At 71.0% G+C, this 57,671-nt stretch carries 43 protein-coding genes and 1 pseudogene (2 of these 44 cut by a window edge); 12 read left to right on the top strand and 32 right to left on the bottom strand.

Annotated features, from left to right (window positions below; translation table 11 throughout):
* Positions 1-288: the 5' portion of a response regulator transcription factor gene (locus tag F603_RS0117705; RefSeq protein ID WP_016910131.1), read on the bottom strand. It extends 366 nt beyond the left edge of the window; the window shows 288 of its 654 coding nt (coding positions 1-288); its start codon is at positions 286-288; its stop codon lies off the left edge, out of view.
* A 426-nt stretch (positions 289-714) separates the two neighbouring features.
* Between F603_RS0117705 and F603_RS35390 the strand changes: the two genes are divergently transcribed.
* The gene (locus tag F603_RS35390; RefSeq protein WP_016910130.1) at positions 715-888 is read left to right on the top strand and encodes a hypothetical protein; all 174 of its coding nucleotides are present in this window, start codon (positions 715-717) and stop codon (positions 886-888) included.
* Positions 889-950: 62 nt separating this feature from the next.
* On the opposite strand, the gene F603_RS0117695 is transcribed toward F603_RS35390, so the two are convergent.
* Both F603_RS0117695 and F603_RS0117690 read right to left on the bottom strand, forming a co-directional pair.
* Positions 951-1,790, bottom strand: a complete 840-nt coding sequence (locus F603_RS0117695; protein ID WP_051096257.1) for an inositol monophosphatase family protein — start codon at positions 1,788-1,790, stop codon at positions 951-953.
* Positions 1,791-1,795: 5 nt separating this feature from the next.
* Positions 1,796-2,953 carry a ferrochelatase gene (locus F603_RS0117690; RefSeq protein ID WP_019547315.1) on the bottom strand — a complete coding sequence of 386 codons (1,158 nt, stop codon included), beginning with the start codon at positions 2,951-2,953 and terminating at the stop codon, positions 1,796-1,798.
* A gap of 317 nt (positions 2,954-3,270) precedes the next feature.
* Here F603_RS0117690 and F603_RS0117685 point away from each other — a divergent pair, with 317 nt between their 5' ends.
* Positions 3,271-4,599 (top strand): D-arabinono-1,4-lactone oxidase, encoded by a 1,329-nt coding sequence (locus F603_RS0117685; RefSeq protein ID WP_019547314.1) that lies wholly within the window; start codon positions 3,271-3,273, stop codon positions 4,597-4,599.
* 65 nt (positions 4,600-4,664) lie between these two features.
* Here F603_RS0117685 and F603_RS0117680 read toward each other — a convergent pair whose 3' ends face one another.
* Positions 4,665-5,774: an ICP22 family protein gene (locus F603_RS0117680; RefSeq protein ID WP_019547313.1), complete on the bottom strand. Its 1,110-nt coding sequence runs from the start codon at positions 5,772-5,774 to the stop codon at positions 4,665-4,667.
* 447 nt (positions 5,775-6,221) lie between these two features.
* Between F603_RS0117680 and sepH the strand changes: the two genes are divergently transcribed.
* On the top strand, positions 6,222-7,298 hold the full coding sequence (sepH, locus tag F603_RS0117675) for a septation protein SepH (RefSeq protein WP_019547312.1): 1,077 nt from the start codon (positions 6,222-6,224) through the stop codon (positions 7,296-7,298).
* 98 nt (positions 7,299-7,396) lie between these two features.
* Here the strand turns inward: sepH and F603_RS0117670 are convergent, their stop codons facing one another.
* Complete coding sequence (locus F603_RS0117670) at positions 7,397-8,245, bottom strand: sulfurtransferase (protein WP_026328506.1); 849 nt, start codon at positions 8,243-8,245, stop codon at positions 7,397-7,399.
* 134 nt (positions 8,246-8,379) lie between these two features.
* Between F603_RS0117670 and F603_RS0117665 the strand changes: the two genes are divergently transcribed.
* Positions 8,380-9,168 (top strand): VOC family protein, encoded by a 789-nt coding sequence (locus tag F603_RS0117665; protein WP_019547310.1) that lies wholly within the window; start codon positions 8,380-8,382, stop codon positions 9,166-9,168.
* A gap of 7 nt (positions 9,169-9,175) precedes the next feature.
* Here F603_RS0117665 and F603_RS0117660 read toward each other — a convergent pair whose 3' ends face one another.
* The 3 genes from F603_RS0117660 to F603_RS0117650 all read right to left on the bottom strand — a co-directional run bounded on the left by F603_RS0117660 (position 9,176) and on the right by F603_RS0117650 (position 13,883).
* Complete coding sequence (locus tag F603_RS0117660) at positions 9,176-10,363, bottom strand: alkaline phosphatase family protein (RefSeq protein WP_019547309.1); 1,188 nt, start codon at positions 10,361-10,363, stop codon at positions 9,176-9,178.
* On the bottom strand, positions 10,360-10,947 hold the full coding sequence (locus tag F603_RS0117655; RefSeq protein ID WP_019547308.1) for a DUF5998 family protein: 588 nt from the start codon (positions 10,945-10,947) through the stop codon (positions 10,360-10,362). Before F603_RS0117655 ends, F603_RS0117660 begins: the two co-directional genes overlap by 4 nt.
* An 80-nt stretch (positions 10,948-11,027) precedes the next feature.
* A complete protein-coding gene (locus F603_RS0117650; protein WP_019547307.1) occupies positions 11,028-13,883 on the bottom strand; it encodes a bifunctional acetate--CoA ligase family protein/GNAT family N-acetyltransferase in 2,856 nt (951 codons plus the stop codon).
* A gap of 177 nt (positions 13,884-14,060) precedes the next feature.
* Between F603_RS0117650 and F603_RS0117645 the strand changes: the two genes are divergently transcribed.
* On the top strand, positions 14,061-14,357 hold the full coding sequence (locus tag F603_RS0117645; RefSeq protein WP_019547306.1) for an HPr family phosphocarrier protein: 297 nt from the start codon (positions 14,061-14,063) through the stop codon (positions 14,355-14,357).
* Positions 14,358-14,500: 143 nt separating this feature from the next.
* Here the strand turns inward: F603_RS0117645 and F603_RS0117640 are convergent, their stop codons facing one another.
* The 3 genes from F603_RS0117640 to F603_RS0117630 form a co-directional block, all read right to left on the bottom strand.
* The gene (locus tag F603_RS0117640; RefSeq protein WP_019547305.1) at positions 14,501-15,148 is read right to left on the bottom strand and encodes a GntR family transcriptional regulator; all 648 of its coding nucleotides are present in this window, start codon (positions 15,146-15,148) and stop codon (positions 14,501-14,503) included.
* Positions 15,149-15,346: 198 nt separating this feature from the next.
* The gene (locus F603_RS0117635) at positions 15,347-16,726 is read right to left on the bottom strand and encodes a M16 family metallopeptidase (RefSeq protein ID WP_051096267.1); all 1,380 of its coding nucleotides are present in this window, start codon (positions 16,724-16,726) and stop codon (positions 15,347-15,349) included.
* A 29-nt stretch (positions 16,727-16,755) separates the two neighbouring features.
* Positions 16,756-18,120, bottom strand: coding sequence for a M16 family metallopeptidase (locus F603_RS0117630; RefSeq protein ID WP_019547303.1), 1,365 nt, complete (start codon positions 18,118-18,120; stop codon positions 16,756-16,758).
* 506 nt (positions 18,121-18,626) lie between these two features.
* On the opposite strand from F603_RS0117630, the gene F603_RS0117625 reads away from it, so the two are divergent.
* Positions 18,627-21,104, top strand: coding sequence for a DNA gyrase/topoisomerase IV subunit A (locus tag F603_RS0117625; RefSeq protein WP_026328504.1), 2,478 nt, complete (start codon positions 18,627-18,629; stop codon positions 21,102-21,104).
* A 46-nt stretch (positions 21,105-21,150) separates the two neighbouring features.
* Here the strand turns inward: F603_RS0117625 and F603_RS0117620 are convergent, their stop codons facing one another.
* Complete coding sequence (locus F603_RS0117620) at positions 21,151-22,266, bottom strand: CobW family GTP-binding protein (protein ID WP_019547301.1); 1,116 nt, start codon at positions 22,264-22,266, stop codon at positions 21,151-21,153.
* 112 nt (positions 22,267-22,378) lie between these two features.
* Between F603_RS0117620 and F603_RS32310 the strand changes: the two genes are divergently transcribed.
* Positions 22,379-23,305 (top strand): ferredoxin family protein, encoded by a 927-nt coding sequence (locus F603_RS32310; RefSeq protein ID WP_019547300.1) that lies wholly within the window; start codon positions 22,379-22,381, stop codon positions 23,303-23,305.
* Positions 23,306-23,311: 6 nt separating this feature from the next.
* On the opposite strand, the gene F603_RS0117610 is transcribed toward F603_RS32310, so the two are convergent.
* The 3 genes from F603_RS0117610 to F603_RS0117600 all read right to left on the bottom strand — a co-directional run bounded on the left by F603_RS0117610 (position 23,312) and on the right by F603_RS0117600 (position 27,803).
* Positions 23,312-24,910, bottom strand: coding sequence for a solute symporter family protein (locus tag F603_RS0117610; RefSeq protein ID WP_019547299.1), 1,599 nt, complete (start codon positions 24,908-24,910; stop codon positions 23,312-23,314).
* On the bottom strand, positions 24,907-25,461 hold the full coding sequence (locus F603_RS0117605) for a DUF485 domain-containing protein (protein ID WP_019547298.1): 555 nt from the start codon (positions 25,459-25,461) through the stop codon (positions 24,907-24,909). The genes F603_RS0117610 and F603_RS0117605 overlap by 4 nt, the downstream gene beginning before the upstream one ends.
* 188 nt (positions 25,462-25,649) lie before the next feature.
* Entirely contained in the window at positions 25,650-27,803 is a 2,154-nt protein-coding gene (locus F603_RS0117600) for a DNA gyrase/topoisomerase IV subunit B (protein WP_051096265.1), read from the bottom strand.
* 467 nt (positions 27,804-28,270) lie between these two features.
* Between F603_RS0117600 and F603_RS0117595 the strand changes: the two genes are divergently transcribed.
* Positions 28,271-28,498, top strand: a complete 228-nt coding sequence (locus F603_RS0117595; RefSeq protein ID WP_019547296.1) for a DUF7455 domain-containing protein — start codon at positions 28,271-28,273, stop codon at positions 28,496-28,498.
* A 137-nt stretch (positions 28,499-28,635) separates the two neighbouring features.
* On the opposite strand, the gene F603_RS0117590 is transcribed toward F603_RS0117595, so the two are convergent.
* The 6 genes from F603_RS0117590 to F603_RS0117565 all read right to left on the bottom strand — a co-directional run bounded on the left by F603_RS0117590 (position 28,636) and on the right by F603_RS0117565 (position 37,224).
* Positions 28,636-29,484 carry a S1 family peptidase gene (locus F603_RS0117590; RefSeq protein ID WP_019547295.1) on the bottom strand — a complete coding sequence of 283 codons (849 nt, stop codon included), beginning with the start codon at positions 29,482-29,484 and terminating at the stop codon, positions 28,636-28,638.
* Positions 29,485-29,618: 134 nt separating this feature from the next.
* Positions 29,619-31,184, bottom strand: a complete 1,566-nt coding sequence (locus F603_RS0117585; protein WP_019547294.1) for an RNA polymerase sigma factor — start codon at positions 31,182-31,184, stop codon at positions 29,619-29,621.
* A 486-nt stretch (positions 31,185-31,670) separates the two neighbouring features.
* The gene (locus tag F603_RS0117580; RefSeq protein ID WP_169379075.1) at positions 31,671-32,693 is read right to left on the bottom strand and encodes a FadR/GntR family transcriptional regulator; all 1,023 of its coding nucleotides are present in this window, start codon (positions 32,691-32,693) and stop codon (positions 31,671-31,673) included.
* A 132-nt stretch (positions 32,694-32,825) separates the two neighbouring features.
* Positions 32,826-34,808: an ATP-binding cassette domain-containing protein gene (locus tag F603_RS0117575; RefSeq protein ID WP_019547292.1), complete on the bottom strand. Its 1,983-nt coding sequence runs from the start codon at positions 34,806-34,808 to the stop codon at positions 32,826-32,828.
* Positions 34,809-34,915: 107 nt separating this feature from the next.
* Positions 34,916-35,707, bottom strand: a complete 792-nt coding sequence (locus F603_RS0117570; RefSeq protein ID WP_019547291.1) for an NUDIX hydrolase — start codon at positions 35,705-35,707, stop codon at positions 34,916-34,918.
* Between the two features lie 287 nt (positions 35,708-35,994).
* A complete protein-coding gene (locus F603_RS0117565) occupies positions 35,995-37,224 on the bottom strand; it encodes a DUF4192 domain-containing protein (protein WP_026328502.1) in 1,230 nt (409 codons plus the stop codon).
* 142 nt (positions 37,225-37,366) lie between these two features.
* Between F603_RS0117565 and F603_RS0117560 the strand changes: the two genes are divergently transcribed.
* Positions 37,367-39,550 (top strand): RecQ family ATP-dependent DNA helicase, encoded by a 2,184-nt coding sequence (locus F603_RS0117560; protein ID WP_019547289.1) that lies wholly within the window; start codon positions 37,367-37,369, stop codon positions 39,548-39,550.
* 254 nt (positions 39,551-39,804) lie between these two features.
* Positions 39,805-40,389 carry a hypothetical protein gene (locus F603_RS0117555; protein ID WP_019547288.1) on the top strand — a complete coding sequence of 195 codons (585 nt, stop codon included), beginning with the start codon at positions 39,805-39,807 and terminating at the stop codon, positions 40,387-40,389.
* Positions 40,390-40,514: 125 nt separating this feature from the next.
* On the opposite strand, the gene F603_RS0117550 is transcribed toward F603_RS0117555, so the two are convergent.
* From F603_RS0117550 to nrdR, 7 genes are all read right to left on the bottom strand, one after another.
* Entirely contained in the window at positions 40,515-40,844 is a 330-nt protein-coding gene (locus F603_RS0117550; RefSeq protein WP_016910100.1) for a hypothetical protein, read from the bottom strand.
* Between the two features lie 408 nt (positions 40,845-41,252).
* A complete protein-coding gene (locus F603_RS0117545) occupies positions 41,253-41,936 on the bottom strand; it encodes a ribonuclease HII (RefSeq protein WP_019547287.1) in 684 nt (227 codons plus the stop codon).
* Between the two features lie 261 nt (positions 41,937-42,197).
* A complete protein-coding gene (locus F603_RS0117540) occupies positions 42,198-42,857 on the bottom strand; it encodes a histidine phosphatase family protein (protein ID WP_019547286.1) in 660 nt (219 codons plus the stop codon).
* A gap of 27 nt (positions 42,858-42,884) precedes the next feature.
* Entirely contained in the window at positions 42,885-43,493 is a 609-nt protein-coding gene (locus tag F603_RS0117535) for a YdbC family protein (RefSeq protein ID WP_026328501.1), read from the bottom strand.
* Positions 43,494-43,652: 159 nt separating this feature from the next.
* Complete coding sequence (locus F603_RS0117530) at positions 43,653-44,537, bottom strand: SDR family oxidoreductase (RefSeq protein WP_245600820.1); 885 nt, start codon at positions 44,535-44,537, stop codon at positions 43,653-43,655.
* Between the two features lie 456 nt (positions 44,538-44,993).
* On the bottom strand, positions 44,994-47,864 hold the full coding sequence (locus F603_RS0117520) for a vitamin B12-dependent ribonucleotide reductase (protein ID WP_019547282.1): 2,871 nt from the start codon (positions 47,862-47,864) through the stop codon (positions 44,994-44,996).
* 128 nt (positions 47,865-47,992) lie between these two features.
* Positions 47,993-48,538: a transcriptional regulator NrdR gene (gene nrdR / locus F603_RS0117515; RefSeq protein ID WP_019547281.1), complete on the bottom strand. Its 546-nt coding sequence runs from the start codon at positions 48,536-48,538 to the stop codon at positions 47,993-47,995.
* Between the two features lie 701 nt (positions 48,539-49,239).
* Here nrdR and lexA point away from each other — a divergent pair.
* A pseudogene (gene lexA, locus F603_RS0117510) lies at positions 49,240-49,914 on the top strand (transcriptional repressor LexA); the annotation flags it as partial.
* A 131-nt stretch (positions 49,915-50,045) separates the two neighbouring features.
* Here lexA and F603_RS0117505 read toward each other — a convergent pair.
* From F603_RS0117505 to F603_RS0117490, 4 genes are all read right to left on the bottom strand, one after another.
* Entirely contained in the window at positions 50,046-52,022 is a 1,977-nt protein-coding gene (locus F603_RS0117505; RefSeq protein WP_019547279.1) for an ATP-dependent DNA helicase, read from the bottom strand.
* A 65-nt stretch (positions 52,023-52,087) separates the two neighbouring features.
* A complete protein-coding gene (locus F603_RS0117500; RefSeq protein WP_019547278.1) occupies positions 52,088-53,941 on the bottom strand; it encodes an IucA/IucC family protein in 1,854 nt (617 codons plus the stop codon).
* A 46-nt stretch (positions 53,942-53,987) separates the two neighbouring features.
* The gene (locus F603_RS0117495) at positions 53,988-54,692 is read right to left on the bottom strand and encodes a GNAT family N-acetyltransferase (RefSeq protein WP_019547277.1); all 705 of its coding nucleotides are present in this window, start codon (positions 54,690-54,692) and stop codon (positions 53,988-53,990) included.
* A gap of 27 nt (positions 54,693-54,719) precedes the next feature.
* Entirely contained in the window at positions 54,720-56,651 is a 1,932-nt protein-coding gene (locus tag F603_RS0117490) for an IucA/IucC family protein (RefSeq protein ID WP_019547276.1), read from the bottom strand.
* A 235-nt stretch (positions 56,652-56,886) separates the two neighbouring features.
* On the opposite strand from F603_RS0117490, the gene F603_RS0117485 reads away from it, so the two are divergent.
* On the top strand, positions 56,887-57,671 hold the 5' portion of the coding sequence (locus F603_RS0117485) for a trypsin-like serine peptidase (protein WP_051096255.1). Its footprint extends 436 nt past the window's final position; the window shows 785 of its 1,221 coding nt (coding positions 1-785); the start codon lies at positions 56,887-56,889; its stop codon lies beyond the right edge, outside the window.

The following is a 57,671-nucleotide window of genomic DNA, read 5'->3' as shown; positions in this document are numbered from 1 at the left end:
GTCGGCGCCGAGTTCCAGGCCCTCCACGCGGTCGCTGACGTCGCCTGAGGCGGTGAGCATCAGGACCCTCGTCGGCAGGCCGAGATCGACGATGCGGCGGCAGACGTCGTCCCCGTGGACCACGGGGAGGTCCCGGTCTAGCACGACCACGTCGTAGTCGTTGACGTCGATGCGCTCCTCGGCCGCGGCCCCGTCGTAGACCACGTCGACGGCCATCGCCTCGCGGCGCAGGCCGGTGGCGACGGCGTCCGCGAGGAGTTGCTCGTCCTCCACGACGAGTACGCGCACGGCGCTTTCCTTCCGTTCGTGCTCTGCTCCCCCGCCCCGGGCACCACGTGCGCCGCCGCACACCGGGCGGGCGGGATGTGCGGGGACCGGCTCTCCGGCGCGCGGTGAGGGCGCAGGCGAGGAGCACGGGTACCGACCCCACCATCGTGCCTGAACGCCGGTAAACCAGCGGTAAGACCACCCGGGGCCCCGGCGCACGGCAGGCGCACGGAAGCACGCGGGCGCACTACTAGCCGATTTTTCGGTGTCGTTGAGGTTTCCACCGGGAAGCGCCTGGGGAGTACCAGAGAACACCCACGATCACCCCCCGTGCGCGGCAAGCCACCCCGAGCTGCTGACGCTCCCCGAAGGTCACGGTGATCGGAGTGAGCACACCAAGCCTCGGCACATCCCCGTGCCGCCGACCCATGACGAGGGGGCGCACTCATGGACGCGTTCACCGCAGGACTCCTGCAACGTATAAGGAGCACCGAGACCGACCTGCGCCACGCCCGCGAAACGGGGGACGAGTTCCTCGTGGACGTCGAACAGGAGGAGCTGGAGGACCTCCAGCGCCTCGCCGCCGAGCACGGAGTCGAGCTCGGCCCCGTCCACAACTAGCACTCCGGCATCCGCACGGGGATCGGCCGGCCTCCTCCCGGAGGCCGGCCGATCTGTGCGTACTAGTCGTGCCAGGCGCCGAGTTCGTCCAGCAGCGGCTGGAGCGCGTCGAAGACGCCGGGCGAGCCCGCGACCAGCAGGTCGTTGCCGGGGGGCGCACCGGGGCGGCCTCCGGTGCGTGCGCCCGCCTCGCGCGCGATCAGGTCGCCCGCTGCGAAGTCCCAGGCGTACAGGCCCCGTTCGTAGAAGCCGTCGAGGCGGCCCGCGGCGACGTCGCAGAGGTCGATCGCCGCCGAGCCGGAGCGGCGGATGTCCCGCAGCAGCGGCAGGACCTGCGCGGCGAGCGCGGCCTGCCTCGCACGGCGCTGCTGTACGTAGTTGAACCCGGTGCCCACGAGCGCCTGGTCGAGCGGAGGCGCCGCCCGGCAGGCGAGCCGGCGGCCCCGAAGGAAGGCGCCCTCGCCGCGCACCGCGTGGAACGTCTCCTCGCGCAGCGGCGCGTAGACCACGCCCACCACGGCCTCCCCGTGGTACTCGGCGGCGATCGACACGGCCCAACCCGGCAGGCCGTAGAGGTAGTTGACGGTGCCGTCGAGCGGGTCCAGGACCCAGCGCACGCCCGAGGTGCCGGTGCTCTCGGAGCCCTCCTCGCCGAGGAAGCCGTCGTCGGGGCGGCGTTCGCCGAGGAAGCTCGTGATGAGCTTCTCCGAGGCGAGGTCCATCTCCGTGACGACGTCGATCGGGCTCGACTTCGTCGCGGCCACCCCGAGGTCCGCCGGTCTGCCGTCGCGCAGCAGGGTGCCGGCGCGCTCGGCCGCCGCCAGGGCGAGTTCGAGCAGCTCGGTCCTGAGCCGCTCGTCCGGTACGGGTGCTTCGGTCACTTCGCTCCTTCGTGCTGGCATACGGCTCAGGAGTACGGACTGTCCGCGCCCGCGGCCGCCGGCTTGGGGGTACGCGCGGGGCAGCAGCCGACGGGGCAGACGTCGTGGCTGGGGCCGAGAGCGCCGAGTGCGCAGCGCTCCGGGCTGCCGCCGCGCTCCGTCGCTGCGCGCTCCTCGACGAGATCGCGCACGGCCGCCGCGAAGCGGGGGTCGGCGCCGACCGTCGCCGATCGGGCGACGGGCAGCCCGAGTTCGGCTGCCTTCGCGGTCGCCTCGGTGTCGAGGTCGTACTTGACCTCCATGTGGTCCGAGACGAACCCCACGGGCACCATGACGGCCGCCGCCGCGCCGGACGCCTTCAGCTCCTCCAGGTGGTCGCAGATGTCCGGTTCGAGCCACGGAACCGAGGGCGACCCGCTCCGCGACTGGTAGACGAGGTTCCAGGGGTGTTCGACGCCCGTCCGCTCCCGCACCGCGTCCACGATCACCCGTGCCACGTCGAGGTGTTCGGCGACGTAAGCGCCGCCGGAACCGTGCGCGGCCGGCGGACCCGAGGTGTCGGCTGCGGCGTCCGGGATCGAGTGCGTGGTGAACGCCAGGTGCGCGGTCTCGCGCACCCCGTCGGGGAGCTGTTCCAGGGCCGCGAGCACGCCGTCGGTGACGGGCTCGACGAACCCCGGGTGGTTGAAGTAGTGCCGCAGTTTGTCGATGTGCGGCAGCGGGTGCCCCTCCTCCTCCAGGACGGCGAGGGCGGCGGCGAGGTCCTCGCGGTACTGGCGGCAGCCCGAGTAGGACGCGTAGGCGCTCGTCGCGAAGGTGAGGACGCGGCGGTAGCCGGCCTTGGAGAGTTCGCGGAGCGTGTCCGTGAGGTACGGCGCCCAGTTGCGGTTGCCCCAGAAGACGGGCAGGTCGAGGCCGTGCTCGACGAAGTCGCTGCGGAGGGCGTCGAGGAGCCTGCGGTTCTGCTCGTTGATGGGGCTGACGCCGCCGAAGAGGTAGTAGTGGGCGCCGACCTCCTCCAGCCGCTCCCTCGGGATACCGCGCCCGCGAGTGACGTTCTCCAGGAACGGGACGACGTCGTCGGGGCCTTCGGGACCGCCGAAGGAGAGAAGGAGAAGGGCGTCGTACGGAGCGGCGGAGCCGTCCCCGGAGGGCGCGGTGTCGAGGGGCAGCGGATCGGACATAGCTCCGATCCTGCCATCCGGCGCACGCGGGCCGCGCCCAGGGCCCGCGGGCGTACGCGGGCTCTTTGCGGCGCGGACGCACGAAGGCCGGAGGTCCCGCACGAAGGGGCCGCCCGGACGGGTGGCCGACGCCACGACCATGAGTATGATCCTCCCCCAACTGACGGGGAGCACACCGCTCTTGGCCGCAGGGCCGGGCCCGTCCCGGCGCGCACCCTCGGTTCGTCGCCGGACCGTCGCGGTCGAGGCGCGGTGCGCGCCCTGAGCCTCGCCGACCGGGCATCCGGCCGGCACCGCGGCGAGAGGGGACGGATCACATGGGCGCGCAGGCGACGAGCGACCGCACGGCGCGGGCGGGGTGGCACAACTGGGCCGGAACGGTCACCGCCTCCCCTGCGCGGACGGCTGCGCCCGCCTCGACGGACGAGGTCGCCGACGCGGTACGGCGGGCCGCGGCGGACGGGCTGCGCGTGAAGGCCGTCGGTACGGGCCACTCGTTCACGGCGGCCGCGAAGACCGAGGGCCTGATGCTCAGGCCCGGCCGGCTCACGGGCATCCGCCGCGTCGACCGCGAGGAGGGTACGGTCACGGTCGCGGCGGGCACACCGCTCAAGCAGCTCAACCGCGAACTCGCCGAACTCGGCCTCTCGCTCACCAACATGGGCGACATCATGGAGCAGACGGTCTCGGGCGCGGTGAGCACCGGCACCCACGGCACGGGCCGCGACTCCGCAGCGATCGCCGCGCAGATCGTCGGCCTGGAGCTGGTCACCGCCGAAGGCGCCGTGCTGCGCTGCTCGCGGACCGAGAACCCCGAGGTCTTCGCCGCGGCCCGCGTCGGGCTCGGCGCGCTCGGCGTCGTCACCGAGCTCACCTTTGCCGTCGAGCCGGAGTTCCTGCTCACCGCGCGCGAGGAGCCGATGCCGTTCGCGCGGGTCACCGAGGAGTTCGACCAACTCGTCGCCACCAACGAGCACTTCGAGTTCTACTGGTTCCCGCACACGGACGGGTGCAACACCAAGCGGAACAACCGGAGCCAGGGGCCGGCCAGGCCGCTGCCGCGGGTGCGCGGCTGGATAGACGACGAGTTCCTCTCCAACGGCGTCTTCCAAGCGGTCTGTTCGCTCGGCAAGGCGGCACCCGCGACGGTGCCCGGAATGGCCCGAATATCCAGCCGCGCGCTCTCGGCCCGCAGTTACACCGACATCCCTTACAAAGTCTTCACGAGCCCGCGCCGGGTCCGCTTCGTGGAGATGGAGTACGCGCTCCCGCGGGAGGCGGCGATGGCGGCCCTGCGCGAGGTGCGCGAAGCGGTCGACCGCAGCGACTTCCGCGTCTGCTTCCCCGTCGAGATCCGCACAGCCCCGGTCGACGACATCACGCTCTCCACCGCGAGCGGCCGCGAGACCGCCTACGTCGCGGTGCACATGTACCGCGGCACGCGGTACGAGCCGTACTTCACGACCGTCGAGGCGATCATGACGGCGCACGGCGGGCGCCCGCACTGGGGCAAGCTGCACACCAGGGATGCCGCCTACCTCGCCGAGAACTACCCGCGCTTCGAGGAGTTCCGCTCCCTGCGCGACCGCCTCGACCCCGACCGCCTCTTCGGCAACGCCTACCTCCGCCGCGTCCTCGGCGACTGAACCACCGCACGCGCGAGGGCCGGGCGGCCTCCACCGCCCGGCCCTCGCCGTCCCTTCCGCGCCTGTCACTCCGCGGGGGGCGCCTCCCGCTCGGGCTCGCCGACGGAGGGCTGCTGCTCCTGGTACGTGTCCCGGTCCGACTGCTCGTCGGTGCCCGAACCCGTCTCCGCGGTGTCGCCTCCCTCCGGCTCCTCGGTCTCACCCTGGTCGGTACCCGTCTCGCCGCTGCCGGTTCCGGTCCCGCCGGTCGGGTCGGGCGCGGGGGTGTGCGGGGCGGTGTCTCCCTCGCGGGTCTCCTCGGGGCTCGGGTCGTGCGGGGTGGCTCCGCCGTCGCCGTCCTCGTCCTCGGTCTCGCCCGGCGCCTGTGCGGGCTCGTCCCCGTCGCCCGAGTCCTTCCCGTCGGAGGAGCCGCCGCCCCTGAAGACGTCACTGACCGACGTCCCCTTGCCGCCCGAGACGCTGTGCCCCGAGATCGCCTCGTAGAGCGTGACGCCGCCGATGGCGAGGACGAAGACGAGCACCGCAGGGAGCAGAGTCCGCTTCCAGCCACGCCACTTGGTCCCGTGGACGCTCGACTCGGTGAACTCCTCCGAGGGCTCTTCGGGCGGCTTCCGCCGGTTCGGCGCCTGCGGCACGGCAGCGAACATCCGCGTCGCCTCGGGGTCTTCGCCGGGGCGCAGGACCGTCGTGGCGTCCGGGTCGGCGTGCCTGCGGAGCGCGACGGTCTCGTCGGGGTCAACCCGGTGCACCGCCGTTGCCTCGTCCGTGACAGGGAGCCTCGGCGCCTCGCCCGGACGCAACACCACCGTCTCGTCCGCCTGATGGACCGTGGGGAGCAGCGTGGTCGCCTGCGTGTCGTGCCGCTGCGCGGAGGGGGTCCCCTCCGGCACGGGACGACGCGCCCTCGGCCGCTGCTGGACCGTGACGACCTTGATCTGCTCGCCGGTGCGGCGGAAGAAGTGCTGGAAGAGCGGGCCACCGCTGGTGGCGACGAGACTCATCACGCCGGCGCCGATGAACGTTCCGTAGACGCCGAGTTGGCCGGCCGCGAAGGCCGCGATCACTGCGGCGACGGCGCTGCCCATCACCTGCGCCGGGCTGACGTCGATCCGCTTCGCTTTCTCCTGCTGCTGCTCCTCGTCGCTCGGAGGGTCCGCTGGGTCTCTTCTGTCCATTTACCGCCCCTGTTGGCACACTCTCAACCACTGTGCACGACTAAGGGACTTTCAGGCGAAGGCAATGGTTCCGTTTAAGCGGTTTCTGTGAGGCTCCCCACCCGCTTACCCTGTTCCTCGTCCGAGGTCGTCCGGGATCGGCGAGACTCGGGGTGCCAACTCCCTTGCCGGGGAGCAACTTCGGCGGCGAGGCGGTCCACCCGGGTGGCCCAATGGAGTAGTGTGGCGAGCCCTGGTCTCGGACTGACCGGCGCAGGCTGCACAGGGTGACCATCGGTCACCATGGGTTGCAAGGAGGTAACCGTGCCATAACGGCGGCTTCGGGCACTCGCTCGGTACGTCGGGCAAGTCGGCAAGGTTGTGGCAGGCTGCGCCCGGGCAGGCCACACTCGTCTAGCGGGAGCAGCGACGCACGTGACGTCGGCAGGCACCACCCGGGAGGTTCCCATGCCCGAACTGCGTGTCGTGGCCGTCAGCAACGACGGCACACGGCTGGTGCTGAAAGCTGCCGACAGCACGGAATACACCCTTCCGATCGATGAGCGGCTGCGCGCCGCGGTCCGCAACGACCGTGCGCGGCTCGGCCAGATCGAGATCGAGGTGGAGAGCCACCTCCGCCCGCGGGACATCCAGGCTCGTATACGAGCCGGTGCCTCCGCCGAGGAGGTCGCGTCCATGGCGGGTATCCCGGTCGACCGGGTACGCCGCTTCGAAGGGCCGGTGCTGGCGGAGCGGGCATTCATGGCCGAACGGGCACGGAAGACGCCCGTGCGCCGACCCGGGGAAAACTCGGGACCGCAGCTCGGAGAAGCGGTGAGCGAACGCCTGCTTCTCCGCGGCGCCGACCGGGACACCGTCCACTGGGACTCCTGGCGCAGGGACGACGGCACTTGGGAGGTGCTGCTCGCCTACCGCGTGGCCGCCCAGGCGCACTCCGCGACATGGACCTACGACCCGCCGCGCCGCCTGGTCCAGGCCGTCGACGAGGGGGCACGCTCCCTCATCGGCGAGGCCGACGACACCCCGGAGCCAAGCTTCCCGTTCGTGCCGCGGATCGCACGGCTGCCGCGGGAGCGCGAGAGCGGCCAACTTCGGGACACCGAGCCGGAGTCGGAGGCCCTGCCCGCCGACGACTTCGTCGAGACCGCGGGCGACGGTGAGCGCGACTCGCTGACCAGCCTCCTGGAGGCGGTGCCGAGCTTCCGCGGCGACATGGTCGTCCCCGAGCAGCAGTCCGCTCCCCCGGCTGCGTCGGCGAGTGCGCCACCCGTCGAGACCGAGCAGGAGGAGCCGGAGAGCGCGGAGGCCGAGGAACCGGAGGAGGTCGAGCCGCCGGCACCGGCGGCGAGCGCCGGCTCCGCCTACGCCGACGTCCTGATGCCGCGCTCGGTCGCCGCCCACAGGGACCGCCTCAAGGGAAGCACCGACCGCCAGGCCGAGGCCGACGGCGTACGCCCCGGTCGCCGGGCTGCGGTACCGAGTTGGGACGAGATCGTCTTCGGGACGCGTCGCAAGAAGGAGTGAACGCGGCTCCCGGAGCCGACCCTTCGATGGCTGAATCAGTGCGCCGGGCCCGACCGCGCAGACCTGCTCGACAGGTCCGCGGTCGGGCCCGGCGCGGTTCAGCCGCGCTCGGGTCCGGTTGCCACCGGCCGCGTGGGGTCGGCGGACCACTCGCTCCACGAGCCGGGGTAGAGCCGCGCACCGATCCCCGCGATCCGGAGCGCGAGCACCTCGTGGGCGGCGGAGACGCCGGAGCCGCAGTAGACGCCGACCTCGGCCCCCGGCCGCACCCCGAGCGCCTCGAAGCGTTCCGCGAGCGCCTCGGGCGTGCGAAAGGTTCCGGCGTCCGTGAGGTTCTCCGTGGTCGGCGCCGAGACGGCCCCCGGGATGTGCCCGGCGGCGGGGTCCATCGGCTCGACGTCCCCTCGGTACCGCTCGGCCGCCCTCGCGTCGAGGAGCACTCCGCGCCTGGCGAGGGACGCGGCGCTCGACGGGTCGAGCACGGAGAAGGTGCCGGGGAGGGGGAGGAAGTCGCCCTCGGCAGGCTGCGGTTCCTCCGTCGTGAGGGGCAGGCCGGCCGCGCGCCACGCGGCGAGCCCGCCGTCGAGGACACTGGCCTGCTCGTGCCCCGCCCATCCCAGCAGCCACCAGGCGCGCGCCGCGGCCCAGCCGCCGCCGGGCCCGCCGGCATCGTAGGCGACGACCGGCCGGTCCTGCCGTACGCCTGCGCGGCGCATCGCCTCGCCGAACTGCTCGGCAGAGGGCAGCGGATGACGGCCGGTGCCCTGTTGCTGCGGGCCGGCGAGTTCGGTCTCCAGGTCGACGTAGACGGCGCCGGGCAGGTGGCCTGCGGCGTACTCGGGGCGTCCCGGCGGACCGCCCAGTTGCCAGCGGATGTCGAGGAGCGTCGGCGACTCCCCGGCCTCCAGGTCGCCGGCGAGTTCGGCTGCGGAGATGATGTCTCTCATGCCGCTCATCTTCGCGCACCGGGGCGCGGTCGCAGGGCCGCTCTTCCGTACGGCCGGGTCCCGGCCGATACCGGCAACATCCGCAGGAACCACCGGAGTCGAGTTTGCACAGCACACGTGATGAGGAGCAAAGCATGAGCGAGGCTGCCGACCATCCCACCCCCGCGCCGGGCGCCCCCTGCTGGGTGAGCCTCCCGGTCCGCGGGCTCGCGGCGGCACAGGAGTTCTACGGAGGGCTCTTCGGTTGGGAGTTCGAGTCCGGCCCCGGTGGGCTCGGCCCGTACGTACGTGCCTACGTGAAGGGGGAGCCGGTCGCCGGCATGAGCGAGCGACAGGCCGGCACCGAGCAGCTACGTGTGACGTGGCTGCCGTTCTGGGCGAGCAATGACGCCGACGCCACGTCCGCCGAGGTCCGCGATCACGGCGGCACGGTCGCGGTGGGCCCGGTCGAATGGGAGTCGGAGGGGCGCGTGGTGATCGCCTCGGACACCGCGGGCGCCGCCTTCGGCGTCTGGGAGGGGACGCGGAGATTCGGGTGGCGGGTCGCGGAGGTCGGCGTCACGGGAATCCCCGTCTGGTACGAACTGATCGTCCGGGAGGCGTGGTCGGCAGAGGCGTTCTACCGCCAGGTCTTCGGCCACGAGGCGCTCGCCGAGGAGTCCGCGCCCGACTACCTGACGCTCCGCCTCGAAGGGCAGCCGATCGCGGGAGTCCTCGGCGTGGGCGACCGGCTGCCGCGGGACCGCGGGCCGCACTGGAAGACGTACTTCGCCGTGGAGGACCCGGACGCGGCCGTCAGCACGGCCGTGCGCCTCGGCGGCCGCACGGTCCGGCCTCCGCACGAGTCGCCGTACGGGCGGACGGCGACGCTCGCCGACCCCGAGGGCGCCCACTTCAGCGTGATCAGCCGCCGGCTGCTGTGAGCCTGCCTCAGCCGCGCACCTCAAGGAGCGGAACTAGCTGTTCCGCGGGGGTGGCGGAACCGTGCATGCCCACGAGCGCGGACTCCTTCGGCTCGCGCTCGCTCGCGACGACCGCGCCGACACCGCTCATCACCACCAGGACGTCCCCCAACCGCGGCAGCACCCGCTCCTCGACGTCCGGCCCGAACCAGCCCAGCGCCACGGCCTCCTCGCGGGTGGCGACCCACGCGTCGTCGGCGAGCACCTCGCGCCAGACGGCGTGCACGTCTCCGGCGGCGCCCGGCACCGCGTAGACGTGCCGCATCCGGCCCTCGCCCCCGAGGTGGGCGACGCCCGCGCTCAACTCCCAGTCCTCGTCGAAGTCGTGGCGCGCCTCGGGGGTGCGGGGGACGTCGACCATGCCGTGGTCGGCCGTGACGTACAGGACCGAGCGGGGCGGGAGTTGTTCGGCGAGGCGCTCGGCGAGGCGGTCGACGTACTGGAGCTGGCCGCGCCAGGCGTCCGAGTCGACGCCGTAGCGGTGTCCGTTGCCGTCGAGGTCGGCGTAGTAGGTGTAGACGAGGGAGCGGTCGCCCGCGGCGAGCTGCTCGGCTGCGACGTCCATGCGGTCCTCGCCGGAGAGGCGGCCGAAGAACTGCCCGCCGGAGAGCGCGATCCGGGTGAGCGGCGTCTCCTCGAAGTGCGGCGCCGTCACCTGGCAGGTGGCGACGCCTGCGGCCGCCGCGCGCTGGAAGACCGTCGGGTGGGGCTGCCAGCGGTACGGGTCGGTCCACGGCTGCCAGCGGAGCTGGTTCATCAGCCGGTTCTCCTCCGGGTCGAGGACCGTGTACCCGGGAAGGCCGTGGACGCCGGGCGGGAGGCCGGTGCCGACGGAGGCGAGCGAGGTGGCGGTCGTCGAGGGGAAGCCCGCGGTGAGGGGGGTGCCGGTGGAGCCGAGCGAGGTGTCGAGGAGCGAGGTGAGGAAGGGGGCCTCCGCCGGGTGCCGGCGCAGGAGGTCCCAGCCCATGCCGTCGACGAGGAAGACGCAGACGCGGTCGGCCGGCTCGACGGGCAGGCTTGGCGCAAGACCGGGAACGCCCAGCCCCGCCGCCGCGGTGGGCAGCAGGTCGGCGAGGGAGGCGGTGCCGTACCTCGGGACGGGGACGGTGGCCGGGTCGAGCGGTACCGGGTCGTGGGCGGCGGCGGGGTCGATCACCGGCCGGTGCCTGCGGTGGCTTCGGAGAGCGCCTGCGCGAAGTCGAGCGTCTGCCGGACGGTGTCGGGGCCGTCGCCTGCCTCGCTCACCCGGAGCGAGAGGTCGTCGGCCGTGGAGGAGCCCGTGTAGCCGTGGTCGGCCTCGCAGTTGGGGTCGCCGCAGGTCGCCGGCTCCAGGTCGAGGCGGGAGACGGCGCCCCAGCCGATGGTGAGGACGACCTCGCGCGGCAGGGTGCGAGGGGTGTACGACTCGGGGTTGGCGACGACTCTGGAGAGGACGACCGAGGAGATCCGCTCCAGCTTCACCGACTCGGTCGAGGTGGTGGCGTAGGGCGAGGGCGAGGTGCCGTCGGCGGCCTGCTCGTCGGTGTGGCTGACGAGGAAACGCGTGCCGGTGAGGACGAGCACGGTGACGTGGCGTCGGACCTCGTTGGAATCGAAGGTCGTCTCCTGGTGGACGAGGAACGAGGCAACCGCCTCGCCGCCCACCGCAGCCTCGACTGCCTCGGCTACGAGGGCCGGGTAGTAGCCGCTGCGCTCGATCGCCGCGCGCAGCCCCTGCGTCGTCGTACCGGTCTTCGCCATGTGGGCCATCCTACGGCCCACAGCGGGTGCCGAAAGCTCCCGGTTGGCGACCGTCCGCCGGCTCGTGCGGAGCGCCCGGTTCAATACACCGGTAGGCGCCGCGGACCGAGGTCGGCGCTGGGCTCGGGGGGCGCGAAGCGCACGGCGGCGCCGAGGACGGTGAGGCCCCTGGGGGCGACGACCACCGGGTCGAGATCGACGCCGACGATCTCCGCATGGTCGTCGAGGAGCCGCGAGACGCGCAGCAGCAGCTCCTCCAACGCCGCGGTGTCGACGGGCTGGGCACCGCGCCAGCCGAAGAGGATCGGCGCGGACTTGATCGTTCGCACCAGGTCCGCCGCCTCGGTGTCGGTGACGGGCACGAGGCGGTAGCCGACATCGCCGAGGAGCTCGGAGGGCGGTCCCGCGAGGCCGAAGGAGAGGACGGCGCCGATCGAGGGGTCGAGGACGGCGCGGACGACGGTGTCGACACCCCTGGGCGCCATCTGCTGGATCACAGGCCGGAGTTCGGCCGGGCCGCCGAGCGCCTCGGTGAGCTCGGTGTAGGCGCGGCGCAGGTCGTCCTCGTCGGCGAGGTCGAGGCGGACGCCGCCGAGGTCGGAGCGGTGGCGCAGGTGCGGTGCCGTCGTCTTCAGCGCGACGGGGTAGCCGAGCGTGCGGGCGGCCGCTGCCGCGGCGTCGGGGTCGGGAGCCGGGAGCGCGGTGCGTACGGGGATGCCGTACGCGTCCAACAGCCGTGCTGTCTCGGCCGGTTCGAGCGGGTGGCTGCGGCTGGGGAGTCCGGGACCTGGGCGGCCGGGGCCCGGGCGGGAAGGTGCCTCGGCTCCGGGGGTGCCCTGGCCGGGCGGCTCGGGGGGCGCGGCGGCCGGGTCGTGCGCCTGGAACCGCTCCACGGCGCCATGGAGGATGCGGGCGGCTTCCGCCTCGTCCACGTCGTACTCGGGGACGAGTCCGGCACCGGCAGCGGTGCGGCGCCAGCGTGCGTGGCCCACTGCCTCCGCCAGCGCGTGCGCCGCGCGCTCGGGCGTCGGGTAGGAGGGGAGGGAGTGCTCGGCGAGCGACTCGTCGAGCCCTTCCAGCGCGAGGTGGACGACGGCGACCGGCTTCCCCGCGCCCTGAGCCGCCTCGGCGAGTGCGTCGGCCAGCTCGGCGGAGGCGCCGCGCGGGTCGCCGGGGACGCCCGTCGCGACCGAGGGGATCGCGGTGACGACGACGGCGTCGGACTCCGGGTCGCGGAGGGCCTCGCGCAGGGCCGTACCGAAGTCGGCGGGGCCCGCGTCGGCGGCGAGTTCGACGACCGCGCCCGGACGCAGGCCGTCGAGGAGGCAGGCGTCGTAGGTGAGGAGGCCCAGCGCCTGCGTGTTGCCGAGGATGGCGACCCGCGGCCCTGCCGGCGGCGGCTGGCAGGCGAGGAGGACGCCGACGTCGAGGAGTTCGGTGTAGCTCTCGGCCATGATCACGCCGGCCTGGCGCAGCAGGGCCGTCGCCGTCGCGTCCGGCGTCCGCGACACGGGAGCCGCGTGCCCGGGTGGGGGCGCGCTGCCGCTGTGCCGCGCTCCCTTGACGACGACGACCGGCTTGCGGGCTGCGGTGCGCTTGGCGAGCCGCGTGAACTTCCGCGGGTTGCCGATCGATTCGAGGTACATGAGGGCGACGGCGGTCGCGTCGTCCTCGTCCCAGTACTGGAGGACGTCGTTGCCGGAGACGTCGGCGCGGTTGCCTGCCGACACGAAGGAGGAGAGGCCCATGCCGCGGCGGTGCAGGGCTTCGAGCAGGGCGATGCCGATCGCTCCGGACTGGGTGAAGAGGCCGATGCGCCCGCCTCGCGGCATCTCCCTCGAAAGCGTGGCGTTGAGCCGCACCTCCGGGTCCGTGTTGATCAGCCCGAAGGCGTCGGGCCCCACGAGGCGCATGCCGTACGACCGTGCGAGCCGCACGAGTTCGCGCTGCTCCTCGCGGTCGAAGTCGCCGGAGAGGACGGTGAGCCCCTGGACGCCGGCGCGCCCGCACTCGGCGACGACGGACGCCGCCGAAGCAGCGGGCACCGCGAGCACGGCGAGGTCGACCTGCTCCGGGATCTCCTCGATCGAGCGGTGCGCGGGCACTCCGCCGAGGCGCGGCGGTTCGGCGTCCGCCGCACGGGAGGGCTCCAACTCGCGGTTGACCGCGTGGAGTCGACCCGTGAAACCCGCGGTGTGCAGGCTCTCCAGCACCGTGTGCCCCGCGCCCTCGCCGCTGCGGCTGACGCCGACCACGGCGACGGAGCCCGGCGCGAGGAGCCGGTGCACCGAGCGGCTCTCGGCGCGTTGCTCACGCGCTCGCATCACGGCGAGGGAGTGCTCCGTCGGCTCCAGGTCGAGGGTGAGGTGGACGGAGCCGTCCTCGAAGCTGCGGCGCTGCGAGTAGCCGGCGTCGGTGAAGACCTTGATCATCCTGCTGTTGGCGGGGAGCACCTCGGCGGCGAACCTGCGGACGCCCCGCTCCCTGGCGACGGCGCCGATGTGCTCGAGGAGGGTCGAGGCGACGCCTCTGCCCTGCTGGTCGTCGCGGACGAGGAAGGCGACCTCGGCCTCGTCCGCGGGGGCTGCCGCCGGGCGGCCCGTCGCGTCGATGCGGTCGTAGCGCACCGTCGCGATGAACTCGCCGCCCACCGTGGCGGCGAGGCCGACCCGGTCGACGTAGTCGTGGTGGGTGAAGCGCCAGACGTCGCGGTCGGAGAGGCGGGGATAGGGCGCGAAGAAACGGTAGTACTTCGACTCGTCCGAGACCTGCTCGTAGAAGCTGACGAGGCGGTCGGCGTCCTCCGGCGTGATCGGCCTGATCCTGGCCGTGCCGCCGTCGCGCAGGACCACGTCGGCCTCCCAGTGGCTCGGGTAGACGGACGTCTGCGGTTCCTGCGTTCCTCGGCGCGCGCCGGCCTCCCCATCGCTCTGCATGATCCAAGGGTATGTCCGACGCCGGCTCGCGGAGCGGGCCTTGCGGCACCCGGGGGCATGGCCGAACGGCTCCGGTGGGCAGAGGTGCACGTGCCAGACTTGGCGGGCGGCGGTGCACGTCGCCGCCGGCCGCATCCGGCACGTCCAGGAACCGACCGCCGCACGAAGGGGAACACCATGGCCGAGCGTCACGTCATCATCGGCTGGGCCGAAGGGCTGCACGCCCGACCCGCCTCGATCTTCTGCCGTGCCGCCGCTGCGTCCGGCATTCCCGTCACCGTCCGCAAGAAGGAAGGGGGCGATCCGGTCAACGCCGCTTCGATGCTGGGGGTGCTCGCCCTCGGCGCCGAGGGCGGGGACGAGATCGTTCTCGCCACCGGTGAGGATGCCGACGCAGCAGAGGCGGAATCCGCTCTCGACCGGCTCGCCACGCTCGTCTCCGAGGGGCTCGACGAACTACCCGAAGCGGTTTGAGGATTGCGCTGCATTTCGAGCGCGAAACCATAGGCGTCGGAATTGCACGAACCATGTGAGTGGACTTTCTCCGTCCTTTGTATACGGCTCGTGTTACGGAGGAGCGCGCGCCGTGTTGACGGCAGGTTTCGTGCGGCTCGCTGTCATACGCCCTCGGGGCGCAGTGGCGCACCGCGCCGCAACCGGTGGAGCGCCGCGCTGCGTTCGGCCTCGCGCGCCGCGAGTGCACGGGCGCGCTCGGCGTCGCCTCTCGCTACCGCGTCGACGAGGGCTCCGCGCTCCTGCCAGTCGGTCGCCCGTGCTGCGGGCTCGACCGCATAGAGCCAGGCGACCTTTCTCCGCAGTTGCGTGAGGAGGTCGGCGAGACCTCTGCTGTCGGCGGCCTGTGCCAGCGTTTCGTGGAACCAGTCCCCGAGTTGGCGCAGGTCGGAGAGGTGTCCCTGGGTGACGCGGCGGCGGCCGAGGCGTACGAGCCCGCGCAGCACGCGCAGGTGCGCCTCGGTCCTGCGCTGCGCCGCACGCGCGGCGCCGAGCGGCTCCAACAGCAGGCGCACATCCAGCAGGTCGGCCGCCTCGCGGGAGGTCAACTCGGCGACGAAGGCGCCCGCGTGCGGCCGAGTCGTCACGAAACCCTCGGAGTTGAGCGTCCGCAGCGCCTCCCGCACCGGGACCCGGGAGACGCCGTACCGGCGCGCGAGCAGGTCCTCGGTGAGCCTGCTGCCGGGTGGAAACGCGCCCGCGATGATTTCGTCGCGTATTGCTGCGCAGACCGAATGCGCGGAAATTGGCATGACGGAACTGTAGGGCAGCGAGCGGCCGTTTCGGGGGCCGCATGTTCCGTCCGCGTGAATACGGCGTGAAAAGACAGCCGAGGCAGGGGAGTTCTCCTCGGTATTCCTTCGCCGGTACGGACGCGCGGCACAGGGCCGAGGACGACGGAGGCGGTGGCAGGGCCGGTCCCCGTCCACCGCCTCGGCGCGGTCTGCGGCTCAGTCGACGATCTCGACGTCGCCGATCCCCAACTCGCGGACTCCTGCCGCGATCTGCTCCGCATCGCCGACGAGCACCGCCACGAGACGGTCCGCCGGGAAGGCGCTCACCGCGGCCGCCGTCGCCTCGACGGTCCCCGTCTCTGCGAGGCGGGTGTAGAGCTGGGACTGGTAGTCGTCCGGAAGGTGCTGCTCCACCTGGTCGGCGAGGGTGCCGGCAACGGCCGCGGCCGTCTCGTACCGCAGTGGGGCGACGCCGACGAGGTTGCGCACCGCGGTATCGCGCTCCTCGTCGGTCAGGCCCTCGGCCGCGAGGGTGCGGAGCACCTCCCACAGGTCGGCGAGGGCGGGCTTCGTGACGTCGGTCGCCACCGAACCGCTGATCGCCAGGAGGGAGGCGCCGGCCGAGACGCCCTCGGCGGACGCCGGCCCCGACCGCAGCACCTGACCGAACGCGCGGACCCCGTACGTGTATCCCTTCTCTTCGCGCAGCACCCGGTCCAGGCGCGAGGTGAGGGTGCCGCCGAGGCAGTAGACGCCGAGAACCTGCGCAGGCCAGACGCTGTCGTGCCGGTCGGGACCGACGCGCCCCAGGAGTAGCTGCGTCTGCACCGCCCCCGGGCGGTTGACGATCACCACGCGTCCGCGGTCGTCCGCGGTGATCGGCGGCATCGGCGGCGGCTCGATCGCCCGGCCCGTCCAGGCGCCGAGGGTGTCGGCGAAGACGGCCTCCGGATCGAGGTCGCCGAAGTCCCCGACGGCGACGACCGTTGCGGTGTGCGGGGTGACGTGGGCCTCGTAGAAGGCGCGGACGGCCGCCGCGTCGATCCGTGCGACGCTCTCCTCGGTGCCCTGCCGCGGCCTCGACATCCGCGACCCGGCGGGGAAGAGCTGGCGCGAGAGCTCCTTCGCCGCGCGCCGCGCCGGGCTCGCGAGCTCGTGCGGGATCTCGTCGAGGCGGTTGGCGACGAGGCGCTCGATCTCCGCGTCGGGGAAGGCGGGGGCGCGCAGCGCGTCGGCGAGGAGGCCGAGCGCCTTCGGAAGGCGCGAGGCGGGGACCTCCAACGAGACGCGGACGCCCGGGTGGTCGGCGAAGGCGTCGAGCGTGGCGCCGCACCGCTCCAGCTCGGCTGCGAACTCCTCCGCGTCGTGCTTGTCCGTGCCCTCGCTCAGGGCGCGGGCCATGATCGTGGCGACGCCGTCGAGGTCCTCGGGCTCGGTGTCGAGCGGGGCGGGGAGGTTCACCTCGACCGCCACCACCTGCTGGCCGGGCCGCTGGCAGTGCAACAGCGTGAGCCCGTTGGCGAGTCGGGCCCGCTCCGGTGCCGGGAAGGCCCACGGCTTGGGGCGGCCGCTCTGCGGCTGCGGGTGGAACTCCATCGTGGCACCCGCGGTGCCTGCTGCCTCGCTCACTGGGCGGTCTCCTCCTGGTCGTGCGCGGTCGCTTCGGCGTCCGCTGCGGGGGCCTCGGTCGGCTCGTAGACGAGGACCGCGCGGTTGTCGGGGCGCAGGCGTGCGGCCGCGACCTCGCGGACCTCCTCCGCCGTGACGGCGAGGACGCGCGCGGTCGCGGTGAGGGCGAGCTGGGGATCGCCGAAGAGGACGGCGTAGCGGCAGAGTTCGTCGGCGCGACCGCCCACCGTGGCGAGCTGGTCGAGCCACTCGCGCTCCAACTGCGCCTGGGCGCGCTCCATTTCCTCCGGGCTCGGTCCCTCCTCCGCGAAGCGGCGCAGTTCCTCGTCGACGGCGGACTCGATCTCGGCGATCTCCGCGCCGCCCGACGCCTTGACGTCGAGCCAGCCGAGGGAGGGGGCGCCGGCGAGACGGAGCATGCCGAAGCCCGCGGCGACGGCCGTGCGGTCGTGGCGGACGAGGCGGTTGTGGAGGCGCGAGGACTCGCCGCCGCCGAGCACCGTCAACGCGAGGTCGGCGGCGTCGCCCGCGCGGGTGCCGTCGGCGGGCAGGCGGTAGGCGGCCATGAGCGCCCGGGAGGGGACGTCCTCCTCGATCAACTGCCGCTGCTCGGCGCCGATCACCTCGGGCAGGGAGCCGTCGCGCGGCGGCTGCTTGCCGGAGTGCGACGGGATGGTGCCGAAGTACTTCTCGACCCAGGCGAGCGTCTGCTCCGGGTCGATGTCGCCGACGACCGAGAGAACGGCGTTGCTCGGCGCGTAGTAGGTGCGGAAGAAGGCTTGAGCGTCCTCCAGGGAGGCGGCGTCGAGGTCGGCCATGGAGCCGATCGGGGTGTGGTGGTAGGGGTGGCCCTCGGGGTAGGCCATCGCCGTCAGGCGCTCGAAGGCGGTGCCGTAGGGGACGTTGTCGTAGCGCTGGCGGCGCTCGTTCTTGACCACGTCGCGCTGGTTCTCCATCGACTCCTCGTCGAGCGCGGTGAGGAGCGAGCCCATGCGGTCGGCTTCGAGCCACAGGGCGAGTTCGAGCTCGTGCGCCGGCATCGTCTCGAAGTAGTTGGTGCGCTCGAAGCTGGTGGTGCCGTTGAGCGAGCCGCCGGCGCCCTGGACCAGCTCGAAGTGGCCGTTTCCCGCCACCTGTGCGGAGCCCTGGAACATCAGGTGCTCGAAGAGGTGCGCGAGGCCGGTGCGGCCCTCCACCTCGTGCCGGGAGCCGACGTCGTACCAGAGGCAGACGGCGGCGACCGGGGTCTGGTGGTCCTCGGAGAGCACCACCCGCAGTCCGTTGGGGAGTCGGTGCTCGGTGGCGCTGAGTCCACCCGTCGGCGCCTGCTGCGCGGAGGAGGGCGGGGGCGTGTGGCCCATGGGCGTGGAGTCCCTTCGCTCGCTGAAGAACACGCTGGGGATCGCGTGCACCGCTGTCGCGTACGTCGCCTGCGTAGCAGCGGACGATGCTGTCACTCTAGGCAACCACCTGGGAGAGATGCGAAGTTCCCCCGGAACTCCCCCGACGGTTACCGGCCAGCCTTCGGCAGTGCGCCGCGCAGATCACCAACGTACGTGCCGGGTACGACAACGCGAACTGTGCGAGGAACCGCAGGCGCACGTCCGCGGCAGGGCGCGTGGAGCGTGCGCGGGGCCCACGAGGGTCGCTCGGGGGCGCGTGTGCCGGGTCGGGGGGCCGGCTGTCGGCGGCGCGGGCCACAATGGTCGGCGTCGCCCACCCGCACCCGCCGCGAGGGCACCGCCGCGCCGCCGGCACGGCAGGCACACCCGCCGCCCGACAGGTGCACCGCGTCCGACCCCGCGCACCATCCCGCACACCGCCGTACCGAAGCAGACGAACGCAGAACGAAGGAGCCGCAGCCGCGATGGCCCGCCGCAGCACATCCCCCGCACCCGCAGGCGCCTCGGGGAGCAACTCCCAAGGAGACGTGGACCTCGAGGAGCGCATCCTCGACATCGACGTCGTCGACGAGATGCAGGCTTCCTACCTGGAGTACGCGTACTCGGTCATCTACTCGCGCGCCCTCCCCGACGCCAGGGACGGCATGAAGCCGGTGCAGCGCCGCATCCTCTACCAGATGCACGAGATGGGGCTGCGCCCCGAGCGCTCGTACGTCAAGTGCGCCCGCGTGGTCGGCGAGGTGATGGGCCGTCTGCACCCGCACGGCGACAGCGCCATCTACGACGCGCTGGTGCGCCTCGCCCAGTCGTTCACGATGCGCCTCCCCCTCGTCGACGGCCACGGCAACTTCGGCTCGCTCGGCAACGACGACCCGCCCGCCGCGATGCGGTACACCGAGTGCCGCTCTGCTCCGGCCGCCGGCCTCATGACGGAGTCGATCGACGAGGAGACGGTCGACTTCACGCCGAACTACGACGGCAGCCAGAACGAGCCCGGCACACTCCCGGCCGCGTACCCCAACCTCCTCGTCAACGGGGCGTCCGGCATCGCAGTCGGTATGGCGACGAACATGCCGCCGCACAACCTCGGCGAAGTCATCGCCGCGGCACGTCACTTGATCAAGCACCCCAACGCCGACCTGGAAACCCTCATGGGGTTCGTCCCCGGCCCCGACCTGCCCACCGGCGGGCGGATCGTGGGTCTCGACGGGATCCAGGACGCCTACACCAAGGGCCGCGGCACCTTCAAGATCCGCGCCACCGTCTCCGTCGAGCAGGTCACGGCACGCCGCAAGGGGCTCGTCGTCACCCAACTCCCCTTCACCGTCGGGCCGGAGAAGGTCATCTCCAAGATCAAGGACCTCGTCAACGCCAAGCGGCTCCAGGGCATCGCCGACGTCAAGGACCTCACCGACCGGGAGCACGGCCTGCGCCTGGTGATCGAGGTGAAGAACGGCTTCAACCCCGAGGCCGTGCTGGGGCAGCTCTACAAGCTGACGCCGATGGAGGACTCCTTCGGCGTCAACAACGTGGCGCTCGTCGACGGCCAGCCGCTCACGCTCGGCCTGCGCGAGCTGCTCCAGGTCTACGTCGACCACCGCTTCGAAGTCGTACGCAGGCGCAGTGAGTTCCGCCGGACCAAGCGGAGGGACCGGCTCCATCTCGTCGAGGGCCTGCTCGTCGCGCTCGTCGACATCGACGAGGTGATCCGGATCATCCGCTCCAGCGAGAACGCGGCCGAGGCCAAGGCAACACTGATCGAGCGCTTCTCGCTCAGCGACGTACAGACCCAGTACATCCTCGACACCCCGCTGCGCCGGCTCACCAAGTTCGACCGCCTGGAGCTGGAGGACGAACGGGGGAAGCTCACCGACGAGATCGCACGCCTCACCGAGATCCTCGAATCCGACAAGGAGCTGCGCAAGGTCGTCTCCTCCGAACTCTCCGCCGTGGCCAAGAAGTTCAGCACGCCCCGCCGCACGGAACTTCTGGACTCGGCGGAGGCACCGGTCGTCTCGGTACCCCTGGAGGTCTCCGACGACCCCTGCCGCGTGCTCCTCTCCTCGACGGGTCTGCTCGCCCGCACCGCCAACGGGGAGACCTCGTTCGAGGAGTCGGCGAAGCGCAGCAAGCACGATGTCGTCGTCTCGGCCGTCCCCGCCACCACGCGGGGCGAGGTCGGCGCCGTCACCTCGTCCGGGCGCCTGCTGCGGGTCTCCGTCGTCGACCTTCCGCAGCTTCCGGAGAAGGCGAGCACGCCGAACCTCTCGGGCGGCGCCCAAGTCAGCGAGTTCCTCACGCTGGAGGAGGGCGAGAGCCTCGTCTGCCTCACCACCCTCGACGAGTCGTCGCCCGGCATCGCCCTAGGCACCGAGCAGGGGATCGTGAAACGCGTCGTCCCCGACTACCCGTCGAACAAGGAGGAGTTGGAGGTCATCACCCTCAAGGGCGACGACCGGATCGTCGGCGCCGTCGAGCTGCGGACAGGCGAGGAGGACCTCGTCTTCGTCACCGACAACGCGCACCTGCTGCGGTACCAAGCCGGCCAGGTGCGTCCGCAGGGCCGGCCGGCCGGAGGTGTCGCCGGTGTGAAACTGGCGGAGGGCTCGCGGGCGCTCTTCTTCGGCGCCGTCGACCCTTCGGCCGACGCCTCGGTCTTCACCGTCGCAGGGACGGAGGGGACGCTCGCCGACTCCCTCGGCACGACGAAGCTCACCCCCTTCGACCAGTATCCGCGGAAGGGCCGCGCCACGGGCGGGGTGCGCTGCCAGCGCTTCCTCAAGGGCGAGGACCGGCTCACCTTCGCCTGGGTCGGCCCGTCCCCGGCCCGCGCCGCGACCGCGTCGGGCGCGCCGGCCGAGCTCCCCGAGCCGGACCCGCGCCGCGACGGCTCGGGCGTGCCGCTCGCCAAGCCGGTCGCCGCCGTGGCCGGGCCCGTCTGATCCGCACCGGCGCCCGCGGGAGGCCGCGGGCGCCATGCGTGCGCCCCTAGGGCGCCGGCGCGTCGAGCTCGGGCGGTTCGGCAAACTCCGCGCTCCAGTCGGGGTCTTCACCGCCGTTGGCGAGCCGGGCGTCGGTGTGGCGGAGGACGCCCCACAGAGCCGACGCCCCGGGCGCCGCATCCGGTTCGGCGACGCAGGCGCGAAGCCCGGAGAGGAGCCGTTCCTCGTCGAGATCGGTGCCGATCAGCACGAGACGGGTAGCCCGCTCCTCGGCGGTACCCCACCGCTCGGGCGTGAACCGAAGGAATCCGCCGACGGCGTGGACGCTGTACCGCCGCCCGGGATCGGCAGGCCCGAAGTCGACGATCCCCTTGATCCGGTACAGGCCCACCGGCCGGGCGTCGAGGAAGGCGAGAAGCGCCCCCGGGTCGAGCGGCTCGCCCGCGGTGAACTCGACGGAGCGGTACGCCGCGTGCAGATGCCCGTCGTGGGCCCCGGCCGCTTCGCACTCCCCGTCCCCGTAGAGCACCTCGTCGAACGAGAGTTGCTGCACGGCGGGGCGCTCCCGCTCGGGTGCGTCGAAGAGGAGCTCCGGGTCGACGCGACCGTGCGAGGCCCGGACGACGGGGCCGCCCGAGCGCCGCTGCAATGCGGTGCGCAACCGTTCCGCCTCGTCCTCCCCGACGCGGTCCGTCTTGTTGAGGACGACGAGGTCGGCAGCGGTGACGTGCCGCCCCAACTCCGGGTGCCGCTCCAGCGCGGCGGGGAACTCGACCGCGTCCACGACCTCGACGAGCCCGGCGTACCTGAGGTGCGGACTGCGGCTCGCGAGGATCATCCGGATCACCGTCTCCGGCTCGGCGAGGCCGCTCGCCTCGACGACGAGCACGTCCATCCGCGCCTCCGGCCTGGCCAACCGCTCCAGGACATCGTCGAGTTCACTGGTGTCGACGGCGCAGCACAGGCAGCCGTCGCCGAGCGAGACCATCGCGTCGACCTGACCGCTCACGGCCATCGCGTCGATCTCGATGCTCCCGAAGTCGTTGACGACGGCCCCGATCCTCGTGCCCCTGCTGCGCCGCAGCAGGTGGTTGAGGAGCGTCGTCTTCCCCGAGCCGAGGAAACCCGCGAGGACGAGGACGGGTACGCGTCGTGCGGTCACTTGTGCCTTCCTTTTGTGCCCTTGCAGCGTGCGACCCGTCCGATCGTATCGACCGGCATCCGGTGCGACGGGCGGGAGGAGCGGATGCGAGGGAGGCTAGGGTCGCCCCGTGATGACGTGTACGAGCGCGGCCGACGCCCTCGCCGAGCCGCTCGCCGCCACCGCAGCGCACGCGCGGACCTGGCTGCTCCTCGAACAACCGGGCCCCTGGGGCGCGAAGGCCCTCACCGAGAGCCGCCTCGACCCGGCGCTGGGCGCCCTCCTCGAATCGGCCGGAGCCCCCCACGGCGTACGGGTCGCACTGATCCGCAGCACCGGACGGCACACCGCGACCGAGGCACCGCGTCGTGCCTTCCTCGCACACACCGCGCCCGGCGCCTCGTGGGTGCGCACGACCACCCTGGCTTCCCCGCACCACCTCGCCGCACTCGACTTCGCGGCGCTGGGCGCAGGTCGCCACGAGGGGCTGTGGGAACCGCGCACCAGCGCCGCACCGCTCGCCCTGGTGTGCACCAACGGACGCCGGGACCGGTGCTGCGCCCAACTCGGGCGGCCGCACGCCGAGGAGCTCTCCGCGACAGCCGACGCGGAGGTATGGGAGGTCAGCCACCTGGGCGGGCACCGCTTCGCACCGACACTGCTGGTGCTCCCCTTCGGCTACGCCTACGGCCGCGCCACCGCGGACTCCACACGACGGGTGCTGGCGGCCGCCCGCCACGGCCGGGTGCTCGGCGAGGGATGCCGCGGACGCTCGACCTGGGACCGACCCGGTCAGGCGGCGGATCTCGCGCTCCGCGCGCACCTCGGCGAGGAACGCGAGGGCGCCCTCGACGTCCTGGAGACCGGCGGCGACGGCACCCGCTGGACCGCAACCGTCGAACACGCGGAAGGCAAGCGGTGGTTGGTGCACGGTGCGACGGTGCAGGGGGCGCCGTCCCCCGCCAGCTGCGGGGGCGTCCCCGAGCCGGGCGTGCGCCAGGAGGTCCTCGGGATCGAACCGCAAGCGCGGAGCGGCGAACCGACCTCGACGACTGCCTGAGCCCGGCTACGCCGCACCCGCGCCCGTGAGCGCCCGCACCTCCGTCTCCGCGTGCCGCGCCGGATCGTACGGCTCCCGCGCGGTGACGGTGCCGAGCCAGCCGGCGAGGAAGCCGATCGGGATGGAGACCAACCCCGGGTTCTCCAGCGGGAAGTACGCGAAGTCCATGCCCGGGAAGAGCGAGTGCGCGCTGCCGGAGACCACCGGTGAGAGCACGACGAGGAGCAGCGCGGGGACGAGGCCGCCGTAGACCGACCAGAGCGCGCCCCGCGTCGTGAACCGGCTCCAGAAGAGCGCGTAGAGGAGGGCGGGCAGGTTCGCCGATGCCGCCACGGCGAAGGCCAGCCCCACGAGCGAGGCGACGTTGAGGTCCTTGGCGAGCAGCCCCAGCGCGACCGCCACCGCTCCCGTGCCGGCGGCCGCGGCCTTCGCCGTCCGGACCTCGTCGGCACCGCTGCGTGCGGTGCGCCGGGCGCGGCGGAGGGAGGAGCACAGGTCGTGCGCGACCGCGGCCGAGGCGGCGAGGGTGATGCCGGCGACCACCGCGAGGATCGTCGCGAAGGCGAGGGCCGCGACGATCGCCGAGAGCGCCGCTCCTCCCGCCGAGCCCGCACCACCGCCCAACTCGACGGAGAGGAGCGGGATCGCCGTGTTCCCTGCCGCGTTGTCGGCGCGCACCGCTCCGCTGCCGACGAGCGCGGCGGCGCCGGCCCCGAGGACGATCGTCATCAGGTAGAAGCCGCCGATGAGCCCGATCGACCAGACGACCGAGCGCCGTGCCGCACGCGCCGTCGGTACCGTGTAGAAGCGCGCGAGGATGTGCGGAAGGCCCGCGGTGTCGAGTACGAGGGCGAGCCCGAGGCTGACGAAGTCGAGGCGCGCGGCCCATCCACCGCCGTAGAGCAGGCCGGGCGCGAGGAACTCGGCGCCGTGGCCGCTGTGTTCGGCGGCGGAGGCGAGGAGGGACCCGAGGTCGCCGCCGAACCGCGCGAGGACCATGACCGTGAGCGCGACGGCGCCGCCTGTCAGCAGCACGGCCTTGACGATCTGAATCCACGTCGTCGCCCGCATCCCGCCGCAGCAGACGTAGACGATCATCAGCGCACCGACCCCGAGCACCGTCCACGTCTCGGCGGCGCCCGTCCGCCCGACGAGCAGTGCGACGAGGCTCCCGGCGCCGACCATCTGCGCGACGAGGTAGACCACGGAGACGGTCACCGAGGAGACGCCGAGCGCCACGCGCACCGCCGGCGCGCCCAGCCGCGCCGCGACGACGTCGGCGAGGGTGAACCTCCCGCAGTTGCGGACAAGTTCGGCGACGAGGAGCAGCACGACCAACCAGGCGACGAGGAACCCCACGGAGTAGAGCATGCCGTCGTACCCGTAGAGCGCGATGAGCCCGGCGATGCCGAGGAAGGAGGCGGCGGACATGTAGTCGCCCGCGAGGGCGAAACCGTTCTCCATAGGCGAGAAAAGCCGGCCGCCGGCGTAGAACTCCTCCGGGGAGCCGTGGCGGCGACGGCTCGCCCAGGTGGTGATGGCGAGCGTGGCGGCGACGACCGCGCAGAAGAGGAGCAGAGTCAACGTCTGGTGGCCGCCGCTCACCGCGCGCCTCCCTGGACGGCGGTGCGGGTCATCTCCTGCGTCTCCCACCGGAGTTCGAGGGCGAGCGGGTCCCTTCGGCGCGCTGCGTGCCTGACGTACGCCCAGGTGAGCAGGAAGGTGGTGGCGAACTGGGCGAGCCCGGCGGCCATCCCCACGTTGAAGACGCCGGCGATCGGTCTCGCCATCACCTCGGGTGCGCTCGTCGCCGCGACGACGTAGGAGAGGTACCAGAGAAGGAACGCCGCACCGGCCGGCAGCGCGAACCCGCGGTACCGGCTCCGCACCTGCCGAAACGCCGGGCTCTGCTGCACGGTGAGGTACACCGCCTCCCGCGCACGGCGCTCGCGCTCCGGTTCCGCTGCCGACAGCGGGAGTTGCGTCCCCGCGGCCTGCGGGCCGGTGACGCACGCGACCCCCGCTTGCGCGTCGGCAGGCGGCTCGGCGGAGTGCCTGCCGTCTGCCTCGATACGCCCGGAACTGGCGGGTGTCGGCGGCGCCTGGTCGCTCCGGTCGGAGGCGAACGAGTCGTACCAGGGGTCTTCGATGCGCATGCCCCAGCATTGCCGTAAGTCCGAGATCGCCGGCAGGACAATCCCCGATCATTCACCTCTTCAGGTGACTTGCATGCACGAGCGCGCTCACTTCGACCCGGCCGGCAGGCAGCACCGAGCCGTGCGCCCCGTCGGGGCGCACGGCTCGGTGCTGGCCGACTCCCGTGCGGAGGCGTCCGGTTGGCTCGTCAGATGTCGATGCGCGAGCGGTCGAGCGTCGCGGCAGAGGAGCTGATGAACTCCCTGCGCGGCGTGACGTCGCTCCCCATCAGCAGGTCGAACGCCTTCTCGGCAGCCTCCAGATCGCTGATGTTGATGCGCCGCAGCGTGCGCCGGTACGGGTCCATGGTCGTCTCGGCGAGCTGGTCGGCGTCCATCTCACCGAGGCCCTTGTACCGCTGGATCGACTCCTTGTACGCCGTACCGGTGCGCTCCAACTCCAGCAGTGTCTGGTGGAGTTCGTTGTCCGAGTAGGTGTAGACGTACTTCTCCTCGCCCTTCTTCGGACGGGTCAGCTCGATCCGGTGGAGCGGCGGCACGGCGGAGAAGACCCGGCCCTGCTCGACCATCGGCCGCATGTACCGCTGGAAGAGCGTCAGCAGCAGGCAGCGGATGTGCGCGCCGTCGACATCCGCGTCGGCGAGGAAGATCACCTTGCCGTAGCGGGCCTGGTCGATGTCGAAGGAGCGACCCGAACCCGCTCCTATGACCTGGATGATCGACCCGCACTCGGCGTTCTTCAGCATGTCCGCGACCGACGACTTCTGCACATTGAGGATCTTCCCCCGGATCGGCAGCAGCGCCTGGAACTCACTGTTGCGGGCGAGCTTGGCCGTACCGAGCGCCGAGTCCCCCTCGACGATGAAGAGTTCGCCGCGTTCGACGTCGTCGCTGCGACAGTCGGCGAGCTTCGCCGGCAGCGCCGAGGACTCCAGCGCCGTCTTCCTCCGCTGCGCCTCCTTGTGCTGCCGCGCGGCGATCCGCGTGCGCGCAGCCGCCGCGATCTTCTCCAGGACGGCGCGCGCCTGCGCCTTGGCGTCACGCTTCGTGGAGGTGAGGAACTTCTTCAGCTCCTTCGCCACGACCTGCCCGACGATCCGCGACGCGGCCGAGGTACCGAGGACCTCCTTGGTCTGCCCCTCGAACTGCGGCTCCGCGAGGCGCACCGTCACCACGGCCGTCAGCCCCTCGGTCGCGTCGTCCTTGACGACGTCGTCGTCGGCGACGCGCAGCAGCTTGCCGGCCCGCAGCGCCTCGTTCACCGTCTTGGTGAGCGACCGCTCGAAGCCGGAGACATGCGTCCCACCCTTGGGCGTCGCGATGATGTTGACGAACGACCGGACCGTGGTGTCGTACCCCGTGCCCCAGCGGAGCGCGATGTCGACGCCGAGGCTCCGCTGCACCTCCGTCGGGATCATGTGCCCCCGGTCGTCGAGGACCGGCACCGTCTCCTTGAAGCTGCCCTCGCCCTGCAGGCGCACGACGTCGCAGACCGCCCGGTCCTGCGCGAGGTACTCGCAGAACTCGCTGATCCCGCCGTCGTATCGGAAGACTTCCTCGCTCGGCTCCGCTCCATCGGTCCCGCGCTCGTCGCGCACGAGGAGCGTGAGCCCCGGAACGAGGAACGCCGTCTGCCGGGCGCGCGCATGGAGCGTCTCCAGCGAGAGCTTGGCGTCCTTCAGGAAGATCTGCCGGTCCGCCCAGTAGCGCACGCGTGTGCCTGTGCGCGTCTTGGGAAGCTTCTTCCCCTTCAGCATCCCGGTCGCCGGGTCGAAGGGGGCTTCGGGACCGGACTCCGTGAAGATACCGGGGACGCCCCTGCGGAAGCTGATGGAATGCGTACGGCTCCCCCGGTCGACCTCGACGTCGAGCCGCGAGGAGAGCGCGTTCACCACCGAGGCGCCCACACCGTGGAGCCCGCCGGAGGCCGCGTACGAGCCGCCACCGAACTTGCCGCCGGCGTGCAGCTTGGTCATCACCACCTCGACGCCGCTGAGTCCCGTCTTCGGCTCGACGTCGACGGGGATGCCGCGCCCGTTGTCCCTGACCTCGACGGAACCGTCGTCGTGGAGGTGGACCTCGATGCGGTCGCAGTAGCCGCCGAGCGCCTCGTCGACCGAGTTGTCGATGATCTCCCAGAGGCAGTGCATCAGGCCGCGGCTGTCGGTCGAACCGATGTACATGCCGGGCCGCTTGCGCACCGCTTCGAGCCCCTCGAGGACGAGCAGGTGCCGCGCTGTGTAATTGGAGCCGCCCTCCCGCTCTGCCCCGCTCAGCAGTGCGGTGGACGACGTGGAGTTTCCCCCGGAGGCCCGGGCGGAACTCCCCGTGCCGGAGGCCATGACGGGGTCCCCGGAAGCTACGGGAGTGTCGGCGGTCACGCGGTTCGCTCCTCGCTGAATTCTGTTTGTGGTGGCTGGATTACCGGGTCAGAGGGTACCGAGCCCCTGAACACTGCGTGATACGCCACCCAGGAAGACGCCATGCTAGCCCAACCTCGATAACCTGTTCGAAGAACCCGTCTCGTGACGCGTACATCACGTTCCCAAGGGGGCATGAACCGTCTAGGCTCCGGGCACGTCCTCATGAACAACGACGTCGTGGTTCCGAGGCGGACAACTGCACGCAGCACGACAACCGCACACAGTGTGAATACGGACCCACCTGCACAACGGCCATTCGCCGCCACCCGGCAACATCCCGGCCGCCCGGGAAAAATCTCGGGAATCTGCGCCACACCGGGAACGTTTTCGGCCTGGTTGGATGTTGACCCAGGTACGACAGCTCGTCGAGCTAGAGAAGAGGCGACGTGACTACAGTTCTGACCCCCGCGACCCCGCTGACGGCCGAAGACCGCTGCGACCGCTGCAACGCCCAGGCCTACCTGCGCGTGGTGCTCACGAGCGGCGGCGAGCTCCTCTTCTGCGCCCACCACGGACGTAAGTTCGAGCCCGAGCTCAAGAAGGTCGCCGCGGAGATACAGGACGAGACGGAGAAGCTCACCGCGACTCCCTCCGCAGGCGAAGAGGAGCGCTGAGGCTCCTCCCGACCGGACGTGCGGCGTGCCCCGCATGTCCGTGACCGCGCATCCGACGAGCTCGGACCGGCACAGCCGGACCTACGGGCGGCCACCCCCCAGCCACCGGGGGCGGCCGCCCGTAGCGCGTCCGATCGCTAGGAGCTCTGCTCCTTGATCTTCGCCAGCACGGCGGAGATCCGCGTATAGACGCCGGGTTGGCCGGCCTCCCCGCATCCGGCCCCCCAGGAGACCAGCCCGACGAGCCGCCCCTTGGCGACGAGCGGGCCACCGCTGTCCCCCTGGCACGCATCCCGGCCGCCGCCCGTGACACCGGCGCACAGCATCGACTGCGCCTTGTACCGGGCCTCGCCACCGCTCGTGTAGGCGCGCTCGCAGGTGCTGTCCGAGAGGACCTGTACGTCGGAGGCGCGGAGCGAGGGGGAGTAGTCGGCCTCGCCCGTCGTGTCCCCCCAGCCGTACACCCTGGCGTCGGTGCCCGGCGCGTACGCGGCATCACCTTCCGCAGCCATCGGGACCACGGCGTCCTTGGCGAACCCCTTGTCCACGGTGAGCACCGCGAGATCCCCCACGTCGCTGCTGCCGTTGAACTCCGGGTTGACCCAGACCTTCCGCACCGGAAGCTCCTCCCCCGCGGAACCGTTGATCTCGGTCCGTCCGCTGATCACCTTGAGGTCACGGACCTCGGAGTGCTCGACACCCAGAACCTTGGTGCTCAGGCAGTGGGCCGCCGTGACGACGGTGTGGGCGTCCACGACGGCGCCGCCGCAGAACTGCCCCGAACGCTTGGGTCCGAAGACCGAGCGGCTCGACAGAGCCACCACCCAGGGATGCTGCGCCGTGCTCACCTCCTGGCCTCCGACCACGATGCGGTCCTTGGCCGCCGCCTCGCCCGTCTGCGGTATGAGGAGCGCGCCGGTCAACGCGGCCAGTAGCGGAGCGGCCAACAGCGGCCGGCGGGGGCGGTGAGAGCGGAAGGTGTGCATAGAGCCACGGCCTCCTGACTGTACGGAGCTCTGTGAACACCCAGGGTCATACTCTGTCGCGTTCACCGCATCCGGAGACCGCACACGTGTGGGGCCGGAGGTGATCCCTCCGGCCCCACACGGCTGTTCGGCGCTCAGTCCAGGTAGTCGCGGAGCACCTGGGAGCGAGACGGGTGACGGAGCTTCGACATCGTCTTCGACTCGATCTGCCGGATGCGCTCACGCGTCACGCCGTAGACCTTGCCGATCTCGTCGAGCGTCTTCGGCTGCCCGTCGGTGAGGCCGAAGCGCATGGAGACGACGCCGGCCTCGCGCTCGCTGAGGGTGTCGAGCACCGAGTGGAGCTGCTCCTGGAGGAGTGTGAAGCTCACCGCGTCCGCGGGGACGACGGCCTCGGAGTCCTCGATCAGGTCACCGAACTCGCTGTCCCCGTCCTCACCGAGAGGCGTGTGCAGCGAGATCGGCTCCCGGCCGTACTTCTGGACCTCGACGACCTTCTCCGGGGTCATGTCGAGCTCCTTGGCGAGCTCTTCCGGCGTGGGCTCGCGGCCGAGGTCCTGGAGCATCTGCCGCTGGACCCGCGCCAGCTTGTTGATGACCTCCACCATGTGCACCGGGATGCGGATCGTCCGTGCCTGGTCGGCCATGGCCCGGGTGATCGCCTGGCGGATCCACCACGTCGCGTAGGTGGAGAACTTGTAGCCCTTGGTGTAGTCGAACTTCTCCACGGCGCGGATCAGGCCGAGGTTGCCTTCCTGGATCAGGTCGAGGAAGAGCATGCCGCGCCCGGTGTACCGCTTGGCGAGGGAGACCACCAGACGGAGGTTGGCCTCCAGGAGGTGGTTCTTGGCCCGCCGACCGTCCTCGGCGATGATCTCCATCTCGCGCTGGAGCTTCGGCGCGAGCTTGTCCTCCGCAGCCAGCTTGTCCTCGGCGAAGAGGCCGGCTTCGATCCGCTTGGCGAGCTCCACCTCCTGCTCGGCGTTGAGGAGGGGGACCTTGCCGATCTGCTTGAGGTAGTCCTTGACCGGGTCGGCGGTCGCGCCGGCGGCGGCGACCTGCTGTGCCGGGGCATCGTCCTCGTCGTCGTCGGAGAGGACGAAGCCTTCGTTCTCGTTCTTCAGCTCCGCGGTGGGGCCGTCCTCGGCTCCGGGCTTTCCGGGCTTGACCGGGGGCTGCTCCTCGATGACCTCCTCGGCTCCTTCGAGGAGCTCCTCGACCACGGACTTCTTCGTCGCGGTCTTCTTCGCCGCCGTCTTCTTGGTGGCGGTGGCCTTCTTCGCCGTGGCCTTCTTCGCCGCCTTCTTCTCGGCAGGCTCCACCGAGGGCTCGCTGTCGGCGGGGGCCGAGACAGCGGGGGCCTCGGACGTCGCCGCCGGGGTCGGGCTGACCTTCTTCTTGGCAGGGACCGGTTTGGTAGCGGTGCGCTTGGCCGGGGTCTTCGCTGCGACGCTCTTGCGGGTGCGCTTGGGCGCCTCTGCGGCACTCACCATCAGCGTCACGCCCTCCTCGTCGAGGATTTGGTTGAGGCTGCGCAGAACGTTCTTCCACTGGGTTGGCGGAATCTGGTCAGCCTCGAAGGCCCGACGTACGTCATCGCCGGCGATCTGCCCCTCAGCCTTTCCCCGCTCGATGAGCGCCATCACGGACTCGGACTCGGCGATCTCCGCAGGGAGCGTACGGGATGTGCTGGCCGACACGAACAACCTCTCGGAACGATGGAAACGGCGGACCGTCGGCGGGGATCAACCGACGGCGCGGGCTGAGCAGTGGAGGGATGAGTCTTCAGACCGAAGCCCCGTGCGGGGGCCTCTTATTCCTTCCGCGGCTGTCACCTCTTGAGTCATCGCGCTGGCACGCAAAGCGTTACGCCCAATTCGCGTGGCGCGAGTCACACTCCATACCCCAACAGATGCGGTCACAAGGAAGAAACCATCCCACCTCACCCGTCTCCCAGCGCCTGACCGCATCAGGCGGAACGGCTCCATGGTGCCTCTCCCGCCTCATGCCGCGGGGCGCGCATTGAGGAGATTTGGCGCACTTTCGCGCGCCGGGCGCAGATCGGCCGCCCCACCGGAAGGTGGGGCGGCCGGGGGCACCGTGCGCTCCGCACGGAGCGGTGCCCGCTCCCGCGGAGTCGGGCTGGGGGCGGCTGCCGCGGGCCGCCTCGCCGGACGCGGCGGCGCTCAGTGCTCGCGGGGCGGCGGAACCACGTGGTCGACGCCGGGCTGTCCTGCGGCCTGCCTCGCCACCTCCGGCTGCACGCCCGCCTCCTCGGCCGTTTCGGCGCGTCCGCCGAGGAGTTGGCGCATCTCGCTCTCCGCGACGGCGCCCTCGCCGGCGCCCAACGCCTCGACGACGCGCTGGTGCTGAGCGAGCGCCCCCTCCGTCGAGACGTCGCAACCGCCGCTCGACGGGCCGCCCGAGACCTGGAGTGCCGAGGAAACGATGCCGGAGAGGTGCTCCAGCATGCGGTTGCCCGCGGCCTGGAGTACGAGCGTGTGGAACTCCGCGTCTGCCCGCGAGAAGGTGAGGGTGTCGCCCTGGGCAAGGGTCTGGGTCATGATCTCGACCATGTCGGCGAGCCGCTGCTGGGTCTCGTCCCTGGTGCGGCCGGCGGCGAGGCGTGCGGCCAACGGCTCGATCGCCCAACGCAGTTCGCAGAGTTCGCGGCGCTGACTGTCGCGCTGGGGACCGAAGGCCCGCCACTCGATGATGTCCGGGTCGAGGAGGTTCCAGTCGCTCACCGGGCGCACGCGGGTGCCGACATTGGGCCTGGCGCTGACGAGCCCCTTCGCCTCGAGGACCCGAAGGGACTCACGGACGACGGTCCGGGAGACCTCGAAGCGCTGGCCGATCTCCTCGGGGACGAGCGGGCGGTCCGCACCGAGGTCGCCGGAGACGATCATCTGCCCCAGTTGCTGGACGAGTTGGCCGTGGAGGCCACGTCCGCGGCTACCGGCGGTGCGGCGGCCGACTCGGTTGACGTCTGCCTCTGCGCCGTCCCATGCGGGCGCGTTGGTGGTGGCACGGGCCGCTCCGGAGGATTCGGCGTACGCGTAGCGGTCGAGCTCGCCAGGGCCGACGAGGCCGGTGTTGGTGTGGCGAGCCGAGGTCATCGTGGAGTGCGCAAGGGTAGTCACGCATCCTTTGTCGGCCGCCTGTGGGACGGGCTTGAGGGCTGTCTTGAGGGCTTTGGTGAAAAGCACACGAAAGGGTGATCGCTGGGTTTCGTTCGATTGACGCCGGTCGGGGAAGGGACGGTCAGCCGCCATCTCCGCGTTCTGGCAAGGCCGTTGGGGGTCCACCACGACTTCTCCGGCGGGCCCCCGTCGGGCTACTCACCGGGCCCGGGTGCGGAGAACCGTCAGCGCGTAGATGCAGAGCAGGGCGGTCAGCGCCAGAGCCACGGCCTGGCCGAGCGGTTGGGCGGCGACGTGCAGCAGGACGCCGACCCAGCGCTCCAACCCGGCGGGCAGGGGACCTTCGGTCCAGCGCTCTACCTGCTGCGGGACGCTGACGAGCGCGGCCAACGGATCGACACCGAAGACGTTGCGCACCGCAGCCGTGGCCGCGAGCGGCACCGCAGCGAGCGCGAGCAGCCCGGCGGCGGTCCGTCGGGCGAGCCCGGCGGCGAGGAGACCCACCCATGCGCAGCCGACAGCGAGCGCGGCAACCCCGGGAAGCTGGACATACCAAGGGGCTCCGGCTTCCACGGGTGTCCGCTTCTCCAAGATCCCGAGGCCGTAACAGGCGCTCAGTACCGAGGCGTTGACGATCGCGACGACGAGCGTGAGACCGATCGCGACGGCAGCGGAGACGAGTAGCTTCGCCGCCGACAGGCCCAGTTTCCGCGGCACGGGCAGATGCTGGGGGGCGACAGACGGGAAACGGAACTCCTGGCCGAAGGAGAGCGCACCGAGGATCCCGGCAGCGATGGCGGTGGGCGGCAGCAGAAGGTACGCCGGGGCCGCCCATCCCGTGACGACGGACACCAAAGGGGGCAGAGGGTTCGTGCGGAGCCCCTCGTCGAAGGTGACGGCGCCCGCGCCGAGCGCGAGCGACACGAGAACCGTGGCCGCAACGATCAACCAGGGCATACGCACGCCGAACATCCGGAGAAGTTCGTACCGCACAGGCGCCACGGGCCCTGGACGCACCGTTCGGAGCTTCGGCGGAAGAGGGCTCGGAGGCTCGGCGGCCTCCTCCTCACGTGCCTCGCATTCGGCATCGACGGGCTCCGGACCCGGACCGATTCGCGCGGGATGCGGCAGGGATTTCACGGTCGAAGTCGGCAGCGGCATCGCAGTCGCGACAGCTCGCCGGGGGGCTCCGGGCGATCTCGTCTCGATCGTCACCTCGGGGAGGCTGGGTCGGCGTGCGCCGGTGGCCGGATCGGGGATGCGCAACAGGTGCTCGGGGACGGCCTGTTCCTTCCGCGGTAGGCGACCCTCCACGGCGAGACGATGGACGAGCACACCGGCGCGGAAGGCGGCGTCGCCCACCGACGCGCAACTCGCTCCGTACACGGAGAGTCGGTTCTCGCTCTCGCGAACAACCTCGACGTGGTCCCCGACGCTGGCTAGTTGGCCGGCTTCGGCCTCCGTGACGAGAATGCCGGCCAGCCGCTCGGCGTCCGGGGAGAGGACGACGATGTGGGGGCGTAGCCGCGTCTGCGCGAACTCGGAAACGTTTTCGTCGCCCAGCAGACGTCCGTCCTGGAGGGTGAGCACACGGTCGGCGAGGGCCGCGGCCTCCCCGGGGTCGTCGGTCGTGGCGAAAACGGTGCCGCCCTGTTCGGCGAAGCCGCGGAGGATGCCGTGCAGCCAACTCGCCTCTCTCGGCGGGAGACCGGCCGTCGGCTCGTCGACGACGAGCGTGTGCGGATCGCCGAGGAGGGCGGCCGCGACCCCGAGGCGGCGGTTCATGCCGCGCGAGAAGGCACCGAGGCGCTGCCGCGCCATCCCCTCCAGGTCCACCACGGCGAGTACGTCCTCGACACGTCCCCCTGGCACGCCTGCGACAGCGGCCATCATCCGCAGGTACCCCTTGGCTGTCCGGTCGGGGTGCCCCGGAACCTCACCGAGCAGAATCCCGATCTCTCGGGCAGGTTGCGGTACTCGGTGCATCGGGCGTCCACGGAAGAGGGCCACGCCTCGCCCGGCTCGGAGCTGCAACATCAGCTCGACCGCACTCGTCTTGCCGGCACCTTCCGGCCCGCAGAGCACGGTGACAGCACCTGGTCGCGCCTCGAAGGTGAGGTCGTCGACGGTCGGCCGCTGCCGGCGGCGAGGGGTACTGGTGAGCCCGATGGCCTGGATCATCGATTCTCCGCAGGGCGCTTGGAGGACACACCCAGGAAAGATAACGCGATATGTCCGACTTTACTGGCAACGCGGCCCGCAGTTCACACCGCTCGACAAGACGCCGCTCACGCCTCAGGACGCAGCATCGGCGGATTGAGCAGAGTGGCGCCGCCCGCCCTGAACAACTGTGCAGGGCGCCCACCTTGACGGGAGGTCGTGCCGCCCGTCGGGACGAGGAAGCCCGGCGTACCCGTGACCTTGCGGTGGAAGTTGCGGGGATCGAGGGCGACCCCCCACACCGCCTCGTAGACCCTGCGCAACTCCCCCACCGTGAACTCCGGCGGGCAGAAGGCGGTGGCGAGCGAGGAGTACTCGATCTTTGCCCGGGCCCGATCGACACCTTCCGCCAAAATGCGATCATGATCGAAGGCGAGCAGTGAGGGGGAGCTTCTGCGGTGCATTTCGGAGTCCGCCGACAGCAGCTCGTCGACGGGCGCCCATCGCACCTCCGGCTCCCCGCCGGCGGCATCTCCGAGAACCGATCCCCGGACGACGCCGGTATACGACTCGTGACTCTCTCCGAGCCCCGAGACGAGCACCAGGTGGGCGACACTGACCACTCTGGTCCGCGGGTCACGCCCGGGGTCCCCGTACGTGGCCAACTGCTCCAGGTGCGCAGCGTCGCCGTTGCCGGCGACGTGGACGGAGAGCCCGGTTTTCTCCTTGAGCTCGCGGGCGGCCGCAGCCTCCAGGTCCTCCTGGGCCCCGACGAATCCCCCGGGCAGAGCCCACCGCCCTCGATCCGGTGACTCGCCGCGGCGCACGACGAGAGTGCGCAGCGCCGACCTGTGCACGGCGAGCACGACCAGGTCGACGGCGACAGCGAACGGGGCTTGGACCGACGGCTCGAAGGGCATGGCTCGATCCTAGTCGTCGCACTGACGATAAACAGGCGTTTGGGAACGCCCGATCGACCCCGGAACGGCGGCAGCAATCGGGGATCGCATCGGGAGTGGGCGGTCTCCGCTCCGTGAACTGTGTAATGCGTTGGGTGCAGCGGTGGTTGAGGCTGTGCGGCCCCGAGGGACTGCACGAGGTGAGAGCACATCGGAGCCGCCCTTCTCATCTGCTGGATCGGCCAATTCGCCTGCCGACTACGGACGTTGGTCATGCGTCAAAACCGCATAGGATCGCCGGCACGTGGTCAGATCGCAGCCTCTTCCCCGGTCCCGTCGCCATGAGGGGGCTGCGGCCAGGAGCGGAGAAACGGTGCCGGATCGAGGCCCCGGTTGCAGACCTGGTGGACGAGGATCGCGAAGGGGTACCCGGGGTCGCGTCGTAGCGCGAGGCTGCTGGCGATCCGTGAACCCGTGAGGTCCCCGGAGAGCCAGGAGGTCCACCCTGCGAGCGCCAGCAGCGGTACCGCCAAGCGTGCGTACGGGCCGACGCAGCGCCTCGCGAGCGCCCTCCACAGCCGACCGGCGCCGAGCGTGATCGAGCCGCCCACCCAGTCGGCCGCGCACCTGCGCATGCCCTCGTTCTGCAGTCCCACGATGAGGCGTGCCGCCTCGTGCGGGGCGAGGAGCACGTCGTCATGGGCGTCGGCCTGTTCGTCCGCCAGAGCTCTCGGAGGCGAGGCGACGAAGCGGTGGAGAAGGCGCAGCCCCAGGCCGACGGATTCGACCCGGTCCTTCTCGGAAGCCGACCGGTCCGCGGCGGCCGTGCTCACTTCGGCCTCGGCTTTGTGCAGGGCCGCTTCCTGGGCCTCGTGGGCAGGAGCTGCCAGCGGGGCGAACCTGAGCTCCAGCAGGCTTCTCCGTTCGGGGACAGGGAAGCCCTCGTAGACGGCTGCCGCTGCGATGGGAGAAGTCGAAGACCCCTTGGGCGCAACGTGGTTGCCGTCCGGAGGACAGCAGTCCGCACGGGAGCAGAGGAAGGACCAGCAGCGACCGGCTGAGACTCCGCCCACTTCCGCCACGGGAACCCCACGCGCTTCGCACGCTCGCCGGAGCGCCTCCGCGAGGGGGCTGAGCCTTCGGCGTACCGCACGCGGCCGCTCGTCCTTTCCAGGGTCACGGCAGAGGAGGAGGACGGCACTTCCGGCGTCCGGCAGGCGACCGGTCAACGCCTCCGCATCGGCCTCTTCCGGGGACACCGACTCGGCGAACGCCGAGGCGAAGGAACGGGGTTCGGCTTCTTCGGGCGGCAGGTCAGCCCTGAGGGCTCCGGCGATGCCGCCGTCGCCGGGTGCGGTTCTCAGGAGGACGACCGAGTCGTCGGGGAAGAAGCCGAGCAGGTACGGGAGCACTTCCGCGAGCTGGGGCAGCGTGAGGGGTCCCGTTCGGCCTCCGCTGCCGATGTGGTCAGGGGTTGGGTGGCGTGCTTCTTCGGTGTTGCCTGCGGCTGGGGCAGGTTTCGCGGGGTCGAAGTCCATGGGCGGCAGCATGCACCGAAGGCCGGGATTAATGTCGTGCGTTATCCCCAGCAAGCTGCATTGATCGTATAGATCGCACCAATCAGTAGTTATCCACAAGGGCGGTTGGCGGGGTGTCGGTCGTCTCGGGTTCCATGGGGCCATGACTGAGACAGACCTGCGCAACGAAGCCGACTCCGTGCTTTCACGGCTCGTGGGCAAGCCGGAGGGCGAGGGCCGCCTGCGAGAGGACCAGTGGCGCGCGGTCCAGGCGCTCGTGGAAGAGGGGCGCCGGGCCCTCGTGGTGCAGCGCACGGGATGGGGGAAGTCCGCCGTCTACTTCGTAGCAACGGCCCTCCTACGGCGTCGTGGCCGCGGTCCCACCGTGCTCGTCTCGCCTCTCCTCGCACTCATGCGGGATCAGGTCGCCGCAGCCGCCCGAGCCGGTATCACAGCGCGGACGATCAACTCCGCCAACCCCGAGGAATGGGAAGAAGTGCACGCGGAGATCGCCGAGGGCGCGGTCGACGTCCTGCTGATCAGCCCGGAGCGGCTCAACAATCCCCAGTTCCGCGACGGCCCCCTCTCCGAGCTCACCGCGTCCACGGGCCTCCTCGTCGTGGACGAGGCCCACTGCATTTCCGACTGGGGGCACGACTTCCGTCCGGACTACCGGAGGCTGCGGACGGTCCTCGCCGAAATGCCGGCAGGCGTCCCGGTCCTCGCCACCACCGCCACGGCGAACTCACGCGTCACGGCCGACGTCGCGGAGCAACTCGGTACCGGTGTCGACCCCTCGGGCACCGCTTCTCCGGAAGAGAGCGCCCCCTTGATCCTCAGGGGAACGCTGGAGCGTGACAGCCTCAGCCTCGGCGTTCTCGAACTCCCCGATGCCGCACACCGCTTGGCATGGCTCGCCGACCACCTCGCCGAGCTCCCCGGTAGCGGCATCGTCTACACGCTCACCGTCTCGGCGGCCGAGGAAGTAGCGGCCTTTCTTCGGAGCCGCGGGTATCCGGTGGCCGCCTACACGGGCCGCACGGAGGGAGCCGACCGCGAGGCAGCGGAAGCCGACCTTCTCGCCAACCGGGTCAAGGCGCTCGTCGCCACCTCGGCGCTCGGGATGGGCTTCGACAAACCGGACCTCGGATTCGTCCTGCACGTCGGCTCCCCCTCCTCGCCCATCGCTTACTACCAGCAGGTGGGCAGGGCCGGACGAGGCGTCGACCACGCCGAGGTGCTGCTGCTGCCCGGCAAGGAGGACCGGTCGATCTGGAAGTACTTTGCCTCTCTGGCCTTTCCGCCCGAAGAACAGGTCCGAAGGACTCTCGGTGTTCTGGAGGAAGCGCCGGGCCCGATGTCCCTGCCGGCTCTCGAGCCGCAAGTCGACCTGCGGCGCGGCAGGTTGGAGATGATGCTCAAGGTGCTCGACGTGGACGGCGCCGTGCGGAAGGTCCGCGGCGGCTGGACCTCCACGGGCGCGCCCTGGACCTACGACGCCGAGCGGTACGCCTGGATCGCGCGGCAACGTGAGACCGAGCAGGAGGCGATGCAGGAGTACGCACGCACCTCGGCCTGTCGCATGGAGTTCCTGCGCCGCCTCCTCGACGACGATCACGCGGCTCCCTGCGGACGCTGCGACAACTGCACCGCGCCCCGCTTTTCACCCGAGATCTCCGCATCCACGCTTGCCGCGGCACGCGGTGAACTCCACCGTCCCGGCGTGGAGGTGGAACCGCGGAAGATGTGGCCCACGGGCCTTCCGTCGATCGGTCTCGAACTGAAAGGCAAGATCCCGGAAACGGAGAGGACAGAAGCGGGCAGGGCCCTGGGCCGTCTCTCGGACATCGGCTGGGGCAATCGTCTTCGTCCGATGGTCGCCCCGCAGGCCTCGGACGCTCCCGTGCCCGACGACGTTCTCGACGCCGTCGTCTCCGTGCTCACCGAGTGGGCGAAGGGCCCCGGAGGTTGGGCATCCGGGGAGGCAGAGGCCCCTCGGCGTCCGGTCGGCGTGGTCGGTGTCGAGTCGACATCGAGACCGCAACTCGTGCGCTCGCTCGCGGAGCGAGTCGCTTCGATAGGTCGGATGCCCTTGCTCGGGACCGTCGCCACCGCATACGAGGCCGGCGTCCCACCACGGAGCAACAGCGCACAAAGAGTGCGGACTCTCGAAGGAGCCATGCAGCTCCCCGCGGCGACGGCCGACGCCGTGGCGAAGGCCGGAGGCCCCGTGCTGCTCGTCGACGACTACACCGAGACCGGATGGACGCTGGCAGTCGGCGGAAGGCTGCTTCGCAAGGCGGGTGCCGAGGCAGTACTGCCTCTGGTGCTCGGCATCCAGAGCTGAGCAAAGGGAGAAGAGTCGGATGGGACTGAGGAGCCTCCGGCAGGCGGCGCACACGCTGGCAGCCGTCTTCCGCTGGGCACGGGGATACGGACGCTCGGTCCCAACCGGCCCCCTATCGCTGACAGTTGTTCGCCAAGGGGCGCACCTGCGTATGCACCGTCGGACACGTAAGTGTTCGGAGCTGAAGTATCGCCGTTGCCGAGTGGCTTGGCCCACAGGAGAATTGGTAGCGCCCACTGGACGGAGGGAGGACCGTGACTTTCGGATTCACTCCCCCGCCGCCAACCACCGACTCCGCCTCCAGGCTGAGTCGTGCCCTGGAGCCCGCCGAGTGGTCGTCGGCCGGCATCCCGCTGCTGCGCAACCCGCGGGAGATGATCAGGGAGCTCTGCGAAAGGCACGGCACCGCGCTCTCCACTGTGATCGTAGGTGTGCTGGACCCGGACGAACGGCTCGTGGCCAGCGCGTCGTTCGGACACCGGACGGAACACCCCGACGGCTGGGAGTTCCGCAACGCTCTGCTCGTCAGGTTGCGCCGAGTGATACCGCACGACCTGCGCCGACGCGTGCCCCTACGGACGGCGATCCTCGTCTGCTACCGCAGCGGAGACCATCGCTGGACCGAACTGGACGGCGCGTGGATGTGGGGACTCCGCGACGCCTGCACGCTGCACGGGCTGCGGTGCGGCGCCTACGTAACCGTCACACCCGGCGGTTGGCAGGTCTTCGGAGAAGAGCGCGGCGGTCGGCACCCGCACGCAACTGTCCCCTCGGGAGGCGAGACGACGGTCAGCCCGGCCGGTGCCCTCGAGCCGCGTACGGGAGAGCACACTGCCTGACGGGCCTGAGTTCCACCTTCCGGCCGGTCACGACGGATCGGAGACCGCACGGCCCCGCCGGTACGAGCGGCGGACCGAAGCAGCAGACACTGCCACGGCCTGCCCGAACAGCGGGCGCCGTCGGATCACAGCAGCGCGCGCAACCGCTGCGGGTCCCCGCACACGATCAGGGTGTCGTGAGCCTTGCCCAAAGCTGCGGGAAGCGCAGCAGCCGCCTGCGCGTCGCTGCCTCCGTTGACGGCGAGGACCACCACCCCCCGAGACCTGAGATGCTCGGTAGCGGACGCTTCGGCGAAGAACACGTCCTCGCTCTCCGTCTGTTGGCGCCAGTAGGCGTCCTCACCGAAGGAGAGTTCGTGCTGGGTCCAGGGGTGGGACTCACCGGTCGTGAGGACGAGCACGTCGTCCGGGGATCGGCCTTCGTCGAGGAGGGAGTCGACCACCTCGTCAGCCACCTCGACTGCGGTGGCCTCGGTGGCCTCCCGCAGGTGGATCTGCGCGGCCTTCTGCTGGTCCGCGGCAGTCGACGCCGGCTTTCCGGCCGAGCGACCTCCCTGGCGGCCTCCGGTCCGCCGGGGCTCAGCCCGCTGCCTGCACTCTGCACTGTGTGGCGCGGGACGCGAGGCCGACCTGGGTCCGGGGACCGCTGCGGAAGAGGCAACCTGCGATGTACTGGCGGACCCTGCTGCGCTGCGGGGGCCCGGGACACTCTCGGAAATCTGTGGCTCCTCAGGGGTGAGAGGCATGGTGTGATGTCTATCAAACGCGGACAGGTGGCGCGTGGGCGGGGCGGCCAAGTTTCTCGGCACACTCCTGGCGCTGAGTTCGCGGCTATCAGGCTTCATACTGCGGGTTCTTCGAGTTCAGAAAAGGCCGATCTGCTCCGATGGTTCAGGCTCGATCCTGTTCCGCTTCAGATGCTTCCAACGCGGCAGCCCATCCATGTACGACCAGGACAATCGGTGGTACGGCGTGGGTCCGTGCTCTTCGAGGGCGGCACGGTGCACGGGCGAGGGGTAGCCGGCGTTGTCCGCAAAGCAGAAGTCGAGGTGTGCAGAGCCGAGTTGGGCCATCAGCTCGTCCCTCCGCACCTTGGCGATCACCGAGGCGGCCGCGACCGGCACGCAGGACTGGTCGCCCTTTATGACGGTGCGCACGTTCCAGGGCGGGCCGAGGTAGTCGTGCTTACCGTCGAGGATCACCGCCTCCGGTCGCTCCGGAAGCGATTCGAGTGCGCGGGTGGCGGCGAGGCGCTGGGCCGCCGTCATCCCGAGTTCGTCGATCTCCTCAGCCGACGCGTACCCCAAGCCGAATGCGGTGACCCACCGCACCAGCTCGTCCGCCAGCACTGTGCGGCGCTTCTCGGTGAGCAGCTTGGAGTCCGTGAGCCCTTCCGGCGGCCGACGCAGCCCCGTGACCGTCGCGCACACGGCGACCGGTCCGGCCCAGGCCCCGCGGCCGACCTCATCGACTCCCGCGATGATCCTGGCTTGGGAGGTGGCACGGATCGATCGTTCGATGCGGTGCGTCGGAGGCTCGTACGGCATGGCGGCAGTCAGCGTATCCGCTCCCGATTCGACGCGCTCACCCACCCCTGCCTCTTCTCCAGGAGACGCCTGTGGCACGGGACTTCGGCACGCGGGGTCTCCTCGAGGAGAGACCTTGTACGCGGGGTTGATCCACCTGTCCTGCCCCGCAAGGAAAGCACCCTGCGGTCGGCGAGAGCGGGGCGCGTCTTCCGCACGGGGCATCCCGAGCCGGCGAGCAGGCAACCGGCCGGCACTGTGCTTCCTGCCGCCGTTCCCGCCTCATACACGGGGTCCGTAGGGGCGCGGGGTGCGCCATTTTTCGAAGGGCCGGTCGAGGTGGTAGCGGCCGTCACGCTCGAGGAGGAGCGACCGGGCCTCGCCGTTGTCCGGGTTGGAGAGCGACTCGAACTCCGCCACGCTCCAGTGCAACCAGCGCATGCAGAAGAGCCGCATCGTCAGCCCGTGGGTGACGAGGAGAACGTTGGGCGGATGGTCGGGGTTCTCGAAGCTACGCCACAAGCTTTCCAAAAAGGCACCGACCCGGTCGTAGACGTCGGCGCCGGACTCACCCTGAGCGAAGCGGTAGAAGAAGTGCCCGTAGGCGTCGCGGTACGCCTTCTGGTCGCGCACGTCCTGACGCTCCTGCCAGTTCCCCCAGTCCTGTTCGCGCAGGCGCGGTTCCTCTCGTACCCGCATGAGCGACGAGTCGAGGCCCAACGCCGTGAGCGTCTGGTGGGTGCGTCGGTAAGGGGAGACGTACACCGAGACGCCCTCGGCGCCGATCTGCTCGCGCAGGCGCTTCCCCGCATCCCTCGCCTGCTGCTGTCCGCGCTCGGTGAGCGCCAGTGCGTGGTCGGGGACGCGCTCGTAGACGCTGTCGTCGTTGTTGCCCTCGGACTCCCCGTGACGGAGGAGCACGATGCGGCGCGGTCGGGCCATACGCCCACCGTAGGTCAGCAGCCGGGCTCAGACCGTCCAGCTCGGCTCGAGATCGATCACGTCGCCGGCAACCTTGCTCACGTCCGCACCGAACTGGGTACGGAACGCAAGGCGCTCCATGCGCTCCTCGCGGTACTTACCGTGCTCGGCCGTCGAATCCCACATGGACAGCACGAGGAATTCGTCCTCGGTCTGCGCCTGCGCGAACACGCCGCGCAGCATTCCGGGCGACCCCGCCATCGCCGGATTCCAGACCTTCTCCTGCATCGCCGTGTAATGCTCGATCCGGTCGTGACGCACCTGCGAGTGGGCCACCCGCAACAGGTCGGCGTCCGTGAAGACGGGCCGGAAGCCCGTCTTCACGTCGAAGCGGTACTCGAAGAGCCGTACCTGGAGATCCTTGTACGTACCGACCTGGGCGGCGTGCAGACGATCGTGCGAGCGCGCCATGAAGGAGTCGTAGAACGCACGGCTCTCCCAGAACCCGAAGACGTGCGCGACCCCTTCCCTTGCTCTGCTCCAACCGCCGCCCTGTCCCCGGAACCCCGGTTCCCCGAGCAGCCCGGCCCACTTTCGCTGCCCCCGCTCGAAGCCCGGACGGTCGACGACGGTGCAGCGCATCCACTTGACCAGCACCGCGCCATCGTACGGCCATACCGGTTGCAGGTTGACGGATACCGCAGAGAGCACCAACTCCCTGGTCAGCGTGCCAAGTTTGGCCTCGCCGTCACCAGGGGCACAGCGAGCGTCGCGTGGACGCCCCGAAGACGCCCGTACGCTGCAGAAGGGAACCGACTACCCGTGCCCGGGCAAGCCGAAGCGCTCGTCGAGGTAGGCGTCGTAGGTCCGTCGGCCGTAGCGATGCTGAGGAGCGAGATTTCCCCCTGCACGGTAGGCCCGAAAGATCCGGCCCGGAACACGCACCGGCACGACCCGTCCACCGCCCTCCCGGCGGAGCGTGCGCTGAGCAATGTCCACGGCGCCAAGCACCTCGGGCCCACCGATGTCGTCCACGTGCCCGGACGGCTCTCGGGCCGCCAGTTCCACGAGACGCAGGGCGACATCACGGACGTCGATGGGCTGGAACCGTACTCCCGATGGGGCGAACGTGAGCGGTACCCGGCGCTGCATCGTCGTGATCTGGGCGACGAGATCGTGGAATTGAGTGGCACGCTGCACTGTCCAGGGCAGACCGGAGTCCTGGACGATCCGTTCGGTCTCCGCCTTGGTGCGGTAGTAGCCGAGCGGCACCCGGTCAACGCCGACGATGGACACGTGGATGAGCGGCGGTGCTCCACCGCGGCGGGCCGCTTCGACGAGGCAGCGGGTCGCTCGAAGGTCTCTTCGCCCCAGCGTCGTGGCGCAGTTGACGATCAGGCCCACTCCGTCGAGCGCCGCGGACACTCCCTCGCCTGTGACGAGGTTTCCTGTGGCCCATTGGAGATCGTTCCCGCTGTCGACACCTGTCGCCTGCGCGTCTCCCACTTTGCATGCCCGTCGGCTCAACACCCGCACGGGACGCCCCTGTTCGCTGAAGGCGTGCACGACAGCCCTGCCCAATGTTCCGGTTCCGCCCGTGACGAGTACTGGCGCAGTCCCGCTCACGTGCCACACCTCCCCGTACGCAGACGTTCGGCCGGCGACTCCCTGCAACGGACTTCGGGACGTCGTGCAAGCCATGGTCCTACGAGGAGCCGCCCGCTCTGCATCGGCTCCTCCGCGGGTCACTCGGCAGAGGCGGGCCTGCGCGGCCCCCGCTGCCGCAGCCGAAGGAGGAAAGGCCACACCCGAAACATCGGCCCCGCCGGGGAGATCGGCGACATGCAGCCCGTCGGCGAGCGAAGGCGGGCAGGAAGGCGCCGTTCCGCAGAAGTACCGAGCTCGGCATGGTGGAAGTCCACGACGTGCCTGGCGATCGCTTCGATGGCCGAGCCCACACGTGAGAGCGCCGCATTCCACCATTCCGAAGCTCCGTTGCCAGAAATGCGCGGCCGCGGACCCCACCGTCACGGCGCGTGCCGACGGGACAGCAGCCCACGCCTCCCGAGCGCGGAGAGGGCGCCGACCGTCGGTCGGCGCCCTCTCTCAAGCGGGGTTCAGCAGACGCTCACCGGCGTCAGGTACGCATCCGCGCGCTTAGCTGCAACCGCTCGTCGAGCCGCATCCCTCGCAGAGGTAGCAACTGCCGGCGCGGCGCATCTTGGTGCCGCAGGAGAAGCAGAGCGGTGCATCGGCGTTGAGGCCGAGCTGCATCTCCATCAGCTCCGTCGAGTTGTGCGCCTCGCGCGGTGCCGGGGCCGCAGCCTCCGGTTCCGGAGCGGTGCGGTCGGCCTCCTCCGGGTCCTTCTGCTTCGCCGGCTGCTGGGCCTTGGGTGCCGACTGGGAGAGCCCGTCGAGGTCGAACTCGTCGTCGGCCGGCTCGTAGGAGCCCGTCTCCAGGTGGCGCTGGCGCTCAGCGGCCGAGTGGATACCGAGCGCCGAGCGCGTTTCGAACGGCAGGAAGTCCAGGGCGAGTCGGCGGAAGATGTAGTCGACGATCGACTGCGCCATCCGCACGTCCGAGTCGTCGGTCATCCCGGCCGGCTCGAACCGCATGTTCGTGAACTTCGAGACGTACGTCTCCAACGGGACCCCGTACTGGAGGCCGACGGAGATCGCGATCGAGAAGGCGTCCATCATCCCGGCGAGCGTCGAGCCCTGCTTCGACATCTTGAGGAAGACCTCACCGAGGCCGTCGTCCGGGTACGAGTTGGCCGTGATGTACCCCTCGGCCCCGCCCACGGTGAAGGAGGTGGTGATGCCCGGCCTCCCCTTCGGCAGGCGACGGCGCACCGGACGGTACTCCACGACCTGCTCGGTCTTCGGCTCCTCCTTCTGCTTCGCCGAGAGCGGCTGACCGACCTTGCTGTTCTCGACGTAGACGGCGAGCGCCTTGGTGCCGAGCTTCCAGCCCTGGAGGTAGATCTCCTCGACGTCCTCAACGGTGCTGGACGCCGGCATGTTGACCGTCTTGGAGATGGCGCCCGAGAGGAACGGCTGCGCGGCGGCCATCATCCGCACGTGGCCCATCGGCGAGATGGACCGCTCGCCCATCGCGCAGTCGAAGACCTCGTAGTGCTCGGGGCGCAGCCCAGGAGCGTCGACCACGTTGCCGTGTTCGGCGATGTGCTCGACGATCGCCTCGACCTGCTCCGGCTGGTAGCCGAGCCGCTTGAGCGCCTTCGGCACGGTGTTGTTGACGATCTGCATGGAGCCGCCGCCGACCAGCTTCTTGAACTTCACCAGCGCCAGGTCCGGTTCGACACCGGTGGTGTCGCAGTCCATCATCAGGCCGATGGTCCCGGTCGGCGCCAGCACCGATGCCTGGGCGTTCCGGAAGCCGTTCTTCTCGCCGAGCCGCTCGACGTCCTGCCACGCCTCGGTGGCCGCGGCCCAGACCGGGTTGTCGAGGTCGTCCATGCGCACCGCCGCATCGTTCGCCTCGCGGTGCTGGCGCATCACGCGGCGGTGTGCGTCGGAGTTGCGGGCGTAGCCCTCGTACGGGCCGACAGCGGCGGCGAGTTCGGCGGAGCGCTTGTAGGAGGTGCCGGTCATCAGCGAGGTGATGGCGCCCGCGAGGGCACGCCCGCCGTCGCTGTCGTAGGCGTGTCCCGTAGCCATCAGCAGCGCGCCGAGGTTGGCGTAGCCGATGCCGAGCTGGCGGAAGGCGCGGGTCGTCTCGCCGATCTTCTCGGTGGGGAAATCGGCGAAGCAGATGGAGATGTCCATCGCCGTGATGACGAGCTCGGTGATTTTCGCGAACCGGTCGGCGTCAAAGGACTGGTTACCCTCGTCGTCGTCGCGCAGGAACTTCATCAGGTTCAGCGACGCGAGGTTGCACGAGGAGTTGTCCAGGTGCATGTACTCGCTGCACGGGTTGGACGCGGTGATCCGGCCCGACTCCGGCGAGGTGTGCCAGTGGTTGATGGTGTCGTCGTACTGGACACCGGGGTCCGCGCAGACGTGGGCGGCCTCCGCCATCTTGCGGAAGAGCTTCTTGGCGTCGACCTCCTCCAACGGCTCGCCCGTCATCCGGCTGCGCAGCGAGAACTTGGAGCCGTTCTCGACGGCCTTCATGAACTCGTCGTTGACGCGCACCGAGTTGTTGGCGTTCTGGTATTGGACGGAGGCGATGTCGTCGCCGCCGAGGTCCATGTCGAAGCCGGCGTCCCGCAGGGCGCGGATCTTCTCTTCCTCCTTCACCTTGGTGTCGATGAAGGCCTCGATGTCCGGGTGATCGACGTCGAGCACCACCATCTTCGCCGCCCGCCGGGTCGCGCCGCCCGACTTGATGGTGCCGGCGGAGGCGTCCGCACCCCGCATGAAGGAGACGGGGCCCGAGGCGTTGCCGCCCGAGGAGAGGAGCTCCTTGGAGGAGCGGATGCGCGAGAGGTTGAGCCCGGCGCCCGAACCGCCCTTGAAGATCATCCCCTCTTCCTTGTACCAGTCGAGGATCGACTCCATCGAGTCGTCGACGGAGAGGATGAAGCAGGCGCTGACCTGCTGCGGCTGCTTTGTCCCGACGTTGAACCAGACAGGGGAGTTGAAGGCGAAGATCTGGTGGAGCACGGCATAGGCGAGCTCGTGCTCGAAGATCTCCGCTTCCTCCGGCGAGGCGAAGTAACCATTCTCCTCACCGGCCTTGCGGTAGGTCTTCACGACGCGGTCGATGAGCTGCTTGAGGCTGTTCTCCCGCTGCGGAGTACCGACGGCGCCCCGGAAGTACTTACTGGTGACGATGTTGACCGCGTTCACCGACCAGAAGTCGGGGAACTCGACGCCGCGCTGCTCGAAGTTGACCGAGCCGTCGCGCCAGTTGGTCATGACGACGTCGCGGCGCTCCCAGGTGACCTCGTCGTACGGGTGCACACCGGGGGTCGTGTGGATGCGCTCGATCCGCAGCCCCTTCTTCGCCTTGCCGCCCTTCGCGCGGAAGCCGCGTGCCGGGCCGCTCGTCGTCTCTGTCATTCCGCCTCCCTTTCAGGGCATAACGCCCCGATGCACCCCGGTTCTTCCCGAGGATTTCTCTCTGTCTGGGTCTGTCTGGCTCTGCCGAGGCGCAGGCGTCCTCCGCCTCTCATGACAACGGAGAGTGGTCAGCCTGCCGCAGGCTGCACTATGGAGCCGCCTGCTCCGCCTTCCCCTTCGAGCCGGGGCCCCACGACCCCTTCCACCCCGTCGGTGCCGCCCTCGGCGACGGGATTGCTTCGCAACTCGGCTATCGCAGCCTCGAAGTCCTCCAACGACTCGAACGCCCGGTAGACGGACGCGAACCGCAGGTAGGCGACCACGTCGAGGTCCTGGAGCGGCCCGAGTATGGCGAGGCCGACGTCGTGCGCGGAGAGCTCGGCGCTGCCCGTCGCCCTGACCGCCTCCTCGACCTGCTGGCCCAGCTGCGCCAGGGCGTCCTCCGTGACGGGCCTTCCCTGGCACGCCTTGCGGACACCGGCGATGACCTTATCCCGGCTGAACGGCTCCGTGACACCGCTTCGCTTGATCACCGTGAGCGACGAGTTCTCCATCGTCGTGAAGCGGCGGGAGCAGTCGGGACACTGACGGCGGCGACGGATCGCCGTCCCGTCGTCGGTGGTCCTGCTGTCGACCACGCGGCTGTCGGGGTGCCTGCAGAAGGGACAGTGCATCGTTTCCCACCCTCCTCGGACCCGCAGGAGCCCGCACGGCACACGACAGCGCGCGGCCACGACGAACAAGCATGACGAACAAGACCTTCCGGGCCTGAGATCATCCCCGAAGGCAGCCACCAGCATAGGCCAAGGCCCCGCGGACTCAACACCGGGGACCACAAGTTGTGGGTGGCGCGCACTCATGTAACCACTAGATCTGGTGCCGACCCGTCAGCACACGGTTCTTGCGTGTCGGCGGTCGACGGCAGCCGAGCCTACGCGAGCACCCGCGGACGGGCTCCGCGGGGCTGGGCCATGGGGCGACCTGAAAGACTGCGGGGCACAACGAGGCCCGCCCGTCGAGTCCGGACCGCGCCCGCAGCGAGCGGGGTCCCCGATGACGGATAAACGGCTATCCATACACCTACGCAGTGGGCGAATTCAGGAGAACGACGAATTTTCACTCGAACGTGTGTTTGGCGCAACCTTTCGAAACCAACTACCGTTGTCTCACTAGGGAGAACCATTCGAGAGGGGCCGACGTGACCACCACCGCAGACAGCGCCACCATCACCCCCCAGGGCCGACAGGCGCAGTCAATCGACCAGATCCAGCAGGTGAGTTCGGCGGATGCAGAGAGCTCGGCAGCCCCGGGGGGGCTCGACACCGAGGGCGAGGACGCCATCCCCTCCCCCGGCGCCTCGGAGGACCCCCAGGCCAAGCGATCGCTCCCTGGACGACCTCCCGGAATCCGGGCGGACAGCTCCGGGCTCACCGACCGCCAGCGTCGCGTCATCGAAGTGATCCGCGACTCGGTGCAGCGGCGCGGCTACCCGCCGTCCATGCGGGAGATCGGGCAGGCCGTGGGGCTCTCCAGCACCTCCTCGGTCGCCCACCAGCTCATGGCGCTCGAACGCAAGGGCTTCCTGCGGCGCGACCCGCACCGCCCCCGCGCCTACGAGGTGCGCGGCTCCGACACCCCCGCGAGCCAGGCGGCGGCCGACACCACCGGCAAGCCCTCCGCCTCCTACGTCCCGCTGGTCGGTCGGATCGCGGCGGGGGGGCCGATCCTCGCGGAGGAGTCGGTCGAGGACGTCTTCCCTCTCCCCCGCCAACTCGTGGGCGACGGCGAGCTGTTCGTCCTCAAGGTCGTCGGGGACTCGATGGTCGACGCCGCCATCTGCGACGGTGACTGGGTCACCGTGAGGCGCCAGCCCGTCGCCGAGAACGGCGACATCGTCGCGGCGATGCTCGACGGGGAGGCGACGGTCAAGCGGTTCCGCCGCGAGGACGGCCACGTCTGGCTCGTACCGCACAACGCTTCCTACCAGCCGATCCCGGGCGATGACGCCACCATCCTCGGAAAGGTGGTCGCCGTCCTGCGCCGCGTCTGATGACGCCGTTTCCGTGCCAGCCCATGGCGCCGGGCCCCGGAAGACAGCGGGGAGTGGCCCATGGGCTGCGCGCATGCCCCTCTCCGCTCGAAAACCTCCCGACAGAAGGTGAGTTGACGGGTCGCCAGGCGTCAGCCCTTCGCAGCCGCGTCGATCGCCGCGAGGGAGCGGCGGACCTGGTTGCGGTCGGTGGTGTACCAGAAGTCGGGCATCGACGCCCGCAGGAAGCTGCCGTACCGCGCGCGCTCCAGGCGCGGATCGAGGACCGCCACCACACCCCTGTCTCCCGAGGCCCGCACGAGTCGCCCCGCACCCTGCGCCATCAGCAGGGCGGCGTGCGTCGCCGCCACGGCCATGAAGCCGTTGCCGCCGGACTCCTGGACGGCCTTCTGACGGGCACTCATCAGCGGATCGTCGGGACGGGGGAAGGGAACCCGGTCCATGACCACCAACTGGCAGTTGACACCGGGGACATCCACGCCCTGCCACAGGGAGAGGGTGCCGAAGAGGCACGTGCCGGCGTCGTCAGCGAAGCGCCGGATGAGCTCGCCCAGCGTCTCCTCACCTTGCAGGAGAATGGGGAGGTCGAGCCGGCCGCGGAGCTCCTCGGCAGCCGTCTGCGCCGCACGCATCGACGAGAAGAGACCGAGCGTCCGACCGCCCGCGGCCTCCACCAGCTCCGCCAACTCGTCGAGCATGTCGGTGCGTTGACCCTCGCGCCCCGGGGTCGCCAGGTGCTTGGCCACGTAGAGGATGCCCTGCTTGCGGTAGTCGAAAGGTGAACCGACGTCGAGGCCGCGCCAGTGCGGGCCTGCCGACTCGTCCGCGTCCTCCCGCGTCCCTTCGGGGGCGAGGCCGAGGGAGGCGCCGACGCCGTTGAAGTCCCCGCCCAGCTTGAGCGTCGCGGAGGTGAGGACTACCGAGCGGTCGTCGAAGAGCTTCTCGCGGAGGAGTCCCGAGACGGTGAGGGGGGCGACGCGGATCGAGGCGCCGTAGCGGTCGTGGCGCTCGTACCAGAGGACGTCGTACTCGGAGGTCTCCAGGATGCGTTCGGCGACCTCCCGGACGTTCTCGATCGAGGCCGTCGCCTGCTTGCGGACGGCGTCCTCGTCCTGCACCGAGCGGTCCTTGGTGTCGCCGAGGGCGGTGAGGCAGGTGCGGGCCGCGTCCCTGAGGAGCATCAGCCCGTGGGCGAGGCCCTCGGGAAGCTCGCCCTCCAGCCGTCCCGGCAGGGCGAGCTCCATGAGCCGCTCGAACTCCTCGGCTGCCGACCGGAGTTGGTCTGCTGCCTTCTCGTTGACGAGCTTGGTCACGCGCCGCACCGCGCGGTGCACACCGCCGGGTGACAGCTCGCCCGTCGCGACGCCGGTGACGCGGGAGACGAGCTCGTGCGCCTCGTCGACGACGAGGACGTCGTGGCTCGGGAGGACGGGGGCACCGTCGATCGCGTCGATGGCGAGGAGGGCGTGGTTGGTGATGACGACGTCCGCGACCTTGGCACGCTCACGCGCCGCCTCGGCGAAGCACTCCATGCCGTAGGCGCACTTGGCGGCCCCGAGGCACTCGCGCGAGGAGACCGAGACCTGGCCCCAGGCGCGGTCGGAGACGCCGGGGGTGAGGTCGTCGCGGTCGCCCGTCTCGGTGTCGTCGGACCAGTCGCGGAGGCGGAGGAGGTCCTGGCCGAGCTTGGAGCTGGGGGCGGCCGTCTCGAAGGGGTCGAAGAGGCCCTCTTCCTCCTCCTGCGGCACGCCCTCGTGGAGGCGGTGGAGGCAGAGGTAGTTGGAGCGGCCCTTGAGCATCGCGAACTCGGGGCGACGGCGGAGCAGCGGGTGCAGCGCCTTGACCGTACGCGGCAGGTCCCGTTCGACGAGCTGCCGTTGGAGCGCAAGCGTCGCGGTGGCCACGACGACGCGCTCGCCCTGGGCGAGGGCGGGGACCAGGTAGCCGAGGGACTTACCGGTGCCGGTGCCCGCCTGGACGAGGAGGTGACGCCCCTCCTCAACGGCCTGGGCCACGGCCTCGGCCATGGCGACCTGGCCCGGTCGCTCCGTACCGCCGACGGCGGTGACGGCGGCGTGCAGGAGTTCGGTGAGGGCGGGCTTGCTCATAGCTCCGCCACCTTACGTGGAACGACTGACAACGCGCCTCCGCCCCCGGCCCGGGACGCCCGCCCTCACGCCTGGTGCAGCGGGTTGGGCACGGTGCCGTGCACGGCCGCGTGCGGACGGTCGGGACGGTCGCGGTAACCGTCGAGGTGGAGGCGGTTGCGGTTGAGGCAGAGGCGCTCGATCCGCGGCGTGAGGAGGTCGAACGTCTCGAAGCGGTGCTTCAGTTCGGGGAACCGCCGGTGGTACCTGTCGATCTCGGCGCGCACCAGTGACCAGAACTCCTGCTCGGGGACGTCGAGTTGCTCGCAGCACTGCGGCGCGAGGTAGCGGAAGACGCCGACGAAGAGCCCCGAATGGATGAACTGGGTGAGGAACGCAGGCGACTCGGAGAGGAGCACGGAGCGCACGTCCCCCGGCATCGCTTCCAGCTCCGGGAGGGGCTCGGCGCTGACGTTGACATCGTCGACGAAGTCCTTCACGGCGAGCCGGACCGGAACCTCGTCCCCGTCGAAGACGACGATCGCGTTCTCGCCGTGCGGCGAGAAGACGACGCCGTAGCGGTAGAGGAAATGCAGGAGCGGAGGGAGCAGCGCGGCGAAAAGGCGGCGGAGCCACACACGGGGCTCGAGGCCGGAGCGGGCGACGAGTTCGGCGGTGAAGGAGCGGCCGGCCGGGTCGAGGTGGATGAGCGAGGCGAGGGTACGAGCGCGCTCACCGGCGTCGAGCTGCATGGGCAGCGGCTCGCGCCAGATGCAGCCGAGGAGTTCGCGGTACTGGTACGGCACGGTCGGGAGCCGGTCGTACACGGGATGGGCCACCGCGAGCGAGGCGACCTCGCCGAGGAGGACGACCCGGCACTCCTCACTGAGGAACCGATCCTGCGAGCTGATGCCCTGTACCCATGCCGTCACCGCGGGCGCAGCGAGGGTGCGCTCCGTCGGGAGGCCGCGCCACACGAGGGTGTTGAGGATCGACAGGGGCAGCTTGACGGTGTGCCGCTCCGGGTGGGTGGTGTTGGCGAAGGTGCGGATCGACTGCTGCCCGAGGCGGAGGTCGGGGTCGCAAGGGAGCGGCACGATCGCGTCGTCGGCGAGGGCGGGGGTGAAGAGGGGGACGACGGTCTTGTCCCACTGCCACGGATGGATCGGCAGGAAGAGGAACCTGTCCGGCGGCAGGCCGCGGGTGCGCAGCGCCGTGTGGAAACGCTGGAGGGTCTCGGGTGCGAGCTCGCCGGCGTAGAGGCGTTCGGGGTCGGCGAGCGGACCCGTGCCGCGGTAGGAGGCGAGGTCCTTGCGGACGGCGATCCACGGCAGCCGTTGCGGTTCGCGCGCCTCGGGCGCCCAACGCGCCACGTCGGAGGCCGAGAAGCCGATCCGCCCCTTGTTGGCGACGAGCCAGGGATGGCCGCTCATGTGGCCTTCCAGCGACGCGTGGTCGAGCTCGGCGAGGCGAGCGGCGGAGACCCCGAAGGCGTCGAGCCGGACATCGGCGGCGAGCGTCGCGGTCAGCTCCTTGACGAGGTGCCCCGTGGTGTCACCGCTGAGGTCGAGGACGGTCGAGTGGGCACGGGCGAGGAAGCCGAGCGCATCGAGCTCGGGTGGTGTGATGGTGGACGGGTCGATCGTCCAGTGGCCGTAAGCGCCGCGCCGGGCGCGGAAGCGGAGCGTCAGGCTCGCGTCGATCGGGAGGCGGTAAGCCGGCGCGGGCTCACCGGCAGGCTCCGGGCCGTGGAGGTCGTCGGGCAGCGGTCTGGAAGCCTCCGGGGCGGGTTCGGGGTGGATGATCTCCTCGTAGGCGAACTCGGCGAGCATCTTGGCGAGCATGCGGCGACCCGCTCGCTGCCAGGCGGGACGGTCGAGCCCGGCGGGGAGGGAGAGGGCGTCGACGTCGCCCTCGTGGGTGGTCGGGGATAGCGGCACAGGTGACTCCTTGATCGGGGACGGGGGACGCCGAGGGCCGCAGCCCTCAGGGTGCCGCGCGGTCGCGCACCATCAGTGCGGCACGCTTGGCGGGCAGGGCCACCTCCTCGCAGTAGCGGAAGCCGGCCGCGAGGAAGGCGGCGACGGAGGGGTGGTTGTGCACGTCCGGCTCCGCGAGCACACGGGCACAGCGCGGACGGTGCTCCAGCACCAGTCGGGCGACGGCGCCCAGCAGCGTCGTGCCGAGGCCGCGGCCACGGTCGCGTGCACCGCCGATGAGGAGGTGGACGCCGGTGTCGTGCGGAAGCACCCGGCAGTACCTGGCGAGAGGGTCGAGGTCGGCGCGGTACAGCTCCCAGTAGCTCATGGGGACGCCGTCCAGGAGGCCGAGGCAGGGGACGCTGCGGCCGTCGCCCTCCAACTGCGCGGCCACGTGCGCCTCCGTGCGCGAGGCGGGCCCTGCCAGCTCCCAGAAGGCGGCGACGGCCGCATCGTTCATCCAGCCGTGGAGGAGCGGGAGGTCGGCCTCCAGGCGGACGGGCCGCAGCCGGAAGAGCCCGGCTGCGGTGTCCGCCTGGCGCCAGCGGGCGACGCCGTCGAGGAGGTCCGTCGGAGGGGCTGCGGAGGGGAGGCGACCGGGCGGAGAGTCATGACGCGCCGGCGGTTTCCGGAGGGTCGGCCCCTCCAGGGCGACGGTGTCCTCGGTGCCGCAGTCGGCCGAGGACGTCTGGCGCGGCAGCGGATGCCCCATGGCTTCGCCTTCTCTCGGGTGGTCGCTTCAGTGGGCGAGGCGGGCAGCGCTCCGTCCGACGAGCGGGTTGGGGAGGGGGACGTAGACGGACTGCGTCTCCACGGGGCCTACGAGTTCGTCCAGACCCTGCACCCGGGTGAGGAGGTTCGCCTTGCACCGCAACGTCTCGGTGTCCAGCAGAAGTCGGGCGAGGCCGGAGGCGGGCGCACCGTCGGCAGGTGCAGCCGCCGACTCCAGGAACCTGCGGACGACAGCGAGCAGCGCCTCCTCGTCGGCGAGACCCTGCGCCCCGAAGGTGCCGACGGTGCCGAGGACGTTGTTGATGCCGAGGTAGTAGGCGAAGCGTTCGTCGACGACCGCGTCGTCGACGAACGAGTCGCTGGCGACGCCGACCCCGGGCAGCCTGCGGGCGAGTTCGGCGCGGTGGGAGACGCGGAAGTAGTACCCCTGGTTGTCCCGGTAGCGGCCGCCGGCCGGCCAGCCGGCGGCGTCGAGGAGGACGAGGGTGTTCTGCTGGTGCGCCTCCAAGGCCACCCCCGCGTGGGCGTCGAGCCAGAGGATGGGGCGGACCACGGCGTCGAGGTACCGCTGGAGCCACTCGGCCGCGACGTCGCCCCGGCTGCGCCCCGTGCGCGCGGCGAGCGACTCGACGACCTCCGCGAGCCGCGAGCGCAGACCGCCGGGAGGCAGTCCGGACGCCGGGGCCGGTGCCAGGAGTCCGGCGAGGCAGACGGCGTCGTCGTCAGGGGCGAAGGGGTTCTCACGCAGCACGGTGTCGAAGCCGGGAAGGCGTGTGCCGTCCCGGTCGGTGAGTCCGAGCCATGCAGGATCGCGCAGGATGCCGAAGCCGGGGTGCACGGCGTGGAACTCGGCGGCGAGACCGGAGCGCAGCAGACGGTGGACCTCGGCGCCGCGCAGCAGCTCCTTGCGGAGGTTCTCCCGACGGGAGTTGGTGATCCGCAAACCGAGGGAGAGCTTGAGCATCGCGCTCTCGTCCGCTCGGTGGACCGTGCGCACCGACGAGGTGGGGTGCCATGGGGCGCCGCAGGGCCCGAGGTCGTGGAGGAGCCCGGCGCGGGTCAACTCCTGTACGGCGGCGTGCTGTCGCACCTCGCGCGCCTGCCAGGGATGGAGCGGAAGCAGCGCGGCGCCCTCGGGCAGGCGGGCGCGTACGTCTGCGCCCGCGAGACGCGCGGTGAGTTCGGACGCGGGGACGGTGCGGTCGTCCTCGTGCCAGGCGGACTCGCTCTCGATGAGCGAGGGGTCCGCGGCGTACCAGTGGAGCGGGAAGCTGCCGCGCAACTCCGGGGAGTAGAGGCGGGCTTCGCCCTCCGAGAGCCCCTCGCGGCTCTTCGGGGTGGGGTGGAGCGGGTGCCCGAAGACGAGTGCCTGCTCCGCTTCGAGGAAGGCCCCGGTGCCGTTCGGCGGCCGGGGGGCGGCTCGGCGCTCGGTGAGGAAGAGCGCCGTGCGCTGCACCGAGTCGGCGACGCGGCCCACGAGTTCGGTGGCGTGGCCGGCGTCGGCCGTGCCGGTGAGGTGCGCCGCCTCGCGTGAGATGAGGGCGGCGAGGGTGACGGCGTCGAGCTCGGGTGCCTCCTGCGGGACGCCTTCGAGTCGGGGGCGGCCGAAACGGTGCAGGCCCGTGGCCGAAGCGTGGAGCACGGGGACGCGGAGCGCCGTGCCGGAGGCGGGGAGCGGCACGCGGAGGGGGCCCTCCGTCCGGCAGGGGAACGAGGTCTCGCGGACCCAGCAGCGGAGGAGGTTCTCCGTGGCTGCGGCGTCTGCCTGGTCGAACGGTGCGGGAGCGGGCAGTAGGTCCTCGTGCGCCGACTCGCAGGCGGGGGACGGCGGTTCGCTTCCGCATCCTTCGGTCTGCGGACGCCACTGCCGCGGGAAGGCGAAGCCGACGGAGTGGGCAGGGCCAGGCAGGCTGCTCTCGGTTCCGGAGCGCACGTTCAACTGAGGTCTCCTGTGGCGATGTCGACGGGGCGCGCCCTTCGGCGCACCGCTGTACCCCGTACGTAGCAACGAACGGCCGGCGCGGTAATCACGGTCTCCGCCGGAGCAGTTGGCGCCGGGGAACCGAGGACCCTGCCGCTCCCGTCCCCTACCTCACCGGGCATAGTGGGGGCGGCCCCGCCCCGGCGCGGTGCATGACAAATCAACACGATCCGTTCCAGGGGGAGTTCCGTACATGCCATCCATATCCAGGTCCGCACGCCGCCGGTCGGTGCCCGCGGTCGCCGCCGTCGTCGCGGTCCTCGCCCTGACCGCCACTGCCTGCGGCCCGGAGGACGAGAACGCCGACGACAAGCCCTCGGCCTCCGCGAGCGCCGGTCCCGAGGAACTCGCAAGGGAGCTCGGCCTCCCCGACGACCTCCCCAGCGACCTGCCGACGTCGCTCGAGGAACTGGAGAAGTGGCGCAACGGTGAGTGGAAGGACTGGGATCGCGAGCGGTGGCTGAAGGAGGCGAAGGACTTCTTCAACCCGATCATCGAGGACCTCTGGGACCCGGACCGGATGAAGGACGCCGACGGCAACGAGCGCGAGGTCGACGACTCCGACATCGAGGACGACCCGAGCGGCGGCGAGGGCGGCACGGGCGAGGACGAGGGCGTCACCGACCCCACCCCTGCGAAGGTCCCCGCGAAGCAGGTGGACACCCCGTTCACGGGCGCGGACAAGCCGGTTGGCAAGGTCTTCATGGACACCCCGAAGGGCGCCATGGTCTGCTCGGGCTCGGTCGTCGAGGACCCCGGAAACCCCGGGAAGTCGAACCTCGTCGCGACCGCCGGGCACTGCGTCCACGGCGGAGCGGGGAAGGGATGGTTCCGGAACGTCGTCTTCGTCCCCGACTACAACCCGAAGGGGCTCCCCAACTCCGCGCTGGAGAAGGCCCAGAAGAAGGACGTCGCCCCGTACGACATCTGGTGGGCGAAGCACGCGCGGACGACCGACCACTGGATCAAGACCGGAGC

It is taken from the genome of Streptomyces sulphureus DSM 40104 (genome assembly GCF_000381025.1).
In the GTDB taxonomy this organism is placed as follows: Bacteria; Actinomycetota; Actinomycetes; order Streptomycetales; family Streptomycetaceae; genus Streptomyces; species Streptomyces sulphureus.
Note: the sequence above shows the minus strand (reverse complement) of the source record. Positions and strands in the feature narration are given on the sequence as shown.

Coding starts and splice junctions, on each gene's coding strand:
- F603_RS35390 (WP_016910130.1), top strand. CDS start 715: ATGGACGCGTTCACCGCAGGACTCCTGCAACGTATAAGGAGCACCGAG.
- F603_RS0117695 (WP_051096257.1), bottom strand. CDS start 1,790: ATGCCAGCACGAAGGAGCGAAGTGACCGAAGCACCCGTACCGGACGAG.
- F603_RS0117690 (WP_019547315.1), bottom strand. CDS start 2,953: ATGTCCGATCCGCTGCCCCTCGACACCGCGCCCTCCGGGGACGGCTCC.
- F603_RS0117685 (WP_019547314.1), top strand. CDS start 3,271: ATGGGCGCGCAGGCGACGAGCGACCGCACGGCGCGGGCGGGGTGGCAC.
- F603_RS0117680 (WP_019547313.1), bottom strand. CDS start 5,774: ATGGACAGAAGAGACCCAGCGGACCCTCCGAGCGACGAGGAGCAGCAG.
- sepH (WP_019547312.1), top strand. CDS start 6,222: ATGCCCGAACTGCGTGTCGTGGCCGTCAGCAACGACGGCACACGGCTG.
- F603_RS0117670 (WP_026328506.1), bottom strand. CDS start 8,245: ATGAGAGACATCATCTCCGCAGCCGAACTCGCCGGCGACCTGGAGGCC.
- F603_RS0117665 (WP_019547310.1), top strand. CDS start 8,380: ATGAGCGAGGCTGCCGACCATCCCACCCCCGCGCCGGGCGCCCCCTGC.
- F603_RS0117655 (WP_019547308.1), bottom strand. CDS start 10,947: ATGGCGAAGACCGGTACGACGACGCAGGGGCTGCGCGCGGCGATCGAG.
- F603_RS0117650 (WP_019547307.1), bottom strand. CDS start 13,883: ATGCAGAGCGATGGGGAGGCCGGCGCGCGCCGAGGAACGCAGGAACCG.
- F603_RS0117645 (WP_019547306.1), top strand. CDS start 14,061: ATGGCCGAGCGTCACGTCATCATCGGCTGGGCCGAAGGGCTGCACGCC.
- F603_RS0117640 (WP_019547305.1), bottom strand. CDS start 15,148: ATGCCAATTTCCGCGCATTCGGTCTGCGCAGCAATACGCGACGAAATC.
- F603_RS0117635 (WP_051096267.1), bottom strand. CDS start 16,726: ATGGAGTTCCACCCGCAGCCGCAGAGCGGCCGCCCCAAGCCGTGGGCC.
- F603_RS0117630 (WP_019547303.1), bottom strand. CDS start 18,120: ATGGGCCACACGCCCCCGCCCTCCTCCGCGCAGCAGGCGCCGACGGGT.
- F603_RS0117625 (WP_026328504.1), top strand. CDS start 18,627: ATGGCCCGCCGCAGCACATCCCCCGCACCCGCAGGCGCCTCGGGGAGC.
- F603_RS32310 (WP_019547300.1), top strand. CDS start 22,379: ATGACGTGTACGAGCGCGGCCGACGCCCTCGCCGAGCCGCTCGCCGCC.
- F603_RS0117605 (WP_019547298.1), bottom strand. CDS start 25,461: ATGCGCATCGAAGACCCCTGGTACGACTCGTTCGCCTCCGACCGGAGC.
- F603_RS0117600 (WP_051096265.1), bottom strand. CDS start 27,803: ATGGCCTCCGGCACGGGGAGTTCCGCCCGGGCCTCCGGGGGAAACTCC.
- F603_RS0117590 (WP_019547295.1), bottom strand. CDS start 29,484: ATGCACACCTTCCGCTCTCACCGCCCCCGCCGGCCGCTGTTGGCCGCT.
- F603_RS0117575 (WP_019547292.1), bottom strand. CDS start 34,808: ATGATCCAGGCCATCGGGCTCACCAGTACCCCTCGCCGCCGGCAGCGG.
- F603_RS0117570 (WP_019547291.1), bottom strand. CDS start 35,707: ATGCCCTTCGAGCCGTCGGTCCAAGCCCCGTTCGCTGTCGCCGTCGAC.
- F603_RS0117565 (WP_026328502.1), bottom strand. CDS start 37,224: ATGGACTTCGACCCCGCGAAACCTGCCCCAGCCGCAGGCAACACCGAA.
- F603_RS0117560 (WP_019547289.1), top strand. CDS start 37,367: ATGACTGAGACAGACCTGCGCAACGAAGCCGACTCCGTGCTTTCACGG.
- F603_RS0117545 (WP_019547287.1), bottom strand. CDS start 41,936: ATGCCGTACGAGCCTCCGACGCACCGCATCGAACGATCGATCCGTGCC.
- F603_RS0117540 (WP_019547286.1), bottom strand. CDS start 42,857: ATGGCCCGACCGCGCCGCATCGTGCTCCTCCGTCACGGGGAGTCCGAG.
- F603_RS0117530 (WP_245600820.1), bottom strand. CDS start 44,537: ATGGCTTGCACGACGTCCCGAAGTCCGTTGCAGGGAGTCGCCGGCCGA.
- F603_RS0117520 (WP_019547282.1), bottom strand. CDS start 47,864: ATGACAGAGACGACGAGCGGCCCGGCACGCGGCTTCCGCGCGAAGGGC.
- nrdR (WP_019547281.1), bottom strand. CDS start 48,538: ATGCACTGTCCCTTCTGCAGGCACCCCGACAGCCGCGTGGTCGACAGC.
- F603_RS0117505 (WP_019547279.1), bottom strand. CDS start 52,022: ATGAGCAAGCCCGCCCTCACCGAACTCCTGCACGCCGCCGTCACCGCC.
- F603_RS0117495 (WP_019547277.1), bottom strand. CDS start 54,692: ATGGGGCATCCGCTGCCGCGCCAGACGTCCTCGGCCGACTGCGGCACC.